This is a genomic window from Hymenobacter terricola, from assembly GCF_017921975.2.
Classification (GTDB): Bacteria; Bacteroidota; Bacteroidia; order Cytophagales; family Hymenobacteraceae; genus Hymenobacter; species Hymenobacter terricola.
In genome coordinates this window covers 345,352-398,927 of record NZ_JAGEMO020000007.1, presented here as the reverse complement: position 1 = coordinate 398,927, position 53,576 = coordinate 345,352, and the positions used below count along the sequence as shown (strand labels likewise).

The following is a 53,576-nucleotide window of genomic DNA, read 5'->3' as shown; positions in this document are numbered from 1 at the left end:
CCGGCCATTGGAAATGAGGTCCACCGTGGCGAAATTCTGGAACGTGCGCACGGGGTCGACGGAGCTGAGGACGGTGACGGCGCTGGACAAGCGGATGCGCTTGGTGATGGCCGCCACGGCGGCGAGAATGACTTCGGGAGCCGAGATGATGAAGTCGGGGCGGTGGTGCTCGCCGAGGGCGAAGACGTCGAGGCCGGTTTCATCGGCCAGCCTGGCCATGGCCAGGAGTTCCTGCATTCGTTGCGCGGCGGCGTGGTCCCGGCCGGCGACATGGGCCGGCTCTATTTCACCGAAGGAGCTAATTCCAATTTGCATATGAGGTGGACAAGGCGATAATGAAAAACCAGCAGGAAAGCACCGGCGGGGCCAAATGGTTTGGATTCGAAAGGCAATCCATTAGCCGCAAAGTGGCGCCACGTTGGTAGTATGAAGTAGCAATTGTGGTTTAGAGCCGCGAAGCGGCGGCACATTGAATAGCGTCTTTAGTCAACTTCGTCCACCAGAAAACGCGGGTCGTATTGAATACCAAACCGGTCGAGCAACGCCTGATATTCTTCCCGAAACGTTCGGGTGGCATGGTGTAGCTGCTGATGTTGGATATAGCGAATAACCTGGTCGAGGTGGGAGGCGGAGTAGGAAAATGCGCCGTACCCACGCTGCCAGGCAAATTTGCCCACGACCCAATTTTGTTCGTTGATGAAGCGTGAGGCGTTGGCTTTGATGTCGCGCACTACATCCGCCAGTGCCTTTTCGGGACGGAGCCCGATGAGGATGTGCAGATGGTCGGGCATTCCGTTGATGGCCAGAACCTTTTGGCCTTTGTTGGTGATAGTGCCAGTGACGTATTGGTTGAGTTGTTCCTGATGTTTTGCGGGAATCAGGTTGGTTCGGCCCGACACTGCGAATACTATCTGGATATGCAGTTGGGTGTAGGTGCCGGCCATTGTTCTTGGGCAGATTGTGAGGAAAGCTGTGTCGCCGCTTTGCGGCTCAAAATCGTTCTGCTGTGAGATTACTACCAACGTGTCGCCGCTTTGCGGCTAAATGATGGCGTAGGCGATGACGTACTTGAAAGTACTTCTTACAGCCGCAAAGCGGCGACACGTTGGTAGACTTGCGCGCGCCTTACCAGAATTAAGCCGCAAAGCGGCGGCACCTGGTTACAATCCGATTCCCTTACTTCACCTCCGGCGTCACGCCCATGTTCGCATAGCAGAAGCTCCACACGTCGGCCCACTCGTCAATCTGGAGCTTGGTGCTTTTGCCCGCGCCGTGGCCGGCGTTTACGTCGACCCTGATTAACGTGGGGTTGGGGCCGGCGTTGGCGGCTTGCAGGGCGGCGGCGAACTTGAAGGAGTGGGCAGGTACCACGCGGTCGTCGTGGTCGGCGGTGGTGATGAGGGTGGCGGGGTAGGCAGTGTTGGGCTTGAGGTTGTGCAGGGGCGAGAACTGCCGCAGGTTTTCAAACTGCGCCTTGTCGGCCGAGGTGCCGTACTCGGGGGCCCAGTTCCAGCCAATGGTGAAGGTTTGGTAGCGCAGCATGTCCATCACGCCCACGGCGGGCAGGGCCACTTTGCACAGGTCGGGGCGCTGCGTCATGGTGGCGCCCACCAGCAGGCCGCCGTTCGAGCCGCCCGCGATGGCGAGGTGGTCGTAGTCGGTGTACTTGTTGGTTTTCAGGTACTCGGCGGCCGCGATGAAGTCGTCGAACACGTTTTGTTTGCGTGGGGTCATGCCGGCCTGGTGCCAGGCTTCGCCGTATTCGCCGCCGCCGCGCAGGTTGGGGATGGCCAGCACGCCGCCGTTTTCAAGCCACAGCATGCGCGCCACCGAAAAGCCCGGCGTGAGCGAGATATTGAAGCCGCCGTAGGCGTAGAGGTAGGTCGGGTTCTGGCCGTTCAGCACCACGCCTTTTTTGTGGACGATGAACATGGGGATTTTCGTGCCGTCCTTGCTCGGGTAGAATACCTGCGTGGTCACGTAATCCTGCGGGTTTACGTCCACTTTCGGGGCGCGGAACACGGTGCTGGTGTTGGTGGCCAGGTCGTACTTGTAAATGGTGGTGGGGTAGGTGAACGAGGTGAAGGCGTAGTACACCGCTTTGGCATCGCGCCGGCCGCCGAAGCCGCTGGCCGTGCCAATGGCGGGCAGTTTCACGTCGTGCTGGAACTGGCCCAGCTCCGAATATACCTTGATTTGCGAGCTGGCATCGTGCAGGTAATCGGCAATGAGGCGGCCGCCCACCTGGGTCACGTTTTCGAGCTTGTTCTTGCTTTCGGGCAGCACGTCGTGCCAGTTGGCTTCCTGCGGCTTCTTGGGGTCGATGCGGACGACGCGGTAATTCGGGGCCTTGTAGTTGGTGTACACCAGCACCTCGCCGCCCACGTTGCCGATGACGTTGTTGTTGTGCTCGTAGCTGGCAATGAGCGTGGTCCAGGTTTTGGCCTGCTTCGGGTCGGTGAGGTCGCGCACCAGCAGCTGGTTGCCATCGGCCTTGCCATCGGTGAGGCTCAGGACCAGGAACCGCTCGTCCTCGGTGGCGGTGGCGAAGCGGAAGCCCAGGGGCATTTTGGGGTTTTCGTACACCAACTGGTCGGCCGATTGCGGCGTGTTCAGCTGGTGGAAATAGACTTTGTGGTATTCGTTTTTGCCCGACAGGTTGTTCTCGCCCGCCTTGGGCGCGTCGTAGCGGCCGTAGTAGAAGCCGGTCTTCGTCCACGACGTGCCGGAGACTTTCACCCAGTTCAACTCCTCGGGCAACAGCTTATTCGTGGTCAGGTCCAGGATGTGCACCTGGTGCCAGTCGGAGCCGCCGCTGCTGGTGGCGTAGGCCAGGTAGCGGTGGTCGTTGCTGAACTCGGTGCCGGCCAGGGCGGTAGTGCCGTCGGCTGAGAACTTGTTGGGGTCGAGCAGGATTTGCGGCTCGGCGGTGCCGCGCTGGCGGTATACCACGGCCTGGTTCTGCAGGCCGTCGTTCTTGCTGAATACCAGCTCCGAACCAACCTGTTCGGGCACGCCGTAGCGCTCGTAGTTCCAGATTTTGGTGAGGCGCTCCCGGATTTTATCCCGAAACGGAATCTGATTCAAATAGCCAAACGTCACCTCGTTCTCGGCCGTGACCCAGGACTTGGTTTCGGGCGAGTCGAGGGCTTCGAGCCAGCGATAGGGGTCGGCGACTTTCACGCCGAAATAGGTGTCGGTGAAGTCAGTTTTGCGGGATTCTGGATATTTCACGGGGGGCGGAGCAAGAAGGGCGAGACCGGTGAGGTGGTGAGGCTCACCGGTCTCGGCGGTGGTCATTTCGGTGATAGTCTGGTGGCGCGGCAGCGTGTTGCGGTCGGCCGGGGCAGTGGCGCGGCAGGCGGTGGCGGCTGCCAGCAGGGAGAGGAAGGGTAGGGCAGCTTTCATATGGTTGGAAAAATGGGAGAGGGGAGGGACGGGGAAGAACGTCATGAAACGAGCAGCGAAGCTGTAGCGCGGACTTTGTAGTCCGCGTCCCCGCGCCGTCAGGTTGACTTTATCGGCGCAGGGACACGGCCTACAAAGTCCGCGCTACGGTACATCATCGGCAATCGGCTTCACCGAGTCATCAGGTGCCGCATTCGCAGCGGGGGGGGCTTCCGGCTCATCCTTTTCGGCGGTAACGGTAGGCTGGGCTACCACTGTGGCCACCAGCTCCGGCAGATTGGCCCGCAGCCAGCGCAGTTCCTCGTCCACCCGCTGGCTCACCAGCCGCTCTACTTCCAGGCGCTGGGCGTGGCTGAGCTGGTCGGAAACTGCCGGGGCGGGCGTGGCGCTGGTGTCGGAAGTGGCGGCGGCCAGTACCAGGGCTTCGGCGCGCTTCACGCGGGCTGCGGAGTCGGCTACGGCGGCGGCGGTTTCGGTGGCGGCGGCCTGGGCGGTGGTGGCGGCCTGCCTGGCCGTGAGGGTTTCGCGGCGCTGCTGGCGGCGCCACTGGCCCAGCGTGATGCGCAGCATGATGTACAGCACCAGGCTCAGAATGCTCAGAATAAGCGCCAGCGGGGCCGCAAAGCGGTTGAGCAGGCTGCCGGGGCCGGTAGCGGGCAGGGCCGCTGAAGTGCCGGCCGCATCGCGCTCGGCCGCGGCTTGCGCTTCCGCCGCTTCGGCGGTGCCGAGAGCGTGGCCGCTGGCCACGGTGGTATCGGCCACTTCGGGCGTCATGGCGGCGGCCACGTCGCCGAGGGGCGTGCCGCTCACCGCGTAGTTGGTCAGAGCGGTTTCGAGGGCGGCCACGCGGGCCATGCGGGCGGGGTCTTTGCGGCGGGCGGGCGAGCCTTTCAGCTTGCTCACAATGGCTTTGGCCAGAGCCGCGAGGCGGGCGGGGTTGTCTTTTTTGCCCTGGTAAATGCGGCTCCTGCCCTCGATGGCCTGATAGAGGAGGCTGTACACGCGCAGGCTATCGGGCCGGATGCTGGCGGCCAGGGCGTTGAGGTTGCCGCCTTCGCAGCGCACGGTGCTTTTAAGGTTGGGCCGGCCGGCGTCGTCGTACACGAAGCGCACGGTGGCGCACCAGATTTGCACCTTGGCCTCGTCGAGCGAAGGCTGGCCGAGGGGCGTTTGGGCACGCAGCGGGCCCACGGGCCCCAGCAACAGGGCAGCCAGCAGCGTGGCCAAAACAAAGCGGAAGGTCATAAGCAGCGCGATTTTACCGGAAAAGTACGGGTTTGAGCGCAACTTATTATTGTTTTGGTACTACGGGTGAAGCCTGGCTTTCGTCTTCTTTGCCATCAGCTATAATCAATCTCCGTGTTGTCGCCGATGTTCAGCGAGTGGTTCATGCCCCGAAAGGAAGCGTCGGAGCCCACGATGCAGTCGTGCATCACGGCCGAGCGCAGCTCGGAGTAGCTGCCGATGATGGAGTCGCTCAGAATGGTGTTTTTGACGATGGTTTTGTCGCCGATGGCCACGTTGGGGCCGATAATGGAATGTGAAATCTGGCAGCCGCGCCCGATGCTGACCGGCGGAATAATCACCGAATCCGGAAATTCGGAGTAGTCGCGGCCTTCCAGGAACTCGGGCTGGTTGAGCAGGCGGGCGTTGGCTTCGAGCAGGGTTTCCTTGCGGCCGCAGTCGAACCAGTTGTCCACCGAGCAAGTCGTCATCACCTCGCCTTCCTCAATGAGGCGCATCAGGGCATCGGTGAGCTGGTATTCGCCGTGGGTGCGCACGTCGGCGTCGCGCAGCCATTCCAGGGCCTCGGCCAGCTTTTCGGGGTAGGCCAGCTTGTAGAGGCCCACCATGGCGTAGTTCGATTTCGGGATTTTGGGTTTTTCCACCACCTTGCTCACCCGGCCGTTGGCCCCGGTTTCCACCAGCCCGAACATGCTGGGGGTTTTCACCTCCTTCACGGCCAGCACCGAGCCGGGCGTGGCCAGCAGGGCGGGCAGGTCCACGTCCACAATGGTGTCGCCGAGCAGGATGAGCACGCCGTCGGTATCGTGGCGGAACTCTTCGCGGGCCAGCCACAAGGCATGGCCGAGGCCCTCGCGGGGCTCCTGCACCACGAAGGTGGCGTTGAGGGTGGGGTAGGTGCGGCGCACGTAGCGCACAATTTTATCGCCGAGGTAGCCCACGATGAACACGAACTCGGTAAGGCCGGCGGCCGTCAGGCGGTCGATAATATGGCCCAGAATGGTGTTGCCGGCCACCGGCACCAGGCTTTTGGGCTGGGTGTGGGTGTGGGGGCGCAGGCGCGAACCAATGCCCGCGACGGGAATTACAGCTTTCATGTAACGAATAAGATGCGAGGACGATAAAGCAGGCGCTAGGCGCAGCTAAGCAGCAAGCTACAACTAGTAGGGCTAAGCTGCGTACTTTGCGCCAAACCCGGTACCAAACCGGGCAGCGGCCCCAGGGTTTGCGGCCGCCCCGAAACTTCGTCACCTCATTACCCTTTCACTTCATCATCCTCCCAATGAAACGCTTTCTTCTCTATTTTGCGGGCCTGGCCCTGTTGCTCACTCAGTCCTCGTGCGGCTACAACGGCATGGTGCAGCGCGACCAGGCCGTGAAAGCCCAGGCCGGCAACGTGCAAAGCGCCTACCAGCGCCGCAACGACCTCATCGGCAACCTGGTGAATACCGTGAAAGGCGCTGCCAAATTTGAGCAGGGTACCCTCACCGCCGTCATCGAAGCGCGCTCCAAAGCCAGCAGCGTGCAGCTGAATGCCAACGACCTGACGCCCGAAAACATCAAGAAATTCCAGGATGCCCAAAGCCAGCTTTCCTCCGGCCTGGGCCGCCTGCTGGCCGTGTCGGAGAACTATCCCGACCTGAAAGCCAACGCCAACTTCCAGGAGCTGCAAGCTCAGATTGAAGGCACCGAAAACCGCATCAACGTGGAGCGCAACAAGTTCAACGCCGTCACCAACGACTACAACACCTTCACCCGCTCGTTCCCCAACAACCTGTTTGCCGGCATGTTCGGCTTCCAGCCCAAGCCTTATTTTGAGGCCGACCCGGCCGCCAGCAAGGCGCCAACCGTTCAATTTTAGAAGAGTTAATCAAAACGTCATGCTGAGCTTGCCGAAGCATCTCTACCGGGTAAGTAAATAGTTACTATTGGGGTAGAGATGCTTCGGCAAGCTCAGCATGACGTTTTTTCCTTACTCAAGATGAAATCCCCCCTCACTCCCGCCCAGGATGCGGCCTTGGTCGCGGCCATCCGGCAGGCCGAAGTCACGACTTCGGGCGAAATCCGGGTTCACCTCGAAGACACCTGCCCCACGCCCGAGCCATTGGACCGGGCCGCCCAGGTATTTGGTGAGCTTAACATGCACAAGACGGCCGCCCGCAACGGCGTGCTGTTTTACCTGGCCTGGAAGAGCCGGCAGTTTGCCGTAATCGGCGATGCGGCCATCAATTCTGCCGTGCCTGACGACTTCTGGGAAACCACCAAAGAAGCTGTGCTGGAGCATTTTCGGGGCGAAAACTACGTGCTGGGCCTGGAGCGCGGCATCAAAATGGTGGGCGAGCAGCTCAAGCGCTACTTCCCCTACAACGCCGCCACCGACCAGAACGAGCTGGACGATGCTATTTCTTTCGGCGGCGACAAACCGTCTTCCGACACATGAAAAATTCCGTGGCTGAAGCCAGGTCGTTACCGCTATTTCGCTCACTAGCCAGCGGCTGGACCGCGGCGGCGCGTCCGTGGTGGCCGCTGCTGCTGGTGCTGCTCTGGCTGCTGCCCGCTACCTGGGCACGCGCCCAAACCATTCCGCCCCGCCCCGACCCGCCGCGGCTGGTGAATGACCTGGCCCACCTCATGCAGCCCGCCGAAGCCGACGCGCTGGAGCAAAAGCTGGTGGCCTACAACGACAGTACGTCTTCGCAAATCGCGGTAGTAACCGTACCCAACCTCGACGGCGACGAAATCGCCGACTACGCCCAAAAGCTGTATGAGGCCTGGGGAATTGGCCGCAAAGGCAAGAACAACGGCATTCTGGTGCTGGTGGCCCAGCAGGAGCACACCGCCCGCATCCAGACCGGCTACGGCCTCGAAGGGGCCGTGCCCGATGCCCTGGCCAAGCGCATCATCAGCAACGTGCTGGTGCCCGCTTTCCGCCAGAATCAATACTACGCCGGCCTCGACCGCGCTACCGACCAGCTCATTGCCCTCGCCAAAGGCGAATACAAAGCCGACCCTGCCGACGCCCAGCCGCAAGGCCGCGACCGCACGGGTTCCGGCATCCCGTTCTGGCTGATTATTGCCGTAATGGTCTTCATCTTCGTCATGCTGCGCAACCGGGGCGGGGGCGGCGGTCGGGGCAACCGGGGCTTCGGCGGCTTCATTCCGCCCATCATCTTTGGCGGTGGCGGCTTTGGTGGTGGGGGCGGTGGCTTCGGAGGGGGTGGAGGAGGAGGTGGTGGCTTCGGCGGCTTTGGCGGCGGCAGCAGCGGCGGCGGCGGTGCCAGCGGCAGCTGGTAGGTTTGAATGATAACAATCCAAAACGTCATGCTGAGCGGAGCCGAAGCATGACGTTTTGGATTGTACGGTGTTGCCTCAGTGGTCGCTCTGCACGCCGGCCGGGATGGCCACCGGCAGCCGGTTTTCGGCGGGTGGCACGGGGCACGAATAGCCGTGGCTGTAAGCGCAGGATGGGTTGTAGGCGCAATTAAAATCGAGCTGCATGAGGGTGGTACCGGCCGGCGGGATGCGCAGGTCGAGGTAGCGGCCGCCGCCGTAGCTGCCGCGCCCGTTGGTGAGGTCGGTGAAGGGCACGAACAGGTAATCTTCCAGGCCGGGGCGCTTCAGCAGCTCCAGGTTTTGATACATGCTCAGGTGCAGCGGCTGCCCGTTCAGCACGAAGCGCAGTTCGCCGTACTTGCGATAGAGCGGCCGCCGGGCGGTGCTGGTTTCAATGGCGAAAGGCTGGGAATTGGAGTCGCACACCAAAGTGGCTGCCACATAGTAGGCGTAGCCGGTGGGGTAAAAGGGCAGGGTGTTGAACGCCGCGCGCTCCTGGTCCGTCAGCGGTGATTCGGCCGGAGAGAGAAATTCTTTGTTCAGATTCTGCTGAAATTCCAGCACGCTTTGGGCGTGGGCAACGGCCGTCAAATGGCCCGCCGCTGGATTTTGGGCGTGCGCCAGTCGGCTCAAAAGGCCTAGAAATAGGGCACGATTCATTCGCCAAAGCTACTCGGCCCTGCCCAGGTGCCCCGAACAAGGGCCGAAAAACGTAAAAGCTTAACCTTTTTCGGGTTGCCTCAGTATCAGCAGCTATTCGGCTGTACTTCGGCTACCGGCCGCTTCTTTCATCCTTTCCCTCCAACACCATGAAACTTTCCCGTATTTCCCTCTTTTTGTTTCTCAGCGTGCTGGCTACTTCGCTAACTGGCTGCGCGGCTATTGCCGATATCTTCAAGGCCGGCGCTTATACGGGCATTATCGCGGTGTTCATCGTGGTGGCGCTGTTGTTCTTCATCGTGAGCAAAATGCGTGGCCCGCGCCCCTAATCAGTTGTCCAAAAGTAGACTGGTTGTTAATTGCTCGTTGTTGGTTGTCAGTATATCAACGGCTGAAAACTATCAACCTAATTAGAGCTTTCTGATTCTTGCTAGATAAAAAAAGCGCGGCCCCATCACTGGGACCGCGCTTTTTTGGTGGAAGGCCGCCGGTTTGCTACTCGCTTTTTTTGCTCGGCATGGTCCCGATGATGTGGTCCCAGAGCGTGCTGCTCACGCCGAAAGCCACTTCGTCCTGCCGGTAGTGGTGCTGGCTGTGGTGCGTCCACCACACTTTCAGAAAGTTTTTGGGTGGCGAGTAGGCGTGAATGGCGTAGTGCACGAACAGGTACATGGCGTAGCCGAACGTGAAGCCCGCCAGCAGCCCAAACGCGTAGGAGCCAAAGCTGAGCCGGAAGATGAAAAACAGCAGCGACGCCACAAATACCGTGATGATGGGCGGCATGGCCAGCCGGGTTTTGTCCTTGGGGTACTCGTGGTGCACGCCGTGCATGGTGTACTGGAACTTGGCCCGGCCCGGCGTGGTGGCCGGAATGTGGTACACGTAGCGGTGCACCAGGTACTCAACCAGCGTGAAAGCCAGCAGCCCGGCCAGGAACAGCCCCAGCGCCGACGCGCCCGACATGAAGCCGTGGGTGAGGCCGTAATACATGCTCAGCAGGGCCGTGGCTGCGAAAATGCCGACTGGCAGGGCAATGTGCGTGTGCGAAAGCCGCTCTAAAACAGGGTTTTTGAACAGCTGGGCCGAGCCTTTGTGCTTGGGGCGCACGGGTGCCGGGGCAGTGGGCTGCGTGGGGAATACGGCCGGTTCTTCGGTGGAGACAGATTGCATAGGGACAACGAACGGCGAACGAATCAATTAACAAAATTACGCGCCCGGCGCTAATCACGCGGCGGGCGGCAGAGTAAAGCCCGCGGCTGCCAGCATCTCCGCCACTGCCGCCGCCGGAGCAGCAGGTTCGGAATGGTGCAGCCCGGCCTGGCGGTAAAACCGGGTTCGGGCCTCCAGGGTTTCGTTAAGCCACTTTTCGGTGGGGCCGGCGGTGGCCAGCAGGGGGCGGCTGGCCGTCTCGGCTGTGGCGGCGAGGCGGCCAGCCAGCACCGGCACCGGCACATCAAGCCAGAGCGTAAGGCCGGTGGCGTGCATCACCGTCAGGTTGTCGTGGAAGCAGGGAGTGCCGCCACCGGTGGCCAGCACCAGCGGTCCCGGCCGGGCGGCCACGTCGCGCAGCACCTCGGCTTCGAGCCGGCGAAAATGGGCTTCGCCGTGCTGCAGGAAAATGGCGGGAATGACCTGGCCGGCCCGCGCCACGATTTCAGCATCCAAATCCAGGAACGGCAGGGCGAAATGAGCGGCCAGGGCGCGGCCCAGCGTGGTTTTGCCCGAGCCCGGCATCCCGATGAGGTATAGTTTCATGTTTTTCATTTAACATTTAACAGCCATTCTGCTGGTGGTAAATGGCTGCTTGTGATATGTGGCCACTTATAAAGGCGCAACGCCCGTCGCGGTGTTAAATGATAAATGTTAATTGACTAGCTGAGTTTTACCCGTGGGTCGAGCACGGCGTAGAGCACGTCGACTGTGATATTAATGAGGACGAATAAAGCGGCTACGAACAGCGTGGCGCCCATTACTACCGGAAAATCGAGGTTTTCGACGGCCCGCAGCGTCACGGTGCCCAGGCCTTTCCAGTTGAAGATGTATTCAATGAAAAACGCGCCGGCCATGAGCGAGGCCAGCCAGCCCGACACGGCCGTCACCACCGGGTTGAGGGCGTTGCGCAGGGCGTGGTGCAGCACGGTGGCGCGCTGGCTCAGGCCCTTGGCGCGGGCCGTGCGGATGTAGTCCTGGCTGAGGACGTCCAACATGCTGGAGCGCGTGAGCTGCGTGATGATGGCCAGCGGCCGGATACCCAGTGCCACGGCCGGCAGCAGCAGGTTGCGCAGCACCAGGTGGCGCTCGCCCGTGAACGGGTCCGTTTCGTAGAGCTGCCCGGTGAGGCTGAGGCCGGTCCAGTGGCTCCAGTAGAAGCCAAACGTGACGGCAATGGCGATGGCGGCCACGAACGACGGCACCGAAATGCCCAGCACCGACGTGCTCACCAACGCCCTATCCAGCCACGACTGAGGCCGCAGCGCTGCCGCCACGCCAAACGCCACGCCGCCCAGACTGGCAATGACCATGGCCGCCAGCGCCAGCCACATGGTGCCGGGGAAATAATCGAGCAGGATGCGCAGCACGTCCTTATTGCTTTGAAAGGAGCGGCGCAGGTAGGGCTTTTTCAGGACCAGGGCCCGGCTGCCCAGCGGCAGCAGCGCGAAACCACCGTAGCGGGCCCGGCCGGCCGAGTCGCGCGGGTGCAGGCCCAGCGGCGACACGTCGTTGAGGTAGCCGACCAGGCGGGTGGGCAGGGGCTGGTCGAGGCCGAGGTCGGCGGTGATGGCGGCTTTGGTGGCCAGGTCGGTGCGCTGGCCGGCCAGCAGGGCGGCGGGGTCGCCGGGCAGCACGTTGAACAGCAAAAACACCGTGCACGCCACGCCCACGAGCACGAGCAGGCCCTGGGCCAGGCGACGGAGAATGAAGGCGAGCACGGATGTTCAGTCGTTAACGGTTAATAAACAGCACGTCATGCTCATCTGGCGTCCGCGCAGCCGAAGCATCTCGCGGGCATGACTAATTCAATCGTCGCAACGATTCTTAATTACTACCACAAGCGAGATGCTTCGGCAAGCTCAGCATGACGTTCAGGAGTTAATCCACTATTCCTTCAGGACTTTTTCTACTTCCCACAGCGCCGGAATGTCGTGGTAGTGGTACTTGGCCTTCACCACGCCGTTGTTGAGCACCATGAGGCCGGGGTTGGAGCGAATCATGGACTTGAGCACGGTGGCATCGGCGAAATAGTAGGCGCCGGCCAGGTTCACATCGTGGCGGAAGGAGTCGAACTTGGCCGCGCTGGTGCTGGTGATGGTGAGGGGCGTGATGCCCCGGCGCGACTTGCCGGCTGCCTCCATCAGTGCGTTGATGGCCAGGAACCGGTCGCGGTCGGTCTTGTTGGTGTTTTGCACGATGAGCACGAGCTTGCTGCCCTTGAGCAGCTCCTGCGTGTAAGACTTGCCGTCCACGTCGGTCACCTCAAAATCGGTGATAACGGGGCTGGAAGCTTTGGAATTCAGGGCTTCCATGGCCTGGTATTTCCAGGTGGTGTCGGTGGGGTATTGGTCAAACTGCTTGGTTTCGCCGTTGCGCGTCATCGTGTAGCGGTAGCGGGCGGCCTCGGCGGGCTTCATCAGCTGGCCGATGTTGTTGCCGACTTTGTAGGGCAGGAAATCGAAATACGGCAAGTGCCCCAGCGCCCGCACCCCAATGCCGATGGCAATGGCCGAGGCAAACGTCATGACCATCACGCCCAGCGTGCCCTTCACAAAGGCGCGGCGCAAAAACCGCTGGTTAAAAAACACCTCGGCCCACAGCAGCAGCAGGAACAGGTCTTTGAAAAACGAGGTCCAGGGCGTCAGCTTGATGAAATCGCCGAAGCAGCCGCAGTCCGTCACCTTGTTGAACGCGGCCGAATAAAACGTCAGAAAAGCGAAAAACACCAGCAGCGTCAGCAGCGCCCACAGGATGACGCGCAGGTGCCAGCGCAGCAGCAGGGCCGTCCCCAGAATGACTTCGAGCGAGCTGAGGATGATGGAAAGAGCCCGGGAAAGGCCTTTGAACCACAGGAAAAACCCGTCCAGACTGGGCACGGATACCGCGAATACCTCGAAGTATTCTTCCAGCTTGAAGGCCGTGCCCACGGGGTCGTTCAGCTTGATGAGGCCGGAAAAAATGAACAGGGCCCCCAGCAAAAACCAGCACACGCGGGTGATGGTGCGCAACGGGTGCGAAGCGGGAGCGGTGGCGGTAACGGAGCTGGGTGCGGACATAAGACAAAGTAAGCCGGTGGCAAACGCGCAGGCAACGCGCAGAGTTGGAGTAAAGGTCGGGCCGGGCAGAGGTGTAACAAAATGAACGTCATGCTGAGCATGACGTTCTGTTTGCTCCCTGTTTCAGTTCAACAATCACTCCCCGCCCCTCAAAATCAGCGCGAATACGGCGTAGTTCAGCATGTCGCGGTAGCTGCCTTCCACGCTCTCGCTCACCAGGGCCGCGCCGCCGATGTCTTCGAGCTGCTTCACGCGGTGCAGCTTCATCAGAATCAGGTCGGTGATGCTGGCCACGCGCATCTGGCGCCAGGCTTCGCCGTAGTCGTGGTTTTTGGCCAGGAGCAGGCGGCGGTTTTCGGCGGCTTCGTGGTCGTAGGCGGCGGCCACGGCGGCGGGCTGCATGTCGAGCGGGGTAGCGGCGGGCAGGTGCAGCTGCATCAGGGCAATGAGGCAGTAGTTGATGATGGCCACGAACTCCCCGTTCACATCATCGGCCACCAGCTGCACGCCGGTTTCCTGGATGGTGCGAATGCGGTTGGCCTTGATAAAAATCTGGTCCGTGACCGAGGGCAGGCGCAGAATGCGCCAGGCCGTGCCGTAATCGTGGGTTTTGGCCAGGAACAGGGTGCGGCAGCGGGCCAGCAGGCCGTCGTATTGTTCGGGGGTTGTGGGGGCCATAAGTAGCGCGAACTTTGTAGTGCGCGTCCCCGCGCCGCTGAAACAATTTTCAAACGGCGCGGGGACGCGCACTACAAAGTTAGCTTCGCCGGCCTTCGGGTCGCGCTACTTTTACATGTTATGCCACATTCGCTCTTCGCCATTCCTGCTACCCTGCTGTCGCCCCACGGCCGGCTGCTCAGCCTGCACCGGCCGCAGGTAATGGGCATTCTCAACCTCACGCCCGACTCCTTTTTTGCCGGTAGCCGCGTGGCCTCCGAAAAAGACCTGCTGGCCCGGGCCGAGGCCATGCTGCAAGCCGGCGCCGCCGTGCTCGACCTGGGCGCCTGCAGCACCCGCCCCGGCGCCGAGGCCGTGGCCGAAGCCGAAGAAACCCGGCGCCTGCTGCCCGCCGTGGAAGCGCTGCGCAAGGAATTCCCCGAGGCCTTTCTGTCCGTCGATACCTTCCGGGCCGGGGTGGCCGCCGCCGCCGTAGCCGCCGGCGCCGACCTGGTGAACGACGTGGGCGGCGGCACCCTCGACCCCGCCATGTTTGCCACCGTGGGCCGCCTGCGCGTGCCCTACGTGCTGATGCACCTGCGCGGCACGCCCCAAACCATGGCCCGGCTCACGCAGTACGAAGACGACCTGGTGCTTACCCTGCTGCGCTATTTCCGCGACGGCCTGGCCGCCCTGCGCCAGGCCGGGGCCGAGGTCGATGTGCTGCTCGACCCCGGCTTCGGCTTTGCCAAAACGGCTGCCCAAAGCCACGAGCTGCTGCGCCGCCTGCCCGAGCTGCAGGCGCTGGGCCTGCCCATTCTGGCCGGCCTCTCGCGCAAGAAAATGGTGTACGGCCCCCTCGGCCTCAGCCCCGAAGCGGCCCTGAACGGCACCACCGCCCTGCACATGGTGGCCCTGCAAGGCGGTGCCCGGCTGCTGCGCGCCCACGACGTGGCCGAAGCGCACCAGGCCATACAATTATTTGCCAAGACCTTTCCGATAGGGGAATAAAAGGCGTAATTTGAGCAACGGAACGATTGTGGTGCAACGGCTGGGCCCTTGCGCGTCTTTACCATAGCTTCTGTGCCGCTGCTTTGTGTAGCCTTCGGTTCCCATCTTCCTCTCTACCTCCCCCTCTCCCCCAAAATAATGACCGGCCCTTTTCCCATCAATTTCCTGCATTTTGGCTGGATTGACGCGGCCGACGTGTTGCTGGTGACGGTGCTGCTCTACCAGCTCTACAAGCTGCTGCGCGGCTCGGTGGCCCTGAACGTGGCGCTCGGGCTCGTGTCCTTCTACCTGCTCTACCTCGTGGTGAAGGCCACCGGCATGGAGCTGCTCACCAAGATTCTGGGGCAGTTTATGAGCGTGGGCGTGCTGGCCAGCATCATTTTGTTTCAGCAGGAAATCCGGCGGTTTTTGCTGAGCGTGGGCAAGGCCACGGCCCTGGAGCGGGTGCGCGGCTGGGCGCGGGGCCGCTCCACCGAGGCCACGCCCCTCTCCGTTACTCCTTTTGTGGAGGCGGCCAAAAGCCTCTCCAGCAAGTACACCGGGGCCCTTATCTGCTTTGCCCAGGCTTCCGACCTCACGCCCTTTGCCGAGTCCGGCGACCGGCTCGACGCCGAAATCAGCAAGCGCCTGCTGCTGTCCATCTTCAACAAAACCAGCCCCCTGCACGACGGGGCCGTGATTATCACCAACGGCCGCATCCGGGCCGCCCGCTGCATCCTGCCGGTGAGCGAAAACCCCGACGTGCCCGCTTCGCTGGGCCTGCGCCATCGGGCGGCCATCGGCCTGAGCGAAATCACCGACGCCGTGGTGCTGGTGGTGAGCGAGGAAACCGGCGCCATGAGCCTCGTGCGCCACGGCGAAGTGCACCGCAACCTGCCCGCCGCCGAGCTCCGCGCCTTGCTGAACGAATGGCTGGGCACCGGCATCAGCAGCGCCGCGTCGGCGTCGCTGAAACCCGAAGCGGCCGCCTGATAAACGGCGCAACACCGGGCGGGAAGCCCCGCCCGCTGCTCCCGGAGCTGTGGCGTTCTACTGCGAGTCGCCCACGCGTCTGCCCCCACGGGACCCCGCCAGAAGGGGGGCAGGAGGTGAGGGTGACGCCTTTTCGGTTTGGCAATGGCCCCCTACGCCCGTGTACTGCCGTTGCAGAAACCGCAACGGCCCGCTACGCCCGTTGGCTGCCGTTGCAGAAACCGCAACCGCCTCCAACGGCCGTTGGCCTGCTGCCCACAACCACCAACGCCCCGCTACGGCGGTAGCGGGGCGTTGCGGTTGTGGTGGGAGAGGGCTACGCCCCTGGCTTGGTTTTGGCCTTCGATTCGGGGATGAGGGCGAGGTTGAAGTAGGCGGCGGCCTGAGTGGGCTGGGCGGCGAAGGCGGCGATGAAGGTGCCGAAGTGCTTGAAGAGCACCACGGCCAGGGCCAGCTGGTCGGCCTGGATGGCGGCGCTGCCGTCCTGGGTGGTTTTTTTGGCTTTGCCCTGGGCCAGCTCGTCGGCGTTGTAGGCGGCCAGGAGGCGGCGGGCTTCGGTGGCGGTTTCGGGGCCTACCTGGGTGGCGTAGGTATCGGCCGCCGCGATGAAGGCCGCGATGCGCGTGCCGATTTTCTTGCGCGAGGCCTGCGAGAAGGCCGTGCGGCCCTCGGGGAAAAACGCCGCGTAGGGGCCGCTGCCCTCGGCATACTGCGGCATGATGAAGCGGCGGGCGGCTTCGGCGGGCCAGGCGCGCAGGGCGTCGTAGCTGGTGCCTACGCCGATGGTCTCGTCCTGGCGGGTGGCTTTGGCGGCCGCCCCGGTGCCGAGGGTGCCGTCGAACTTCTCGAAGAGGGGGCGCAGCTCTTTGGCCAGGGCCTTAGTATCGGGGGCGCCGGTGGGCTGGGCAGCGGCTTCTTCGGCGGCCAGGGTGTAGGCGGCCAGCGCTTTCATGGTGGGCCGGCTGATGCGGGCGCTGGTGAAGAAGTTGGTGAAACGGTTCTGGTAGGCCATCGACGGGATAAATGAAGGGATGAACAAAAAACGCCGCCGGACTCCTGCGGGCCGGCGGCGAAAAGGTAGTCAGAAATATAGCAACCGCTACGCTCCGGCTTGGGCCACCCCGGCGGGGCAGCGCCAGGAAGGGGGAGGCACCGACAAACGAAGGGGCCCGGCGATGCCGGTACTACGGGAGTACTACGCCGCGCTTTTCTCCTTCAGCACGTCCAGCTCCCGGCCCACTTTGGTGAAGGCCGCGATGGCCTTGTCCAGGTGCTCCCGCGTGTGGCCGGCGCTGAGCTGCACCCGGATGCGGGCCTTGCCCTGCGGCACCACGGGGTAGTAGAAGCCCACCACGTAAATGCCCTCGGTGAGCATGCGGGCCGCAAATTCCTGGGCCAGCTTGGCATCATAGAGCATGACGGGCACGATGGGGTGCTCGCCGGGCGTGATGTCGAACCCGGCGGCCGTCATCTTTTCGCGGAAGTACCGGGTGTTTTCTTCCAGCCGGTCGCGCAGCTCGGTGCTTTCCGTGAGCAGCTCCAGCACGCGCAGGCTCGCGCCCACAATGGCGGGCGCCAGCGTGTTGGAGAACAGGTAGGGGCGGCTGCGCTGGCGCAGCAGGTCCACAATTTCCTTGCGGGCCGAGGTGAAGCCGCCCATGGCCCCGCCCAGCGCCTTGCCCAGCGTGCCGGTGATGATGTCGACGCGGCCCATCACGTTGCGGTACTCGTGGGTGCCGCGGCCGGTTTTGCCCAGGAAACCGCTGCTGTGGCACTCGTCCACCATCACCAGGGCCTGGTACTGGTCGGCGAGGTCGCATATTTTGTCGAGCTGCGCGATGGTGCCGTCCATCGAAAACGAGCCGTCGGTGACGATGATGCGGTGGCGCGTGCCCTTGGCCACGGCGTCCTGGAGCTGCTTTTCGAGGTCGGCCATGTCGTTGTGGGCGTAGCGGTAGCGCTGGGCCTTGCACAGCCGCACGCCGTCGATGATGCTGGCGTGGTTGAGCGCATCGGAAATAATGGCGTCCTGCTCATTAAACAGCGGCTCGAACACCCCGCCGTTGGCGTCGAAAGCGGCGGCGTAGAGAATGGTGTCCTCGGTGCCCAGGAACTCGGCCAGCTTGGCTTCCAGCTCCTTGTGAATGTCCTGCGTGCCGCAGATAAACCGCACCGACGACATGCCGTAGCCGTGCGTGTCGATGGCTTCCTTAGCGGCCTTAATCACCTCGGGGTGCGAGCTCAGGCCGAGGTAGTTGTTGGCGCAGAAGTTCAGGACTTCGCCGGCTTCTTCGGTTTCAATTTCGGCCCCCTGGGGCGAGGTGATGATGCGCTCCTTCTTGAAAAGGCCGGCGTCCTTTATTTCCTGGAGCTGCTGGGTAAGGTCGGGTTGGAGGGTGGCGTACATGGAGAAGATTGGTGGGGAATAATGGGCAATGAAAAGTCAAAATTACTTGCCGTAAGGGCCGAATAGCTTCTTGGAGTTACTGTCATCGGGTAGCCAAGCAAAGCCCTGTTGAATAATCTCAACGGTAACGGCCGGCAACAACGCGCGAAGGTCTATGGAATCGCATAACAAAGAGGTGATGCATAGTGTGCGATGGTCAGCTAACACGAGGCAGGTGTAGCTATGTGCATTGCTGGCGGCCCGGCCAGAGGGAGGCTCATGCAAAACCATATGCTCTACCTCCGACAAGGTAAAAGTGAGGCTGATTTCGCGGTTGGTGTAGCGGGCTGTTTTTTGGTTCCGCTGAACGGCGAAGCGTGCCCGGCCATCATGCTGCCAATACGTCCAATACAGGCGAATTCCCGGGAACTGTCGCCAAGCCCACAATAAAAGGGGGATGGCTGTAAGGAAACTAATAAGTTGAAGGCCGAAATGATTCGCCGCAGCACCTGCAGCAGCTATTAATGCCATCCCATAAGCCGTTTGAAACAACGTCCACAGCAAGTCAAAATCGCGCCAGATAACATATCGAAACGATGCAACGGGCTGCGCCATTCGGCTGCTGCGCAGGTGCTCCGCAATACTGAGTCCTACCGGGAACACAACCGCAAGTAGCAGAGCGGCTAATGCAATGCCAAGATTGGAACTCATACATTAATGGATTGGTGAGGCTATTGCGTACCTATCGACTATTCTGCATTGGTATTACACCCGCTAATAACGCCGCCTGAATGGCCCCAGCCGAGGTGCCGCCCACCCGCTCCAGGCCGCGCAGAATGCCCTGCTGCTCCAGCTCCAGCAGCGCCCCGCCGTAGGCAATGCCCCGGATGCCACCGCCTTCCATCACGAGGTTGCGGTAGCGCGAAGCGGCCGGCTGGGCCCCGGCAGTGGCCGCCCCGGCGCACAGCAGCACCCCAAGACAAAAGCGTAAGAAAACAAGCCGCGTAAGCATTCGCCCAAAGATACCGGCCGGCGCGGCGGCCCCGACGGCCCGGCGACGGCGGCCCCGGTATCTTTGTGGCCCCTAACTCTCGTTGCACTCCATCTTACTCCCTGCATGGCCTCCCCTTCCGGCGAACCTGAAACCCCTGTTTTACCCGGCTCCGTGCTGGTCATTGGTGCCTGCGGGCAGCTCGGCCTGGAGCTGGTAGCGGCCCTGCGCCAGCGCTACGAGCCCCATTTGGTGGTAGCCGCCGACGTGCGCCCGCCCAAAAACCCCGAGCTGCTGGCCGGCGGCCCGTTCGAGCTGCTCGACGTGCTCGACCGCACCCGGCTCGACAAGCTCATCCGCCAGTACCGGCCCAAGCAGATTTACCACCTCGCCGCCCTGCTCTCCGCCACGGCCGAGAAGAACCCGCTCTTCGGCTGGCAGCTGAACATGGACGGCCTGCTCATCGTGCTCGAAGCGGCCGTGGCCCACGGCGTGGCCCAGGTGTACTGGCCCAGCTCCATTGCCGTGTTCGGGCCCGATACCCCGCGCGACCACACGCCGCAGGTCACCATCATGAACCCCAACACGGTGTACGGCATCAGCAAGCTGGCCGGCGAGCAGTGGTGCGAGTGGTACCACCGCAAGCACGGGCTGGACGTGCGCAGCCTGCGCTACCCCGGCCTCATCGGCTACAAGAGCCTGCCCGGCGGCGGCACCACCGACTACGCCGTGGACATCTACCACCGGGCCGTGGCCGGTGAGAATTACGAGTGCTTCCTCGAAGAGGACACCTACCTGCCGATGATGTACATGCCCGACGCCCTCAAAGCCACGCTGGATTTGATGCACGCCCCGGCCGAGCAAATCAAGGTGCGCACCAGCTACAACCTGGGCGCAATGAGCTTCTCGCCGGCCGAAATCACGGCCAGCATCCAGCAGCACGAGCCCGGTTTCCAGGTCACCTACAAGCCCGACGGCCGCCAGCAAATCGCCAACTCCTGGCCCGCCAGCATCGACGACTCGAAGGCTCGCCAGGACTGGGGCTGGCAGCCCGATTTCGACCTGGACAAGATGACGGCCGATATGCTGGTGCATTTGAAGGAAATGCAGCCGGCGTAAGAGTCAGGTAAAAGTGGTGAGGTAAAAGTTAAAATGCCCGTCTGACGATTTAGGCAGCCTTTTTAACTTTTACCTCACCACTTTTAACTCCTTTGCCCTGCTGCCAGAACGCCAGCCCTACCGCAAGGCCCAGCGCGCCCTGCAACAGCACCGTGTGCGGGGCCCCGATGTGCCGCGCCAGCCAGCCCACCAGCAGGGCGCCCAGCGGCTGGATTCCCTGGAAGGCCATCACGTAGTAGCTCAGCACGCGGCCGCGCATGTGGTCGTCCACGTTGGTCTGGATGGCCGTGTTGGTGCCCGCGATGAAGAGCATCATGCCGGCCCCGCTCAGCGTAATGAACGCCAGGGCCAGCCCGAGCTGCGGGCTAAGGGCAAAGGCCATGATGCTGGCGCAAAACACCAGCGCCGCATACGTAATGAGCTGCGGCCGGCGGGCCTCGCCCGGCTGCGAGGCCAGATAGAAGGCGCCCACCAGCGACCCCAGCCCCGACAGGCTGTTGAGCCAGCCGAAGGTGCCGGCCGCCCCGTGAAACACGTCCTTGGCAAACACCGGCAGCAGCGTGCCAAACGGCATGGCGCAGAAGCTGATGCCTGCCATCAGCAGAATCTGGCGGCGCAGGATGGGGGCCTGGCGCAGGTAGGCCCAGCCCTCGCGCAGGCCCTCCCAGGCGCCGGGGCGGTGGGTGCGCACCGGGCGCGGCACAATGCGCATGAGCAGCAGCGAGGCCACCACGGCCACGAAGCTCACGGCATTCACCACGAAGCAGGGGCCTTCGCCGAAGCGGGCCAGCAGCAGGCCGGCCACGGCGGGGCCCACCAGCCGGGCCAGGTTCACCATGGTCGAGTTCAGGGCAATGGCGTTGGGCAGGTGGGTGCGGTCGTCCACCAGCTCCACGATGAGCGACTGCCGGGCCGGAATGTCGAAGGCGTTGATGGTGCCCAGCAGCAGGCTCAGGCCGGCCACGGCCCAGGTGGCGTAGTGCCCGCTGAGCACCAGCCAGGCCAGCACGCTGGCCTGCACCAGGGAGGCAATCTGGGTGATGAGCAGCACCCGGTAGCGGCTGTAGCGGTCGGCCACGGTGCCGCCGTAGGGCGAGAGCAGCAGCGTCGGAATCTGACTACAAAACGACACCAGCCCCAACAGAAAGGCCGAGTGCGTGGCGTTGTACACCAGCCAGCCCACGGCCAGCCGCTGCATCCAGGTGCCAATCAAGGACACGGACTGCCCGGCGTAGTACAGCCGGAAGTTGCGGTGCTGCAGGGAGCGAAAAACCTCGGCCACGCCCTATGCTTTCTGGGGGGCAGAGTCGGCCTGTTCGGCGGCTTTGGCTTCGGCCATGCGGTTGCCGCCGGGCCGCTGGGGCACGTTGAACAGCAGCGAGGTAGCCCACGGCACCGCGAAGGCGGCCACCGTGAGGATGGTCAGGGCCACATCGGCGGCTTCGCTGTCGAGGGCGGCGCTGATGGGGTGGCCGGGCCGGAAATGACTCACCAGCGAGAGCAGCAGCTTCAGGCCCAGCAGGGCGATGACCACGAAAGCGGCCGTTTCCAGAAACGGGTACCGGCCCATGAGCAGCACGAAGGCCTGGGCCACCAGCCGCATGGCCAGAATGCCGATAAACACGCCCACGCAAATCAGAATCAGGTTGTTGGTGAAGGCCACCACAGCAAACACGTTGTCGATGGAAAAGGCCAAATCCATCAGCTCAATCAGGGCCACCGTGGCCCAGAATTTCCCGACCAGGCCCAGCGTGTGGCGGTAAATCCAGCTTTTCTGCTTGTCGATTTTCTCCTCGTCGTGCGCCGGGCGGGCCTTGAAATGGTCGTACACCAGGTAGAGCAGGTACAATCCGCCCAGCGGCTTCAAAAACCAGAACTTGATGAGAAACGACGCGAACAAAATGCACAAACCCCGAAAAATATAGGCCCCGAAAATGCCGTAACGCAGGGCCTTATGCCGCTGCTCGCGGGGCAGGTCGCCCACCATCGTGGCGAGCACGGCGGCGTTGTCCACCGAGAGCAGGCTTTCGATGATGACCAGGTTGCCCACGATGGCCAGCGAGGCCAGCGGGTTGTGCAGACTTTGCTCGATGTATTGATTCACGCGGGTAAAGCTAGAGTAGCGGGACAGGTGACATGTAGAGATGCATATTTGCGTCTCGTCGTTGAACGAACAGGGCCGCAAGTCTGCATCCGGAACAACGTCAGCAAAACACAGTTCAGCGAAGCCAACGACGAGACGCAAATATGCGTCTCTACAGTGCGATAATCCCCAGCAGCAGCGACACCACCAGCATCACCAGTACCGTGCCACCGGCCCACTTCAGCGTAAAGCGCTGGTGCGCGCCAATATCAACCCCGGCCAGGCCCACCAGCAGGTAAGTAGACGGCACCAGCGGGCTCAGCAGATGCACCGGCTGCCCCAGCAGCGAGGCCTTGCCCATGGTGGCCGCCGAAATGCCGAATTGCGCCGCTGCTTTGGTGAAAAACGGCAGGATGCCAAAGTAAAATGCGTCGTTCGACATGAAGAACGTGAGGGGCGCGCTCACCAGCCCCGTCAGCACCGGGAAGTGTGGCCCCAGCGACGGCGGCACCAGCCGCACAAAGGTTTGGGCCATGGCATCCACCATGTGCGTGCCGTTGAGAATGCCCGTGAAAATGCCCGCCGCAAACACCATCGCCGCCACCGACAGCGCATTGCCGGCGTGGGCCGCAAACCGCTGCCGCTGCTGCGAGAGATTGGGGTAGTTGAGCACGGCCGCCAGCGCGAAGGCCAGCATAAACAGCACCGGCAGCGGCAGCAGCTCGCGCACCAGCGCCACCATCAGGGCGATAGTGAGCAGGGCATTCACCCACAGTAATTTGGGGCGGCGCAGGGCTTTGTCTTCGGGCGAGAGTTCCAGGTCCGGGCCGTCGGGCAAAGGCTGGGGCAGCCCGGCGGCGAGGTTGAAGACGACGGTTTTTTTCTCGGCATCGGCCTGGTTCAAATGCTCCAGCCCCAGCCATTTCCGCTCGCGCTTGCCGAAGCGCCAGGCCACGAAAAACACCCACACCAGCCCCGCACCCATGGCCGGAATCAGCGGGTTGAAAAGCTGCGTGCTATCAAGATGCAGCACGCTCATGGCGCGGGCCGTGGGGCCGCCCCAGGGCAGAATGTTCATCACGCCGCCCACCAGCATGTTCATGCAGGTTAGTATCAAGGGGTTGATGCCGAGCTGGCGGTAGAGCGGCAGCATGGCCGTGACCACGATGATGTAGGTGGTGGCCCCGTCGCCATCGAGCGACACCAACAGGGCCAGCAGCGCCGTGCCGACGATGATTTTCAACGGGTCGCCGTGGGCCACGCGCTGGATGCGACTAATCACCGGGTCGAACAGCCCGGCGTCCGTCATCAGCCCAAAATATAGGATGGCGAACACCAGCATGATGCCCGTGGGCGCAATGTTCTTGATGCCGTCAAGCATCATCGGCCCCATCTGCGGGCCGAAGCCGGTGAGCACCGCAAACGCCACCGGCACCAGCAGCAGCGCCGTAATGGCCGACAGACGATTCGTCATAATCAGCACCATGAAGGTGAGAATCATGGCAAAGCCAGCGAGTGCGAGCATGGTGGAGAAGAGGTAGGAGGGTGGAAATAATTTAGAACGTCATGCAGAGCGTAGCGAAGCATGACGTTCTATAATAAGCCGTTCGCCTAGAAGCTAAATCGCAGCGACGTGAAATAATACGCCCCCATAAACCCGAACTGCGAGGTGAAGCGCGTGTAGGGCGTCTGGCCCGAGGCCGTGAGCGAGGGGAAGGCAACCTGGTCGGGGTAGACGTTGAAGAGGTTGTTGGCCCCCACCGTGAGGCCCAGGCGCGGCGTGAAACCGTAGGTGAGCGAAGCGTCGGTGATGATTTTGGCCGAGAAATTCTGGTCCAGCTCCGGGGTGCTCTGGATGGCGGTGACTTCGCCGAAACGGGTGCCGCGCACCAGGCCTTCAATTTTCTTGTAGCGGTAGTTGAACGAGCCGATGACCTTGGAGCGCGGCTGGGCTTTCTCAATCAGGCCAATCATCACCCGGTCGACGAGCGGGACGCCGAGGTTGGCGAGCTGCGCGGGGGTGCGGACTTCGCCCACCACCTTGGTTTCGTTGAGGGCCATGGCCAGATTGAGGCCCATTTCCTGGTCGCGGTCCATCTTTTTGCGGTAGCTGGCCACCACGTCGAGGCCGCGGGTGCGGGTGTCGAGGGCGTTGGAGAAGAACTGCACCTGCGCGTAGCCCGAGCCGGCAAACGTGGGGGCCAGGGCCGGGCTGGCGGCATCGAGCTGGCCCGAAATCACCACCCGGTCGGTGATGTCAATCTGGTAGGCATCGGCCGTGAACACGAGGTCGGGCGTGACCTGGGCCGTGAAGCCGAGGTTGTAGTCGAGCGTGGTTTCGGCCTTGAGCTGGCTCACGCCCAGCTTCTGCACGTAGGGGTTGTCGTTGCGCAGGTGGGCGATGGGGTAGGAGTCGAACACGCCGTTCAGCGTGAGCCACTGGGCATCGGCGTAGTTGGAGTAGTAGAGCTGGTGCATGGAGGGCGCCCGGAAGCCCCGGTTGAGCGAACCACGCACCGAAAACAGGTCGGTGAACTTGTAGCGGGTCGAGAGCTTGCCGCTCACGTTCGAGCCGAAATCGGAGTAGCGCTCGAAGCGGCCGGCCACGCCCACCAGAAATTTATCGGTGATGTCGCTGAGCACGTCCACGTACACGCCCACGTTGTTGCGGGTGCGGGCCACGGCGTTCACGGCCGCAATGCCCTCGCGCCCGCTGCTGCCCACGTCGGGGTTGTTGGTGGTCACGGGGCCTTTTTTCCAGGAGGCTTCGTCGCCGGCCAGCAGCTGGTAGTTTTCCACCCGAAACTCGCCGCCGTAGCTGAAGCTGAACGATTTGAGCCCGCCGACTTCAAACGATTTCGATACGTTCACATCGGCCAGGGCCTGCCCGAACTTGAAGGTGCCCGCGTAGAATTCGGTGGGCGAAGCGCTGCCGTACGATGGGTTCACCGTGTGGTTGGCGTAGGTCTTGATGATGTTCTGGCCGCCGCCGAGGCTGAAATCGAGGTTCCAGCCGCCGGCCGTTTTGCGGCGCAGGCCCACCGTGGAGGCCAAATCGTGCACCTGGGCCGGGAACACGGGGTTGTAGCCGTTCGGAAACAGCGAGAGCACCGCCCGCGCCTTGTTGCTGGGGTTGCGGTAGAAGCCGTAAGCCGTGATGTCCTTGTAGGAATATCCGCCGAAGGAATAGAGCCGCCAGTTTTCGCCCAGTGCCACCTCGCCGTTGTAAAAGAACTGGCCCATGGTGTTTTTGGCCGTGCCGTAAGTCGTGACGTGGCGGTTGAAGCCGTTCTGGGCTACCAGGGCATCATCCGTGGCCTGGTTCGAGTTGTATACGCGGCCGGTGTAGTCGCCCGAGCGGTCGGTGGGGTTGTTGTGGTGGCCCTGCGCGGTCAGATTCAGGAAGCCGTCGCGCTTGCCCACGGGCAGGCCGAAGTTCAGGCCGGTGTCATAGGTCGCGCCGTCGCCCTTGTCGGTGATGCCGTAGTTGCCGGTCACCACGCCGCCGCGTGGGTTCTTCTTCAGCACGATGTTAATGATGCCCGCAATAGCATCGGAGCCGTACTGGGCCGCCGCACCATCGCGCAGAATCTCGACCCGCTCGATGGCGGCCGTAGGGATGGCGTTCAAATCGGTGCCCACCGAGCCGCGGCCCACCACGTTGTTCACATTCAAGGCCGAGGATTGGTGGCGGCGCTTGCCGTTGATGAGCACCAGCGTCTGGTCGGGGCCGAGGCCGCGCAGGGTGGCCGGGTCCACGTAGCTCGTCACGTTGCTGATGGCGTGCTTGGTCGAGTTGAACGAGGGCGCGGTGAAGTGAATCATCTGGCCCAATTCCGTTTGGCCGGTTTTGGTGATTTCCTTGGCCGTGAGCACATCCACGGGCACGGGCAGGTCCACGTTGGTGCGGGCTTCGGAGGCGCGGTTGCCCACCACAATCACGTCGGCGGTGGTGTGGGTGGCGGTTTTCATGGGCACGTCCAGCGTGCTGGCCCCGGCGGGCAAGGGCATTTCGCGCAGCTCGTAGCCCACGTAGGACACTACCAGCACGTCGCCGTCTTCCACGTCGAGCCTGAAGCCGCCGTCGGCATCGGTCGTCGTGCCCCGGTTGGTACCTTTAATGGCCACCGACGCAAACGCCAGCGGCTTCTGGTCGTTGCCATCGAGGATGCGGCCGGTGAGAGGCCGGCGCGCCAGCAGCCCGAAATCGTTTGTGGACTTGGCTACCGCAGAAACCGGCGAAGCGGCCGTAGCCGGGCCCGCCACCAGGCAGGCGGCCAGCAGCAGCGCCGCGCCCGTCGTCCGGGCCGAGCGGGGAGAGGAGGGTAAGTTTCGCTTCATGGGAATTTTGAGAAAGTGGGAATGGATTCGCAATTGATGCAGCGAAGTAGCACGGCGATTTAGAATACATTTGGAAGAATTGACTTTTTATGAAAAATCAGTGAGTGGGTGCTTACTTATTTAGGTTGTTCGTAATAGAGAGAGGAACGTCATGCCGAGCGTAGCCGAGGCATCGCGCTTGTGGTAGTAAGCCAATCGTTGAAAAAGGATTAGTGGCGGCACGCGAGATGCTTCGGCTGCGCGGACGCCAGATAAGCCTGACGTTCTGCTACTCCGCAAGGCGCTACCTTGCCACTCATTCCCATCCATTGCCCATCCATGAAACTGCTGCTCGTTGAAGACGAACCGGCCCTGCTGGCCAGCGTGGTGAGCTACCTGCAGGCCCAGCGCTACATCTGCGAAGTGGCCACGACCTACGCCCAGGCCCAGGAAAAAATGCTGCTGTACGACTACGAGTGCATCGTGCTGGACCTCACCCTGCCCGGTGGCGACGGCCTCGACCTGCTCCGCGAGCTGCAACGCCACCAGAAGGCAGCCGGCGTCATCATCACCAGCGCCCGCGCCGCCGTCGACGACCGCATCACCGGCCTGGAGCTGGGCGCCGACGACTACCTGCCCAAGCCCTTCTACCTGCCCGAGCTCAGCGCCCGCATTGCCGCGCTGGTGCGCCGCCGCCACTACCAGGGCACCAACCTGCTGCAAGCCGGCGAGCTGAGCGTGGACGTGCCCGCCCGCCGCGCCTCCGTAGGCAGCAAACCCCTGACCCTGACGCGCACCGAATTTGACCTGCTGCTTTTGCTGCTGGCGAATCAGGGCCGCGTCATCACCAAAGGGGCCATTGCTGAGCACCTTTCCGGCGACGCCGCCGAGCAGTTTGATACGTTCGAAAACGTGTATGCCCACGTCAAAAACCTCAAGCGCAAGCTGACGGAGGCCGGCGCGCCAAACTACATTCGGATGGTGTACGGGCTGGGGTATCGGTTTGAGCCGAACTGAGCAGCTTGGAGGTTGGACGATAGAAACAAACAGAACGTCATGCTTATCTGGCGTCCGCGCAGCCGAAGCATGACGTTCAGGTAATACATTCTACTCCTAAACCACCCCATGAAGCTCCTGGCCCGCACCACCGTCATTTTCCTGCTTTACGCCAGCGTGGTGGCGGCGGCGGGCACGTTCGTGTACTACGGCTTCATCCGCAAAATCTACTACGCCTACGTCGACCGCACGCTGAGCCGCCGCAAGCTGCGCGTGGACAAGGCCTTGCGCCTGCACCTGCGCACGCCCGCCGACCTGGAATTCTGGCACCGGCTCGACCACAACGTGGAGTTCAAGGCGCTGGCAACGCCCGGCCCACCGGCCCGCTACAGCGTACGGATGATGTACAATGAGCTCACCGGCCACGTCGTGCCTTACCGGCAGCTGGCCGCGCCGGTGCAGTTTCAGGGGCGGCCCTACCGGCTGGAGCTGCGCACCACCATGCTCGATAGCCAGGAATTGCTGGCGCGCATCGTGCAGGCGGGCGCGCTGCTGTTTGGCGCGCTGCTGGTGGGGCTGCTGGTGCTGCAGCACGTGCTGGCGCGGCGGCTGTGGGCGCCCTTCTACCACACGCTGGGCCAGCTGCAGCGCTACAAGCTCGACCAGCCCGAGCCGGTACACCTGGCCCCTACGCGCATCCCCGAGTTCAAGGAGCTGAATATGGCCCTGGGCCGGGTGTTGGGCCGCAACCGCCGCATCTACCACCGGCAGAAGGAATTCACCGAAAATGCCGCCCACGAGCTGCAAACGCCCCTGGCCATTCTGCGCACCAAGCTCGATATGCTGGTGCAGGCCCCCGGCCTCACCGAGGAGCAAGCCGGCCACATCGAACCTTTGCTGGATGTGACGCAGCGCCTTACTCACCTCAGCCGGAGCTTGCTGCTGCTGGCCCACCTCGACCAGCAGCTGTTCTTTCCCACCGAAACCGTGGACCTGGCCGGCACCATCCGCACGCAGCTGGGGCAGCTGCGCGAGCAGTTGGCCGGGGCTGGCCTTGCCCTCGTCACCGACCTGGTTGACGGGCTACCTGTGGCTGCCAACCGCTCCCTGATTGACATCCTGGTGAGCAATCTGCTCAGCAACGCCATCCGCCACAACGTGCCCGGCGGCGAGGTGCGCGTCACGCTTACCCCGCGGCTTCTCACCGTGGAAAACACCGGCCGCCCCCGTGCCCTGCCCGCCGACCAGCTCTTCGTGCGCTTCCGCCCCGGCCCCGAGCGGGCGCCCGGCAGCGTGGGCTTGGGCCTGGCCATCGCCCGCCAGATTTGCGAAACCAGTGGGTTTCTGCTCAGCTACCACTATACAGAGCCGGGACGGCACCAGATGCGGGTGCGGATTGGGTAGGGGCAGGGCTCGTTCCCGCCCGTCGTCTGCTCCGCTGCAATGATGCCCGTTCAATGCCGGGCGGGGCAATGCCCGCACCTACAGCAATCCCGCCATTTCTTCCATAATTGCGGCCCAGTTTTCCAAATACAGCATGTGGCCCTGGCCCGGCAGCAGCCGCACGGGCGCGCCGCCCAGCCGCCCGGCCAGGTAGGGGATGTTGCCGGGGGCCCACACGCCATCGGCGGCCCCGTGCCAGAGGCGCATGGGGGCCCGCACGTCCTCAATGCGGAAGCCGGGCGGGCGGCACCAGGCCTGCGCATCATCAAACACACCCCGGCCGGCGTGGGCAAAGCCCTGCACCGCCGCATCGCGCAGCAGCGCCCGGAAGCGGGCCGTGGTGCAGGCCTCGGCCGGGCGCATGCCGCGGATAAACCAGGCGATGGTGCGGTCGGGGTGGCGGGCCCACTGCTGGCTGAGCCACAGGAACGTGGTCCGGTTCAGCCAGGGAAAGCCAATCTGGCCCCAGCGCAGGAATTTCCACACCCACGAAAGATGGCGGTGGGCGGCCCGCTCGCCCAGCGGCAGGCAGGTGCTGAGCAGCTGCCCGGCCGCCACCCGCGCCGGGTGCCGCGCCGCCAGCGCCAGCGCGTGCACCCCGCCCACCGACCAGCCCATCACGCCCACCCGCTCCCGGATGGCCAGTGCGTCGAGCATCGCCACCACGTCATCGGCAAAGGAGGGAAAGGTGAGCCGCCGGTACACGCTGGACTGCCCCACGCCGGGCCGGTCGGGCGCCAGCAGCTGGAGCTGCAAGCGGGCCAGCAGCACCGCGTCATTGGGCAGCTCCAGGCCGGAGGAGCCGAAGCCGTGGTGAAACACCACCGCCCGGTGCGCGGGGTGGCCGTAGCGCGTCAGGCCCAGCGTACGGCCGTCGGGCAGGCGGATGGTGAGGGGCGTGGGGCTTCCGGGGTCGGGGACGGGCATGGCCGAAAGTACGGCCGGGGCGGCGGGTGGTTTCTTAGGCAGCATCGGCGGCCAGGGTTACCTTCGCTGCTCTAAAAACGCCTTTGCATGATGGACGAATTGCTAAACCCGAGGGCTGAAATACCGCCTTTTATAAAGCGTGTGTTCGTGCGTGATTATGCACCGCTACGAAAGGCAACCGTTTCTTTTAAGCGCGGACTAAATATCATCATTGGTAAAAACGGCACCGGGAAAACCCGATTTCTAACGCTCCTGAGTGATTTGGCCGATTTGCAGGAGAGTAAAGAACATTATTGGGGTGCGGGATGCAGTGTTGCATTTGGCGGAATTTTCGCGGAAAAAGACGAAGTAGAAGTTGAGTTTGAAGAGCAGGATGATACTGGGCTTTCCAATAAACCACTGGCTTGGGACTTGGTATTTATACGCGTGACGGCCCGGATGACAGATAGCTATTCGGAACATATAAGAGAGGGAAGAGTAGTAGAAGGTTTCTTAGCTCATTACCCGCCAGTGTTAGTACGGCATGGCATTCCTGTTTCGGAAATGCCCATCATTGATGAGAGCGCCGAACTACTAATAGAGAAAAGAAACGTAACGGTCCAGCTAAGGCTTGGGGCTAAGCGCGTAAGCGACTTCAATAGTCAATTTATTCGGGCAGTATTGCATACCATCGTTGCCACAATTAGAAACGGATTTACCGTATTGCGGAGCGTACCAGTGCCCCCTATGACTGCGGAGGAAGTTCGGCATCAACTTATCCGGCTTATGAAGACATATTCTGACCGCCTTACCCAATTTCTGCCGCTATATACACCTGTACAAGCAGTGCGATGCAGTGAGTATTTCCAGGTTTATCACCAAGAGTTGCAAGACCAATACACTATTAAAGGGTTGGTTTTGGAGTACCAAGTAAACAGTGAGTGGCTTTCGTTTGGGATGTTATCGGACGGGACCAAGCGTTTGGTGTACACTGTGGCCGAACTACTCGCCCCGCAATCTGTAGGACTAAACAAAACCACCAACGAAATTGGGGTATATGACCGACGCAAAATCATCTTCCTCGAAGAGCCCGAACTCGGCATCCATCCCAAGCAACTCACCAAACTCCTCAACCTCATCCGCGAAATATCTAAGGAGAACCAGGTGATAATGACGACGCACTCGCCGCAGGTGCTGGACATGCTTTCGGAGAAGGAGCTGGACCGCATCACCATCTGCGAGCTCGACCCGAAGAAGGGCACCCAGTTTCATAAGCTGACCCAGAAGAAGCAAAAGCAGGCCCGCGAGTACATGAAGGAAGTGGGCTTCCTGAGTGACTATTGGCGCTATTCGTTTCTGGAAGAAACCGAAGCGGAATAGCGCGCATGGCACGGAAAGCGGCAGAAAAAAGCTTCTTGGTGGGCCTGCTGGGCGAGTCGCCCAACGACACAGCCTCGGTGGAAGCCTTGTTGGGGCCGCGTTACGGCGGGCGGGTGCGGTTCACGGTTATCAGCCCCGAGATTACGGGCAGCCAGCTCGACAACCCCAAGTTCCAGCACATTATTCGGAAAAACTACCAGTTCAAGCGGCCGGATTTGGTGGTGGTCACGCGGGATTTGGATGCCCCGGAAACCGACCGGGAGCAGAAGCTAAAGCGTCGGGAGTTTTTTCGGAAGATAAACGTGGGTCTGGAGCGCAAGGGTGTGTACCTGCTCAATATCCACGCGATAGAGGCCCTTATTATTGCCGATATCCGGGTGTTCAACACGCGGTACCAGTGCGTTTGTGAAGTCCCGGCCGACCCCATGACGATTGCCGACCCGGTAGCATTTTTGAAAAATGCCACCCCCACGGGCAAACCCCACTACGACGAAGGCTACTGCGCCGACTTGTTGGGCCAGGTCGATTACGAGACGGTGCGCGCCAATTGCCGCTACTTCGCGGAATTCGACCAGGCGTTGCAAGACTGGCTGCCGCCGCTGGCCTGAGCAAAAACTGCTCTCGCAACCCATCCGGCCCCACCCGCACCCCCTGCGAGAAGGCTCCGAACCGCTCCGGCCAAGCCCGGACCGCCACCGAGAGCTCTCTGAAGAACCCCCGGCTGGTCCGGACCCCTTTAGCGGAAAATACAAAGCCCCCCGGCCGAGGCCGGAGGGCTTCCGAGGGCTCTCTAAACCGGTCCGGGCCAGGCCGGACCCGTTTAGAGAGTAGGTTTTCCCGCTCCCGTGCAATTTAGTCGGCTGGGTGGGGGGCTACGGGGAGCTTGGGCAGGTTGCCATCGGCCGGGGTGCCGGTGCTTTGGGGGAAGGGGAAGAAGCTGTAGGCCAGCTCGGGGTTTTCGAAGTGCTCGTGCAGCAGGCCGGCGTAGGCGCGGTAGAGGCCGGTGCACACGTTCAGCTCTTCGGCATCGACGGCGGCGCTGCCTTCTTTTTGGGTGGCGTGGGTGGTGGTGCGGCCGGTGAGGGCATCTTCCAGCTTCTTGTATTCGGTGGCGGCCTCGGCGGGCGTCACCTTGGTTTGGGAGCCGTAAGTGGTGCCGATGCGGTCGAGGTAGTACTTGGCCCGGCCCAGGATGTTGGCCTGGTTGGCATGATACAGCGCATCCATCCCGCCGGGGAAAATGTCGATGCGCTCGGCCTGCGCCCGGTCCGGAAAGGCCGGGAACACCTTGGTGGTGTTGGTGAGCTTGGCCCAGGCCAGGAAGTTTTTCACGGCCGTGCGCAGTGTGGCGGCGGTGGCAGAGAGGCCCTGCGGCCCGCGCTGCTGGTGGGCGGCGCGCAGCTTCTCGATGAGGGGCGTGAGGAAGGCCAGGTCGTCGGCGTGGGCGGCCGGGTCGCGCTCCAGGTTGGCCCGCACGGTGTCGGCGAAGGCCAGAAACTCGTCGTCGCTCAGGGCGGCGCACAGGGTGATGAAGAAATTCTGGAAATAGGTTTTGTGGGTCATGGGTAGTGGGCAAAAAGTGGTGGATAAAAAAGGCCTTACGGCCGCCAAGGTAGGGAAAAGCCCGGCAGTAGCAGCCCATGGCCGGGCATCCCGCTGCCGCCCGCCGCGTAGATAGACTGCGGCCCGTGCCACCCCGCCCTTTTACCTCCCCATGATAGTCAACTCCACGCCTGCCGGCTGGCAAATCATCTACCAGCAGGCCCACGCCCTGCTGGCCGCGCAGCTCGCCTGGCACTGGCCGCCCACCCTGCCGCCCGACCGCTGGGTGGGCCTGCTGGCCGCCATCGCGCAGCACGACGACGAGCAGGAAGCCTGGCGGGGCCGCGGCCACCACGGCCTCACCGCCGCCGGAGCCCCCGCCAACTTCACCCAAAAGGCCTTCTCCATGGAGCAGGCCGCCGGCGTGCTGGCCGCCGCCCGCTTCCAGGGGCGCTGGCGCAGCCTCCTCACCGGCCTGCACCTGAGCTGCCTCCACGAGGGCCTGCGGGGCCAGTCCAGGAACATCGACGCCTTTCTCGATGAGTTGAAATCCCAGCAGCAGCAGTGGCAAAAGGAGCTCAAAGTGTCCCGTAAAGAAGCCACCCAGGCCTACGACCTGCTGCACTGGTGCGACCGGCTGTCGCTCATCCTCTGCCGCCACGAGCTGCCCGAGATGGGCCGCGCCCTCGAAATCCACCACGGCCCCGACGGCCGGCGCTACGACGTGCGCCAGCCCCAGCCCGGCGGCCCCGCGCAGGTGACGCCCTGGCCCTTCGCCACGCCCGAAATTGAGGTGAGCGTGGAAGCCAGCGTGCTCACCCAGCTGCAGTTTAAGGACGACGCCGAGCTGGCCGCGGCCCTGCTGGCCGCCCCTGTCGAAACCCTGCGCTGGACGCTGCGGGCATCTTAATGAGTAGCAGTTAATAATCAATAGTGAGCAGGTAGTATTGCGCAAATAGCCTGCTACGCGCTGGGTTCACCGCTACCTGTTCATCGTTACCCGTTAACTACGGCCTGTTTCGGCCGTATTAGCAGCGGGGCGCGCCATTTGCGCTGCTCCAGCTCTTTCCTTATGGCGTATTATAAAATTTCCGACGTGCTGGCCGTTCTCAAGGCTTCCGCGGCCGAGTTCAGCAACAATAATTCCTTTCGGCACGCGGCGGCGCTGTCGTACTACACCATTTTTTCGCTGCCGCCGCTGCTGCTTATCGTCATCACGGTGGCCAGTGCGGCGTACGGCGGCGAAGCCATCACCGGCCAGATTTACGGGCAGCTGAAAGGCCTGGTCGGCGCCGATTCGGCCAAGTTTCTGCAGGACAGCATTGCCAAATTCACCCTGCAGCAGCGCGGGCCCGTGGCTACGGCCATTGGCGTGGCCACGCTCATTTTTGCGGCCACCACCTTCTTCGTCACGCTGCAGGAAAGCATCAACGACATCTGGAACCTGAAGGTGAAAACCAAGGGCATCGGCATTGGGGCGTTTCTCAAGCAGCGGTTTCTCTCGTTCGGGCTCATTTTGAGCGTGGCCCTGCTGCTGCTCATTTCCTTCGTGGTGAGCGCCGTGCTCAGTGCCTTCACCGGCTGGCTCCAGCAGCAAATTCCCGACGTCGGGGTCATCGTCATCAAGCTCGTCGATTTTGCCCTGTCGCTGGGCGTCACCACGCTGCTCTTCGCGCTCATCTACCGGTTCCTGCCCGATGCCATCATCCGCTGGCGCGACGTGGGCGTGGGGGCTTTCATCACGGCGCTGCTTTTCGTGGTTGGCAAGTTTCTCATTGCCTTCTACCTCGCCAAGTCTGACCCCGGCTCGGCATTTGGGGCCGCGGGCTCGGCCATTGTGCTGCTGCTGTGGGTCAACTACTCGTCGCTCATCATCTTCTTCGGGGCCGAGTTTACCCAGGAATTTGCCGATGCCTTCGGCCAGAAAGTGCAGCCCAAAGCCCACGCCGTGCGCGTGCGCCTGGAGGAAATCGCCCCCGGCGAATCGAGCGAGGAAATTGCCACCGGCCGCCCCCGCAGCACGGGGCGCTGGAAGGAATAGCGCAGAAAAAAGGCGCATAATATCCTTGTTTTCCTTCGTTTAAGCTCCGGTTTTCGCCATCCCAACGGCTTGAAATGGACTGTGCTGGCCGAAAGAAAGGTTTGGCGGTCTGCTGCGGTTCGGGCATGCAAAAGGTTTCAGACCGCCATTTTTTGTATTGCAACGGTTTGGGCAGAAACAATCATCTTTGAGGAAACTACCATTTTCAAAGATTAATGAGTAAACCTCTACGTTCTCTTTGCTGCGCTGTGGCTCTGGCATTGCCCGCCATCCCCGCCCTGGCCCAAACCCCACCCGAAAAGACAATCGTGGTAAGCCCGGCCGTGGGCGAAGTCATCGATGCCGCCGAAAAAGCCCGGTTTGGGCTTTTTCCCAACTACGCCGCCGATGATTTTGTGGAAGCCCGGTTCGTGCGCGCCCTCACCGCCGATAGCACCATCACCCTGCGCACCCGCCTGCGCGACGGCCGCCAGGTGAACCGCACCTGCCTGCCGGTAGAACTCGTGGCCGTGCACGACATCATCCAACGCCGGCTGCAGGAGTTGGGGGATGCTGCCCCGGTCGCCGCCGCCCCAGCCGGGGCGCTGCCCGGCCCGGCTGCCCCGGTAGCGCCCGGCACCACACCCGAAGTCATCGGCCGCAGCTACAGCGTCGAGCTCACCTCGGGCAACCGTTTCATTGGCGTGCTGCGGGGTTCCACGCCGCAGGAACTAGAGTTCGAAACCAAGGACCTCGGCAGCGTGCGGGTGCAGCGCAGCAATCTCAAAGAGTTTGCCCTGCTCACCACCGAGCAGGCACGCCGCGGCTTCGATGACGTGGGCAACGGCAACCGCCTCTTTTTCGGGCCCACCGCCCGCAACCTGCGCCGGGGCGAAGGCTACGTGCAGAACATCGACGTGTTTCTGCTAAGCGCCAACTACGGCATCTCGGACAATTTCTCCATGGGCGTGATTGCCACCTTCATCCCGGAGGCTGGCAGTGATAACCTGTTCGGCCTCACGCCCAAGGCCAGCTTCCCGGTGGCCGACAAAGTGCGCCTGGGCGCGGGCGCGCTGGTGCTGTTCAGCGGGGGCAGCACGGCCGGCGTGGTCTACGCCAACGGCACCCTTGGCAGCGCCGACAACAACCTCACGGCCGGGCTGGGCTACGGCTTTAGCGGCTTCGGTGGCTTTGCGAGGACGCCGGTGGTCATGCTGGGCGGCGCTACCCGCCTGGGCCGCCGCATCTCGCTGCTCGATGAAACCTACCTGCTGCACTACAGCGACACCTATCAGTCCAGCACCGGCGTGGGGGGCATTGCCGGCGTGCGCGTGGCCGGGCCGCGCATCAGCGGCAGCCTGGGGCTGATGTACACCTACGAGTCGAACAGCGACACGTATTACGGCTACAATGGCTCCAACTCCTACAGCGAGGCCTATCCCTATGCCGAGGTAACGTTTCGTTTCGGGCGGGTAAAATAATTGCCCGTGCCCAGCGCACAACCAAAAGGCCCGTCTGGTACACCAGCGGGTCTTTTGGTTGATTTTTTATGTGTGTGTCTGGGTTGGGCCCTTTTTTGAGGACAGGAAAGAAAAACTAAGCCGTGGCCTTTTCCTCCTTCACGGCCAGCTGCCCGCAGGCGGCGTCGATGTCTTTGCCCCGGCTGCGGCGGATGTTGGTTTGCACGCCGCGGTCGGCCAGGTACTTGTGGAAAGCGGTGATTTTGTCGTCGGCCGCGTTCTGGTAGTTGGCGTTTTCGATGGGGTTGTACTCAATCAAATTTACCTTGCAGGGCAGCCACTTCGCAATTTTGAAGAGGTGCTCGGCGTCGTCCAGCCCGTCGTTGAAGCCGTCGAATACGATGTATTCGTAGGTGACTTTGCGGCCGGTTTTCTCGTGGTAATACTGGAGGGCTTCCTTCAGCGCGGCCAGGGAATTGGCCTCGTTGATGGGCATGATTTCGTTGCGCTTGGCATCCGTCGGGGCGTGCAGCGAGAGGGCCAGGTTGGCCTTCACGTCGTCATCAGCCAGCTTTTTAATCATCTTGGCAATGCCGGCCGTGCTGATGGTGATGCGGCGCGGGGCCATGTTCAACCCATCGGCGGCGGTGATGCGGCGCACGCTTTCCACCACGTTGGCGTAGTTGAGCAGCGGCTCGCCCATGCCCATGTACACGATGTTGGTGAGCGGCGTGCCGTACTGGCTTTCGCACTGCTCCCGAATGCGCACCACCTGGTCGTAAATCTCGGCCGCGTCGAGGTTGCGCTTGCGGTCCATGTAGCCCGTGGCGCAGAATTTACACGTCAGCGAGCAGCCCACCTGGCTGCTGATGCAGGCCGTCATCCGCGTATCGTGCGGGATGAGCACGCCTTCCACCACATTGCCATCATACAGCCGGAAGGCCGATTTGATGGTGCCGTCGCTGCTGAGCTGCTTGTTCTGCACCGTCACGCCGTTGATGACGAAATGAGCGGCCAGCAGCTCGCGCGTGGCCAGCGAGATGTTGTTCATCTCCTCAAACGAGGCGGCGGTGTTCTTCCACAGCCACTCCGTTACCTGCTTGGCGCGGAAGGGCTTCTCGCCGTGCTCGACCATGAAAGCCTTCAGGTCGTCGGGCGAGGTTTTGCGGATATCGCGTTTTGTTGAAGTGGGGGCGAGGGGCAATTCTAACAGCATAGGGCAAAGATACAAGCCGACAGGGCGTTGGGTTCCGCAGGCGAACTATTTGGCGGGGCCACGTACATTAGTTAGGAATAACCCAACGCAACCGCACGATGCACAGCGAAGCGCTTATTGTCGAAACCGGAAGGCTACTAGCCGCTTTGCCCGGGGATAAGGCCCGGACCGTTCGCGATTTTGCCGCATTCCTCGCGCAGCAGCTCTGGGCGGAGCTGCCGATGGTAGAAGACCCGTGGGCCGCTACTGAAACCGAAGAGGCGTTTCGGGCCGATGTAGCCGCCGCCGTGCGTCACAGCGACTCTTTCGATTGGCTGCACGATTTCACGGCCGAATCGGTGAATTAACGGCGGCTGAATTGCAGCAGGTCGACGCAGGTTTGCGTCTGGCGTTGCAGTCACCGTAGCAACTGTCACGCTACCCCAATTGCGCCACCAGCTCCTCGGGCAGCTGGCGCAGCTTGTGGGTGTTGTAGTCGAAGCAGAGCATGCCGGTTTTGGCCCGGGCCACCTCTTTGCCCGCTTTGTGGACGTGGTACACCACGTCGAACCCGTACTTGTTGGCATCGGTGGCGGCGATGTCGATGCGGAGCATATCGCCGTGAAAAGCCTCGCTCTTGAATTCCACGGCCACATCTACCATGATGAGGCCGAGCTTGGTAACGGAGTCGAATTCATCGGGCAAGCCTATGGCCCGCAGGAAATGCACCCGCGCCTCGTGCAGAATGCTGAGCAGGGCGTCGTTGCCAAGGTGCCCGCCGTAGTTGAGGTCGGTGATGCGCACGGGAACTTCGGTACTGAAAGAGAAGGTGTCGGGCAGGGTTACTTTTACGCGGGCCATGTGGTGGGCTGGTGAAGGAGTCAGGCGCTGAACTGGAACTGGTAGATAAACAAATATCAACGAACAATGAGCCAACAGAAATTCTCTAACGAGCTAAAGGTAGAGATTCGGCAGACGGCAGACGGCTCGGCCACGCTCTTTGTGCCGGCGCTGGGCGAGCATTACCATTCCACCCACGGCGCCCGGCAGGAATCGGAGCACGTCTTCATTCGGGCCGGCCTCGCGCCGCTGCTCGCCGCCGGCCTGGGGCAGGCCGGGAGCCCGCCGTTGCGCCTGCTCGAAATAGGCCTCGGCACCGGCCTCAACGCCCTGCTGACGCTGCGCACCGCCGCCCAGGCCGGGGCAGCGGTGGCCTACGCCGGCTTCGAAACCCGGTCGCTGCCCGCCGAAGTAGTGGCCGCGCTGGCCCCGGAATGGGTCGCCCAATCGGTGGCGGCCGGGGCGCAGTTTAAGGCGCTGCACGCCGCGCCGTGGAGCGAAACGCACCCGTTGGCGCCCGGTTTTCTGCTCACCAAGCGGCTGCAGCCAGTGCAGGAAGCGGCGCTGCCGCCCGCCGGCTACGACCTGATTTATTTCGACGCCTTTGCCCCCGACAAGCAGCCCGAGCTGTGGAGCGAAGCCATTTTCCAGCAGCTCTACGCCGCCGCCGCGCCCGGCGCGGTGCTGGTGAGCTACTGCGCCCAGGGCCAGTTCCGGCGCAACCTGCGGGCCGCGGGCTGGCTAACCGAAAAGCTGCCCGGCCCCCCCGGCAAACGCGAAATGACGCGGGCACGGAAAGAGGATTGAGCATTTTTCATTTATTTTCGACACCCCATGCCCATCGACCCGAACCTGGAAATTTATTGCCCGGCCTGCCAGTGGGAGCCCGATGGGGGAGCCCATTGGGTGTGCGACTGCGGGTGCGTCTGGAATACCTTCGATACCGGCGGCGTGTGCCCACAGTGCCGGTACCGCTGGCGCCGCACCGGCTGCCCCAGCTGCACGGTGTGGTCGCTGCACGTGGACTGGTACCACGGCCTGGACGAAGAGGTGGCTGAGCTGGTCGAAGCGGCTCTTTCTGCGCCCAGCGGCGTATGTTGCAGTCTCAATGAGTCGTAAATTTATCGAAACCGATGGCCCGGCCTGGGTCACCGAAGGCATCATCAGCGACGCGCAGCGGCTGAAGCTGCTGGCCCGCTACCCGCCCGAGGCGCAGGCACTGGGCCTGCTGCCGGTGCTGGGCAGCGTGCTGGTGGGCCTCAGCGGCCTGAGCCTGGTGGCGGCCAACTGGCAGGCCCTGCCCGCCGCGCTGCGGCTGGCGCTGCTGCTGGGCAGCCTGCTGGGCAGCTACGCGGCCGGGGGCTACTTCCTGCGGCGCGGCAACCCCGACCTGGGCCACGGCCTCATGGGATTGGGGCTGATTTTCTTCGGGGCCAGCATCATTCTCATCAGCCAGCTCTACCAGCTGGTGGGCTACAACGCGAGCGGCCTGCTGGCCTGGGTGGTGGCCGGCACGGCCCTGTGCTACATCTACGGCTCGCGGCTGCTGGTGCTGCTCACGGTGCTGATTGGGGCGGCCGTGCAAACGTATTGCGTCGAGTCGTTGGGCAGTTTCAGCTACGCCACGGCGGTGCTGGTGGCTGGCGGGCTGGGCTACTACTGGTGGCGCCGGCCCGAAGTGGTGAGCAGCACCGTGCTGGCCGTGGGCTTGCTCTGGCAGGCGGGCCTGCTCGTTATCGCCCTGCATTCCAAAATAACCTGGTTTTTTGTGCCGGCCATGGCCATCTACGCGGCCGGCGACTGGCAGCGGAACCGCGCCGGCGGCCGGGCCTTGCAGGGACCGTCGCTGGTAGCGGCCTACCTGTTCATGTTCGGGCTGGCCACGTTTGGCGAAACCGACACCTACGCCAACGTGCTGCGCCCGCCGCTGCTGCCGTACCTGGCGGCATTGGCGGCCGTATTTGCGCTGTCAGTAGCCGGTAAGCGGGCACGGGGCCGGCTCGATACTTTGCTCGACTGGCTGCTGCTGTTGCCGGGATTTTACCTGCCGGGCGGGCTGCCGCTGGCTGTGGCCACGCTGGTGGTGCTGTACGCGCACGCCGGCTCGGTGCTGGCTCGCGCCCACCGCGACGAAGATTCCGACCAGCTCACCATCGGGGCGGTGCTGTTTGTGGTGGCCACGGCCGTGGCGTATTTCAAGCTCACCTGGGGCTTTTTTGATAAGTCGGTGTTCTTCCTGGTGGGTGGGGTGCTGCTGCTGAGCCTGAGCTGGTACCTGCGCCGCCGCAATGTGCAGACGCTGGCCGCCGCCACGCCGCTGGTGGCGCAGCAGGCCGGCAGCCCGCCCATCATTCCGCCCGCCACCCCGGAAACTTCCCCTCCCGCTCCCCATGACTGACCTGCTCACCTGGTGTTCGGCCCCGGCCCGCCGCCGGCCGCTGATGCGTCTGCTGGTGGCGGCGCAGGTGCTCTACGTGCTGGGCGTGGCCGGCGCGGGCTACGCCACGGCGGCCTTTGGCCAGCGCATCGTGCTCACAACGGAGCCCATCGACCCGCGTGAGCTGCTCACCGGCGACTTCGTGCGCCTGCGCTACAATATCAGCGCCGCCCCGTTGCGCCTGTGGCACGATGCCGCCCCGCCGCGCCGCCGCCAGGGCGTGTTCGTGCTGCTGGCCACCGGGCCCGACAGCGTGAGTACCGCCGTGGGCGTGTATGCCACCGCCCCGCACCCCGGCGCCAGCCAAGCCGTGCTGCGCGGCTGGGTGACCGATGTGTACCGGAATTCCCTGGGCCTGCGCTTCAACCTGGAGCGGTATTACGTGCCCGATGGCAGCCCCCTGCGCCAGGAAAAAGTGGGCCGGACGCACCCGTTGCGGGTGCGGGTCAGCATTGCGCCGTGGGGCCAGGCCCGCATTGCCGGGGTGGAAGAGGTGCGGGCGAATTGAGCAAAAAAGCCCGTCATGCTGAGCTGAGCCGGGCATGACGGGCTGAACGGATTTCCTGTCGAACCGGAAACCTATTGAATTTTGAACGTAATCGGCACGGTGAACGATACGCTCACGTCGCGGCCGTTTTGCTTGCCGGGAATAAACCGGGGCAGCGTTTTGATGGCTCGCAGCGTTTCCTCATCGAGGGTTGCGCTCAGCCCTTTCACTACTTTCAGGTCGGCCACGTCGCCTTTGGCGTTCACCGTGAAGCTGACATATACGCGGCCCTCTGTACCGTTGCGCAGGTCGATGCCGGGGTATTTCACGGCCTTCTGAATGGCTGCCACGATGGCCAGCTGGCCGCCGCCGCCGGGTAGTTGGGGCATTTGCTCCACCGAGACATAGATGTGACTGTCCACTGCGTCTTCCACCGTCTTAGGGCCTTCCACGGCTTCCAGCGGCGTTAAATCGGTCGGGGTGGCTTTGCCTTCCAGGGTCACGGTGGCTACGTGCGCGTTCTCCAGCACTTTCTGGTCGGGTACCTCCTCGGTCACCCGGTCATCGGGCGTCACCACTGGCGGCGTGAATCGGATGGTGGCCACCGGCGGCCGGGGCTGCGCGGGTGGTGCCACGGGCGGAGCAATGGGCGGTGGCGTCACGGCCTTTGGGTCAATGGGCGGGGCAATCAGAATGGTTTCGACCAGGACTTTGGGGGGTGCCACGGGCATTTTCTCCTTCAGCAGCTGCGCCAATAAGGGAAACACCAGCAGCAGCGCCAGAATGGCCGTGGCGATGACCAGCGCCCGCGTCACGTGCCGCTGATAGAGGGCGCGGAGCTCATAGGCCCCGTAAATCTGGTTGCGACCATCGAACACGATGTCGTCGAGGCTGGCCGTGGCCAGCTGGGCATTGGTCATCATAATGCGGCGGGGGAAAGAAGGGTTAAGTCGTCCTGGGTAATCTTGACCAACGCGTATTTTTTCTGTTCGGTGATGCTCATTTCATCCAGAATGTCAATCATGTCCTGGTACTTGGAATCGGCACTGGGCTTGATGAGCACGACCAGGCCGGGCTGCTGCTGCCGCCGCGCCAGCAGCACCTGCCGGATGCCGTTGGCGGCGAAGGTGGTCGTGTGCAGCTCCGGGACCGGCACGGTTTTGTCGTTCGGCGCATTCAGCCCCAGGAAGTAGTGCACCCGGTGGCCCTTACCGAGGATGATGGTCAGGGCCCGGTTCCTGGCAACATCGGTGTGCTCCGTGCTCTTCACCGGCATCGTGAGCTGCATCACGTAGGGCTTGGCGAACGTGGTGGTGAGCATGAAGAAGGTGAGCAGCAGAAACGCCAGGTCCACCATGGGCGTCATGTCGATTTTGGTCGACATTTTCTTTGCTCGTCGTTTGCCGCCTTTGGGTGGCCCGGCCGCCTGCTGCTGGATTTCTGCCATGGGTTCTGTACCGTATGAGGTGAAAGATACCCGGCCAACGCTGCGTTCTAATGGCTTATTGTGAGGAATTTACCGCTGAAAAATTATTCCCCAAACACATATCAGAATCCCTTAAAAAGGCGTTATTCCTTAATTTCTCAGAACCGCCACACCTTGCCCGGCGTGATGTAGGCCGTGAGCGGTACGTCGGTGGGCAGCACGTCGGCAATGCGGCTCACGGGCGGCTCATCGAGCATATTGAGCCCGATGAACTGCGTGCCCGGCCGGCACCGGGCCAGAAACCGGTCGTAGAATCCTCCCCCGTAGCCCACGCGCTGGCCGGCGCGGTCCACGGCCAGCAGCGGCACCAGCACGGCATCCAGCACGGCCGGCAATACTTCCGGCGCGGTCACGGGGTCGGGCACCGGCTCGTCAATACCCCAGCGGTTTTGGGTGAGTTGGGTGTCCGGCGTCAGTTCGTAGTGCCGCAGGGTTTCGCCATCCGGCTGCACCACGGGCACGGCCAGCCGCAGGGGCAATTCCTCGCCCCACACCCAACTAACTATAGGCCAGGTACGGGGCTCATTACGGCTTTCCAGCGACATGAACAGGTGCAGCCACTGCCACTGCTCCACCGGGAACTGGCGGAGCAGGTTCTCGCGCAGCTTATCGCTGCGGCGCGCCACCTCGCCCGCATCCAGTGCCATGCGGCGGGCCAGGGCGGTGCGGCGGAGTTCGGCTTTGGTCATAAATTGTTACAGGAGTGGCCTTGGATTACCATCCAGCAATGAGACGCTTTCGACCACCACCCGCTCCGCCGCGATGTAGCCACTCACTCCGTAGCAGGGTTCAATGTCGCACATAATCAGATTGCCCACTTTCGTGAAATCGATGCTGAACACGACATTTTGATGATTAAAACCCGCGAGTTCATGGTCCTGTACTCCAGCAAAGAGCAACTCAATTAAGCAATGCTTGGCAGCGGTGGAGGTTTTTCTATCAAACCCACCCACCGTATAAATCTTGAGCGAGATAACTGGCCAGTACCCTTGCTCGGCTCGCTCAAAAAGGATGCTGACTATTTCAGCATCGTGAAAAGCCGGCCACTGACCAAAGTGGGCAATAACCAGTTCTTGGTTTTCTATACCGGCTATTTCCATTGCTTAAAAGATATCCAGTTACTCCTCTTCCAGCACCGTGAACGCCAGCGCCAGCGGCTCAAATGCCTCAATCAGCTGCTGAACGAAGCCGGGGTTATTAATCAGAATACTCAGCACGTTCTCGCTGCGCTCCTGCAGGCCGCCGTTGGGAAATAGCTTGTCTTTGAGCGCGGCGAGCTGCGTGTAAGCGGTTTCATGCTTGGTTTCGGCGGCTTTGCTGAGGCGCTTTTCGAGGCCGGCGAGACCGGCGGCGGCTTTCTGGGCTTCGGCGGCCACGGTTTTTACCAACGTCGGGTCGAGGCGCTGGGCCACGTCCTGCACCTGCTGGAAAGCGGCGGCCAGGGCCTGCTGCTGCTCCTTCAGGCTCACTTCCTCCTGGCCCAGCGCGGCGCCGACCAGCTTTTTCAACTCCGGCAGCGGGCGGAAAATCTCCAGCGAAGTCAGCCCCAGCTTCTTCAGTTTGCCCGCATTGGCCCGGCTGATGTATTCGGCCGAGTTGCGCGGCAGCACAATGGGGTAGGGTACGCCGAAAGCTGCAAACACGTCCTTCAGCTGAAACCAGTACGCCACCTCGGCCCCGCCGCCGATGTAGACCAGATTGGGCAGCAGGGTTTCCTGATAAACCGGCCGCAGCACCACGTTGGGGCTGAACTGCTCGGGGTGCGTCTGGGCCAGCTCCAGCAATTCGGCCTGGCTGTGGCACTTGGCCGTATTGCGAATGGTGACTTCCACGCAATCAGCGCCGTTGGTGTCGGGTTCCAGGCGCTCGCGCTTACCTTCGTCGGTGATGAAAAACAGGTTGATGGGCCGTGAATACACCTGCGGCTTGTAGCCGGCGGCGGTGAGGCGGCCGTTGGCAGCCTGCACGGCGGCGTTCGAAACCTGCTCCCCGATTTCCTTGGTCAGCAGTGGCACCAGGGCCTGTTTCAGGGCCGGGCGGTCAGCATCGAGCGTCACCAGCCCGAACTCGCCGAACAGCGAATCGGCCAGCTTGCGGGTGGCTTCGGCCAGGTTTTTGGAAGTCGAATAAGCCTCGTGGAAAGCCGCCGGTACCTCGGGCGGCAGCTGGCTCAGCAGCTGCTCCTCAAAACCGTCGAGCGGGAGCCGGCCCACGGGCCCGCCCGTACCGGCCGCATCCCAGGAATACGTTTTGCCGAACAGCGAGAAATGGTTGATTTCGGCAAAATCGTGGTCCTCGGTGGCCATCCAATACACCGGCACGAAATCGTACTGCGGGTATTTCGCCTTCAATTCCCGGCTCAGCTTGATGGCCGACACGATTTTGTAGATGAAATACAGCGGCCCGGTGAGCAGGTTGAGCTGGTGCCCGGTCGTCACGGTGAAGGTGGTGGGCGCGGCCAGCAATTGCAGACTGGCTTCGATGGCGGGCGCGGGCGCGGGGCCATACTGCTCGCGCAGGGCGGCTACCAGCCGCTGGCGGGCCTCGGGCGTGTAAGCCGCTTTCTTCTCCTCGATTTGGGCAGCGAAGTTTTCCAGCGCGGGCCAGCGGTTGTAGAACGGCGCCAACTCAGGCTTCTGGGCGATATAGTCAGTCAGCAGGCCCGAAAACGCGCCGGTGGCGGCGTAGGGCAGGGTGGTACAAAGAGTGGGCATGGCAAAAGAGCGGGGCCGGGTTCGGGGCGAACCTCAGCCAATGGCAAAAGTCCGCACAAAACCCGGCCCCGGCCGAAAAGTTACTTTTGGGTGAATGAACGGTGCAGAGACGCAAGAGTTGAAGGCTCGTCGTCCGCGCCGCCTGGGTGTCGTTTAATGGTAATCGTTCAACAACGAGACGCAAAATGTTGCGTCTCTACACCAAATGCCCGTAGAGGTCGAAATCCGAGGCCGAATCAATCGTCACATTCGCAAAATCGCCAAGGCGCACGAAGGTGTCTTTTTCCACCGGCACCAGCACTTCGTTGTCCACTTCGGGCGAGTCGAACTCGGTGCGGCCCACGAAATAGCCGCTTTCCTTGCGGTCGAACAGCACCTTGTAGGTCTGGCCCACGCGGGCTTCGTTCAGCTCCATCGAAATGCCCTGCTGCAGCTCCATGATGGCGTCGGCGCGCTCCTGCTTCAATTCAGCCGGCACGTCATCCACCAAGGTGTGCGAGTGCGTGTTTTCCTCGTGCGAGTAGGTAAAGATGCCCAGGCGCTCAAACCGCGTCTGTTCCACGAAATCAACCATCTCCCGGAAGTCCTGCTCCGTCTCGCCGGGGTGGCCGGCGATGAGCGTGGTGCGCAGGGCAATGCCCGGTACGCGCTGCCGAATGGTATCGACCAGCTCGATGGTGCGGCGCTTGGTGATGCCCCGGCGCATGCTTTTTAGCATGGCATCGGAGCCGTGCTGCAAGGGCATGTCGAGGTATTTGCAGATATTTTCGCGCTCGGCCATCACATCCAGCGCATCCAGCGGGAACTGCGAGGGGTAGGCGTATTGCAGGCGAATCCAGTCGATGCCGTTCACATCCGAGAGGTTGCGAAGCAGGTCGGCCAGCTTGCGCTCGCCGTAGGCTTCCAGGCCGTAATAGGTCAGGTCCTGGGCAATGAGAATCAGCTCCTTGGTGCCCTGAGCGGCGAGGCGCTTGGCCTCCTTCACCAGGTCCTCAATGGTGCGGTCGACGTGCTTGCCGCGCATCAGCGGGATGGCGCAGAACGAGCAGGGGCGGTTGCAGCCCTCCGCGATTTTGAAGTAGGCGTAGTGCCTGGGCGTGGTAATGAGGCGCTCGCCGATGAGCTCGTGCTTGTAGTCGGCGTTGAGCACCTTCAGCATCTGGGGCAGCTCCAGGGTGCCGAAATAGGCGTCTACCTGCGGGATTTCCACTTCCAGCTCATCCTTGTAGCGCTGCGAGAGGCAGCCCGTCACGTAGAGCTTATCCAGCCGGCCGGCCTCCTTCTCATCCGCGTAGCGCAGAATGGTGTCGATGCTTTCCTGCTTGGCATTGTCGATAAAGCCGCAGGTGTTGATGATGACGATGTTGGCGTCGGACTTCTCGGCCTCGTGGGTCACGTCGAAGTCGTTGGCCACGAGCTGGCCCATCAGCACTTCGCTGTCCACGATGTTCTTCGAGCAGCCGAGGGTGATGACGTTTACTTTGTTGGTGGTTTGATTTCTAACTTTCACTTATCGCGGATTTAGTCGAATGCAGGGGATGACACGGCTTGGGCTTGCGCTGGGGCGTGGGGCCGGAATTCGGGCGGCGGGAATAAAAAAGGGTAGCTGTAGCGTAAGGTGTTGGGCAATAATGAGCGACCGAATGCGGGATTAGACTAGGCGGCGGCCAATCGAACCCCAAAATTACGACGTAGCCAGTCCCCGCCCACCAGTGAGCACCGCATAAACGCCTGGCGCCACGCGCCGCAGCAGCGCCCCCAGGCCCACACTCACGGCAATGATGAGCAGCGGCAGGGCCAGATACGTGAGCAAATGGATGTGCGGCACCGCCCGTCCGTAGCGCAACGCCAGCTCGGTGGCATAGTTCACGAAGGGCACGTGCAGCACGTAAATCAGAAACGAAAAGCCCGTGAGCCAGCGGAACCAGGCCCGGGCCATGCACCATCGCACGAGGCCATCGAGCCCAAACCAGGCCACCAGTATGCCGCTGGCTTCGCCCACTTTGTGCAGCGCCAGCATCCCCACCGCCAGGGGCGTCGAAAACGGCGGCCCGGCGTGAAAGGCCAGCCAGGTTTTGAGCACGCACACGCCCAGCCACAGCGCCACCAGCGGCAGCAGCCGGAGCCAGCCGGGCGGCATCAGCACATCCACTTGGCGCAGGGCCAGCCACACGCCCAGCCCAAAAAACAACAGCCCTTCGCCCTCAACCAAAGGCAGCGGCACCATGAAAAACCACAGCAGCCCCGCCACGCTGAAATACACCTTCGGATGGCGCAGGAGTTTTTTTAGCCACGGATACGCCAGATTATACACCAGCAGGCTGCGCAAAAACCATAGCTGAAACGGCGCGGGCAGCACCAGCCAGCGCACCAGCAGCTCGCCGGCCGTGAGCTGGCTGAGCAACTGCCGGGGCCAGAACGGGCTGATTTCGGCATCAATCACCGCTTGCCGGGTGATGGCAAAATGCTCCAGCGCCCACAGCACCAGCAGCCACAGCCCGCTCCAGAGCAGGTAGGGGAGGCCCAGCGTGCGCAAGCGGCGGCGCACCCGCTGGCCGTGCGGCTCGGCCCCGTCGCGCCGGGCAAACAGGTAGCCCGAAATGGCAAACAGAATGGGAATACGAAAGCGCAGCAGCCCATTGGCCAGCAAATACTGCAGCCAGGTGCCTGGCCCCAGCGGCTCCTGCACCGGCGTGAAGGGCTGCAGGTAACGCGGGTGCAGGTTGTAGCCGTGCACGTAAATCAGCAGCACCATGGCCACCAGCGACCAGAACCGCAGCTTCTGGCTGAGAAATGGGTCGAGGCGGGCGGGCGGGGCTATTGGCATTTGGCTAATAGATACAAATTAGCTCCACGAGGTTGGCTGGCTGCCGAAGCTTTGCGGCCGGCTTATCAGGCGGCCGGAGAATTGCCCGCCTGAAAATCAATCAGGGCCTGCATCAAATCCTGCCCCCGTGCCAGTACGGGGCCACCCATCGGGTCCTGGAAAAGGGTTTCGAAAGGAGCCTGGCCGAAATGCAGGCCGCTGGGCGTAAGCATGTTGATGCGCGCCTGGCCCGTGGGCGGGGCCGGCCGCCGGGCCTCCAGCCACGGGCCAACGGCATTGGCAACGGGCTGCGCCGCCGCCAGCAGGGCCTGGATGGGGCCCCCGGCCAAATCGTGGCCGCCATCCCAGACCACGCCCGCGCCGCTGTGATTGAAGTAGCGGGCGGAGTTGTCCGCGTAGGCCGCCACCAGGTCGAGGCCTTGCGGCAGGGCTACTTCCAGCACCACGCCCAGCACGCGCTTGGCCTCGGCGGCGGGCGGCGCCACGCCCAATAGCCGCAAAAACTGCCAGGCCTGCAGGTACTGCCGCGACTCCAGGTTTGGGGCCGCCAGAACCTGTTGCAGCGCGGCAATGGCGGTGGCGGTATCACTGCGCTGGTAAGCTTCCTGGGCCGCTGCAAACAGGGCCCAGGGCATATCTGCACGGCCAGGCGCAGCCGGTTTGGGCCATTCCAGCACGGGCACGTCGCCGAATAGCAGCTCGCGAATAGCCGGCGGCTCCGGAGCCGCCGGCTTCTTATTAAACAGCGAAAACAAAGCCATAACCAATCAATCAAGAGTGGAAAAAGAAACCGCTACAGTGCCTCAAACTGCCGCAGAAAGCGCATGTCGTTCTCCGTGAACAGGCGCAAATCCTTAATCTGGTACTTGAGCATGGCAATGCGCTCGATGCCCATGCCCCAGGCGTAGCCGGAGTACTTATCGGAGTCGATTTTGGCGTTTTCGAGCACGGCGGGGTCCACCATGCCGCAGCCGCCGATTTCGACCCAGCCCGAATACTTGCAGATGTTGCAGCCCGCCCCTTTGCAGATGAGGCAGGTGATGTCGATTTCGGCACTGGGCTCGGTGAAGGGGAAGAAGCTGGGGCGGAACCGGATGTTAACATCGGCCCCGAACAGCTCCTGCACAAAGTAATACACCGTTTGCTTGAGGTCGGCGAAGCTCACGCCTTCGTCAATGAAAATGCCTTCCACCTGATGAAACATCATGTGGGCGCGGGCCGAAATGGCCTCGTTGCGGAACACGCGGCCCGGCATCACGCGGCGGATGGGCAGGGGCTCGGTTTCCATCACGCGCACCTGCACGGTGCTGGTGTGGGTGCGCAGCAGGTGCGGCAAATCGGGCGCGCCGGTAGCGGCATTGCCGGCCGTGCCAGTGTTGGCAGCGCCAGCCGCGTGCGACACCGGGGCCACGAAGAAGGTGTCCTGCATATCGCGCGCCGGGTGGTTTTCGGGGAAGTTGAGGGCGGTGAAGTTGTGCCAGTCGTCCTCAATTTCGGGCCCCTCGGCCACGGCAAAGCCGATGCGGGCGAACACGCGCATCATCTCCTCGCGCACCAGGCTCAGCGGGTGGCGGGTGCCCAGGGCGTTGGGCGCCACCGGCAGGGTGTAGTCGAAATCGGGGTTGGCGGGGGCGTTGTCGGCGGCGGCTTCGGCGGCCTGCTGGGCCTCGTCGAAACGGGCCTGAGCCTGCTGTTTCAGGGCATTGAGCTGCTGGCCCACGGCGCGCTTGTCCTCGGCGGGCACGGTCTTGAGCTGGTCGAATAAATCGGCCAGCCGGCCTTTGCGGCCGAGGTAGCTGATGCGAAATGCATCGAGCTGAGCGGCGTTGCTAAGGTCGGCGGTTGTAATTTCGGCCTCAAGGGCGGCAATTGAATCCTGCATCATAGGGCGCAAAGTTACGGCAAGGGGCGGACCCTGGCCGAACGTTTCGCCGCCGCAATCAGTTAATTCACCTCACGCCTACCACCGTAACTCTCTCGCCATGAAACGTGCGCTGTTTTTTTTGCTGGCCTTTGGAGCCCTGGCCACCTCCGCAGCCGCCCAAACCAGTGGCTGGGACACCGGAAACTCCTGGGATGCTCCTAAAAAGAGCACCACGAAAAAAACCGCGAAAAGCAGCCAATCGCAGGCTGCCGGCCAGAAAAACTTGCAGAAAGGCGGCGCCGCCGCTGCTCCCGAGCCTGAGATGGTAGCGACTCCTGCACCGGCTGCCGCGGCAGCACCGGCCCCAGCCGCCGGCTTTGGTGGCGCGGGTGCTGCTACCAGCAATGCCCCGCAGGGGATGGGCATGTCGGCCGCGCCCGGCACACCGGTAATGATGCAAAGCGGCCGCAACGTGATGGCCAACGACGCAGCAGCAGCCCGTGAGCGTCGCCTCAACCGCAAAATCAAACACCATGCGCTGCCGCTTAGTCCGAGTGAGGTTCCTAAAACTGCGGCTGCAGCTGCAGCTCCGGCCCCGGTAGCGGCCCCTGCTCCGGCCCCCGCCGCTGATGCAATGGCTACCGGAACCGCCGCCAATGGCGGCGCCGGCAACGGCGCCATGGCTGCACCAAAGGCCAATGTTAAAGCCAGCAGCACTCCCAAGAAGGCGGCTCCTAAGGCCGCTAAAAAAGCACCGGCTTCCGATGGTTGGTAGCCTGCGGTAGCAAGTTAGTTTCTCCTGTTGGCAGCTTCACGGCCCGGCAGCTTCATCGTTAGATGGGGCGGCCGGGCCGTTTTGCGTGGCTTGCCCACCCGGTGCGCTGAAATAATGAATTGGACCCGAAGCCAGCGATGGCAAGTGGCCTGACTGGCAAAGCGTTTGATTGCAAGGGGTGATAAAGTGCGGCAAACGGACGTACCCTGGCGGCTGGTTTCGCGTATGCCCGGAGCAGTCGTCTTATTCAAAGGCGGTGGGCCTGAACGGTCTGCCTGCCGGCTTTGTCGAGCAAACTTCCTTTCTCTCGCATTTCCCATTACACCACTTCACCTATGATTCGCACCCTGTTTTCCCTGCTGTTGGCCCTGGCCGTGGCGGCCGAGGCTTCGGCCCAAGCCACGCCCGGCGTCAAAACCAAAACCGCTACCCACACCAAAACCACCGTTCATCGCCCCGCCAAAGTGCGGAGTACCACCCACAAAACCACCGTGAAAGGTGCTGCCGCGCAATCGTCGGCCCCGTCGGCTCCCGCAGCGGGTGGCCGCAACGACATCGGGCCCGGGGGCAACGGGGCCGTGGGCTCGACGGAAAGCGCCGATGGCAAAGGCCAGAACGCCTACGCCGCCCCCGGCATGCCCATAAACATCAATAATCCGAAGAAAGTGGGCGATTACAACGGCGACCCCGCCGGCAAGCCCGCCCGGCGCCGCAGCGGCACCACGCTCACGCCGCGCTAAGGCGGGCGCTTGGTCGATGAAACGGCCCGGTTGGTACGCATTTCTGCGCCAGCCGGGCCGTTTTGCGTAGGCGGCCCCCGGCGAATGGGAAGTTGGCACACTTTTCGATTTGTACCCTGTCAGCTATACAAATCAACTTTTTTAACCTCTTTCTCAACCCTTCAGCCATGTTCCGCACCTTCCTTACCCTTGCCCTGTCGATGTTCCTGCTGGCTGAAGCTAGCGCCCAGACGGCCCCGGCCACCGCTAAAAAATCGACCACCAAAACGGTGAAGGCCACGGCCCGCACCACCCGCCGCGCCGCCAAAAAAGCCCGTCGCGTGGCCCTCCAAACCGCACCTGCCGCGCCCCGTGTAAACGATGGCTGGCCTCCCCTGGATGACGCGCAAAACGCCGTGGCCTCCACCGCCACCGCTACTACCGACAACGGCTGGGCGACGGCGACGGCCCCGGCTGCCAGCAGCTCCCGCGGCGAAATCGACAACCAAAACGTGTACGCTGCCCCCGGCATGCCGGTGCACGTGCGCACCAGCAACGGCATGGTTCCCTACAGCGTGCGCCCGGCCCGCAAGCCCGTCAGCACCCAAACCACGCTCGGCAACTAATTGCCGAACCAGGCAGTAAATGGAACGGTCATGCCGGGGTTTCCCCGGGCATGGCCGTTCTTCGTTACAGGGATTCCTTCTCAACTTTACCTTACTTTATGCTACGCTACTTTTTCGCTTCCTTATTGCTCGTCACGCTGGTGGTGGCCGATGCCAGCGCCCAGACCAGGCCCCGCGGCAAAAAAATCGCGCCTTACTCGGCCCGGGGCCCCCGCAAGCCGGCGCCCAACATCAACCCCCACACCGGCAAGCCGTACGGGGCCGGTGTTTCGCAGGACATCAAGGATGGCACGGCCTACCTGGCCCCCGGTGTGCCCATGCGCAAGCAGGAAGGCTACCGCGCCAACGGCGGCTACAACGACAACCGCACGCCGCACCCGGTGTATAAAAAGACCAACAGCACCCTCAGCCGCGACAACAGTGCGCCGGTGGTGCCGGTGAAAAGCAAGCGCAAAACCAGGTAGCCAGAGCCAATTAGACCGAGAACCAGACCGTCATGCCGAGCCTGCCGAAGCATCTCTACCGCAGCAGTACAATTGATTACTCGTGCGGTAGAGATGCTTCGGCAGGCTCGGCATGACGTGCTTTCGCGTTACTCTTGGCTGGCGGTGGCTTCGTAGTACAGCGTGCTGCAGTTGTCCGGCCGCAACACGGCCTGGGCGGCGGTGCGCACATCGGCCACGGTGACGGCCTGGATGCGGCGGCTTTCATCGTTCACCAGGTTGGCATCGCCCTGAAGCTTGCTGTAGGCCAGGCTCATGGCGCGGTTCAGGAGGTCGATTTCCCCAAAAACCAGGCTGCTTTCGGCCTGGTTTTTTACTTTTTCCAGCTCCTGGGGGTCCACGTCCTGGGTCAGGAATTCGGCCACCAGGGCCTCCACGGCGGCATCGGCCACTTTGAGGTCCACGCCCTCGTTCAGCTTGCCGCTGATGACGAGCAGGCCGGGGTCGAGCGAGCCGGTGAGGGAGGAGGAAATGTTGTTGAACAGGGCCTGCTCCTTCACCAGGCGCTGGTGCAGGCGCGCCGACTTGCCGTGGCCGAGCATGTCGCTCAGCAGGTCCACGGCGTGGTAGCGCTCGTCGCCGCGGGCGGGCATGTGGTACGTTTTGTAGAGGGCGCTCAGGGGCACGGGGGCGGCGGTGGCGCGGTGGCGGGCCTCGTGCTGCTCGGGCTCGTGGGGGAGCTGGCGCTGGTAGGCCGGGCCGCCGGGAATGGGCCCGAACCACTTCTCGGCCAGGCGGCGCACGTCGGCGGCGCTCACGGCCCCGGCCACCACCAGCACGGCGTTCTGGGGGGCGTAGTGCTTGTGGAAAAAGCCGCGCACGTCGTCCATCACGGCGTTTTCGATGTGCGAAATCTCCTTGCCGATGGTGTTCCACTGGTAGGGGTGGGTGTGGTAGGCGAGG

56 protein-coding genes (1 of these 56 running past the window's edge) are annotated in these 53,576 nt (G+C 62.7%); 23 read left to right on the top strand and 33 right to left on the bottom strand.

Annotated elements, in window-relative coordinates; translation table 11 throughout:
* The 5 genes from J4G38_RS08425 to J4G38_RS08405 all read right to left on the bottom strand — a co-directional run.
* A partial coding sequence (locus J4G38_RS08425) for an LLM class flavin-dependent oxidoreductase (RefSeq protein ID WP_226163288.1) occupies positions 1 to 315 on the bottom strand: 315 nt, incomplete at its 3' end.
* Between the two features lie 167 nt (positions 316 to 482).
* Positions 483 to 944, bottom strand: coding sequence for an IS200/IS605 family transposase (tnpA, locus tag J4G38_RS08420; RefSeq protein WP_210513621.1), 462 nt, complete (start codon positions 942 to 944; stop codon positions 483 to 485).
* Between the two features lie 232 nt (positions 945 to 1,176).
* The gene (locus tag J4G38_RS08415; RefSeq protein WP_226163287.1) at positions 1,177 to 3,408 is read right to left on the bottom strand and encodes a prolyl oligopeptidase family serine peptidase; all 2,232 of its coding nucleotides are present in this window, start codon (positions 3,406 to 3,408) and stop codon (positions 1,177 to 1,179) included.
* A 144-nt stretch (positions 3,409 to 3,552) separates the two neighbouring features.
* Positions 3,553 to 4,653, bottom strand: coding sequence for a hypothetical protein (locus J4G38_RS08410; RefSeq protein ID WP_210513622.1), 1,101 nt, complete (start codon positions 4,651 to 4,653; stop codon positions 3,553 to 3,555).
* A 95-nt stretch (positions 4,654 to 4,748) separates the two neighbouring features.
* Entirely contained in the window at positions 4,749 to 5,750 is a 1,002-nt protein-coding gene (locus tag J4G38_RS08405; RefSeq protein WP_210513623.1) for a sugar phosphate nucleotidyltransferase, read from the bottom strand.
* A gap of 185 nt (positions 5,751 to 5,935) precedes the next feature.
* Here J4G38_RS08405 and J4G38_RS08400 point away from each other — a divergent pair, with 185 nt between their 5' ends.
* The 3 genes from J4G38_RS08400 to J4G38_RS08390 all read left to right on the top strand — a co-directional run bounded on the left by J4G38_RS08400 (position 5,936) and on the right by J4G38_RS08390 (position 7,947).
* The gene (locus J4G38_RS08400) at positions 5,936 to 6,514 is read left to right on the top strand and encodes a LemA family protein (protein ID WP_210513624.1); all 579 of its coding nucleotides are present in this window, start codon (positions 5,936 to 5,938) and stop codon (positions 6,512 to 6,514) included.
* Between the two features lie 120 nt (positions 6,515 to 6,634).
* Positions 6,635 to 7,093 (top strand): TPM domain-containing protein, encoded by a 459-nt coding sequence (locus J4G38_RS08395; protein ID WP_210513625.1) that lies wholly within the window; start codon positions 6,635 to 6,637, stop codon positions 7,091 to 7,093.
* Positions 7,090 to 7,947 (top strand): TPM domain-containing protein, encoded by an 858-nt coding sequence (locus J4G38_RS08390; RefSeq protein WP_210513626.1) that lies wholly within the window; start codon positions 7,090 to 7,092, stop codon positions 7,945 to 7,947. The genes J4G38_RS08395 and J4G38_RS08390 overlap by 4 nt, the downstream gene beginning before the upstream one ends.
* A 75-nt stretch (positions 7,948 to 8,022) precedes the next feature.
* Here the strand turns inward: J4G38_RS08390 and J4G38_RS08385 are convergent, their stop codons facing one another.
* The gene (locus J4G38_RS08385) at positions 8,023 to 8,619 is read right to left on the bottom strand and encodes a DUF1684 domain-containing protein (RefSeq protein ID WP_226163285.1); all 597 of its coding nucleotides are present in this window, start codon (positions 8,617 to 8,619) and stop codon (positions 8,023 to 8,025) included.
* Positions 8,620 to 8,795: 176 nt separating this feature from the next.
* Between J4G38_RS08385 and J4G38_RS08380 the strand changes: the two genes are divergently transcribed.
* Positions 8,796 to 8,975, top strand: coding sequence for a hypothetical protein (locus J4G38_RS08380; protein ID WP_210513628.1), 180 nt, complete (start codon positions 8,796 to 8,798; stop codon positions 8,973 to 8,975).
* A 166-nt stretch (positions 8,976 to 9,141) separates the two neighbouring features.
* Here the strand turns inward: J4G38_RS08380 and J4G38_RS08375 are convergent, their stop codons facing one another.
* From J4G38_RS08375 to J4G38_RS08355, 5 genes are all read right to left on the bottom strand, one after another.
* A complete protein-coding gene (locus J4G38_RS08375) occupies positions 9,142 to 9,816 on the bottom strand; it encodes a sterol desaturase family protein (RefSeq protein WP_210513629.1) in 675 nt (224 codons plus the stop codon).
* 54 nt (positions 9,817 to 9,870) lie between these two features.
* Positions 9,871 to 10,401, bottom strand: coding sequence for a shikimate kinase (locus tag J4G38_RS08370; protein WP_210513630.1), 531 nt, complete (start codon positions 10,399 to 10,401; stop codon positions 9,871 to 9,873).
* Positions 10,402 to 10,517: 116 nt separating this feature from the next.
* A complete protein-coding gene (locus tag J4G38_RS08365) occupies positions 10,518 to 11,576 on the bottom strand; it encodes an ABC transporter permease (RefSeq protein WP_210513631.1) in 1,059 nt (352 codons plus the stop codon).
* Between the two features lie 168 nt (positions 11,577 to 11,744).
* Complete coding sequence (locus J4G38_RS08360) at positions 11,745 to 12,914, bottom strand: BT_3928 family protein (RefSeq protein ID WP_226163283.1); 1,170 nt, start codon at positions 12,912 to 12,914, stop codon at positions 11,745 to 11,747.
* Between the two features lie 135 nt (positions 12,915 to 13,049).
* Positions 13,050 to 13,592, bottom strand: a complete 543-nt coding sequence (locus tag J4G38_RS08355; protein ID WP_210513632.1) for a DUF1599 domain-containing protein — start codon at positions 13,590 to 13,592, stop codon at positions 13,050 to 13,052.
* A gap of 120 nt (positions 13,593 to 13,712) precedes the next feature.
* On the opposite strand from J4G38_RS08355, the gene folP reads away from it, so the two are divergent.
* Both folP and cdaA read left to right on the top strand, forming a co-directional pair.
* Positions 13,713 to 14,582, top strand: coding sequence for a dihydropteroate synthase (gene folP, locus J4G38_RS08350; RefSeq protein ID WP_210513633.1), 870 nt, complete (start codon positions 13,713 to 13,715; stop codon positions 14,580 to 14,582).
* Between the two features lie 138 nt (positions 14,583 to 14,720).
* Positions 14,721 to 15,554, top strand: a complete 834-nt coding sequence (gene cdaA, locus J4G38_RS08345; protein WP_210513634.1) for a diadenylate cyclase CdaA — start codon at positions 14,721 to 14,723, stop codon at positions 15,552 to 15,554.
* Positions 15,555 to 15,870: 316 nt separating this feature from the next.
* On the opposite strand, the gene J4G38_RS08340 is transcribed toward cdaA, so the two are convergent.
* The 4 genes from J4G38_RS08340 to J4G38_RS08325 all read right to left on the bottom strand — a co-directional run bounded on the left by J4G38_RS08340 (position 15,871) and on the right by J4G38_RS08325 (position 18,913).
* Positions 15,871 to 16,566, bottom strand: a complete 696-nt coding sequence (locus tag J4G38_RS08340; RefSeq protein ID WP_210513635.1) for a hypothetical protein — start codon at positions 16,564 to 16,566, stop codon at positions 15,871 to 15,873.
* Positions 16,567 to 16,749: 183 nt separating this feature from the next.
* A complete protein-coding gene (gene kbl / locus J4G38_RS08335) occupies positions 16,750 to 17,961 on the bottom strand; it encodes a glycine C-acetyltransferase (RefSeq protein ID WP_210513636.1) in 1,212 nt (403 codons plus the stop codon).
* A 42-nt stretch (positions 17,962 to 18,003) separates the two neighbouring features.
* Positions 18,004 to 18,651 carry a hypothetical protein gene (locus J4G38_RS08330; protein WP_210513637.1) on the bottom strand — a complete coding sequence of 216 codons (648 nt, stop codon included), beginning with the start codon at positions 18,649 to 18,651 and terminating at the stop codon, positions 18,004 to 18,006.
* Positions 18,652 to 18,682: 31 nt separating this feature from the next.
* On the bottom strand, positions 18,683 to 18,913 hold the full coding sequence (locus J4G38_RS08325; RefSeq protein WP_226163281.1) for a patatin-like phospholipase family protein: 231 nt from the start codon (positions 18,911 to 18,913) through the stop codon (positions 18,683 to 18,685).
* Between the two features lie 144 nt (positions 18,914 to 19,057).
* On the opposite strand from J4G38_RS08325, the gene J4G38_RS08320 reads away from it, so the two are divergent.
* Positions 19,058 to 20,050, top strand: a complete 993-nt coding sequence (locus tag J4G38_RS08320; protein WP_210513639.1) for an NAD-dependent epimerase/dehydratase family protein — start codon at positions 19,058 to 19,060, stop codon at positions 20,048 to 20,050.
* Positions 20,051 to 20,099: 49 nt separating this feature from the next.
* Here J4G38_RS08320 and J4G38_RS08315 read toward each other — a convergent pair whose 3' ends face one another.
* From J4G38_RS08315 to J4G38_RS08300, 4 genes are all read right to left on the bottom strand, one after another.
* The gene (locus J4G38_RS08315; protein ID WP_210513640.1) at positions 20,100 to 21,332 is read right to left on the bottom strand and encodes an MFS transporter; all 1,233 of its coding nucleotides are present in this window, start codon (positions 21,330 to 21,332) and stop codon (positions 20,100 to 20,102) included.
* 3 nt (positions 21,333 to 21,335) lie between these two features.
* The gene (locus J4G38_RS08310; RefSeq protein ID WP_210513641.1) at positions 21,336 to 22,154 is read right to left on the bottom strand and encodes a DUF475 domain-containing protein; all 819 of its coding nucleotides are present in this window, start codon (positions 22,152 to 22,154) and stop codon (positions 21,336 to 21,338) included.
* 151 nt (positions 22,155 to 22,305) lie between these two features.
* The gene (locus J4G38_RS08305; RefSeq protein ID WP_210513642.1) at positions 22,306 to 23,658 is read right to left on the bottom strand and encodes a CitMHS family transporter; all 1,353 of its coding nucleotides are present in this window, start codon (positions 23,656 to 23,658) and stop codon (positions 22,306 to 22,308) included.
* Between the two features lie 86 nt (positions 23,659 to 23,744).
* Positions 23,745 to 26,474 (bottom strand): TonB-dependent receptor, encoded by a 2,730-nt coding sequence (locus J4G38_RS08300; RefSeq protein ID WP_210513643.1) that lies wholly within the window; start codon positions 26,472 to 26,474, stop codon positions 23,745 to 23,747.
* Between the two features lie 318 nt (positions 26,475 to 26,792).
* On the opposite strand from J4G38_RS08300, the gene J4G38_RS08295 reads away from it, so the two are divergent.
* Both J4G38_RS08295 and J4G38_RS08290 read left to right on the top strand, forming a co-directional pair.
* The gene (locus J4G38_RS08295; RefSeq protein ID WP_210513644.1) at positions 26,793 to 27,470 is read left to right on the top strand and encodes a response regulator transcription factor; all 678 of its coding nucleotides are present in this window, start codon (positions 26,793 to 26,795) and stop codon (positions 27,468 to 27,470) included.
* Between the two features lie 108 nt (positions 27,471 to 27,578).
* On the top strand, positions 27,579 to 28,853 hold the full coding sequence (locus J4G38_RS08290) for a sensor histidine kinase (RefSeq protein WP_210513645.1): 1,275 nt from the start codon (positions 27,579 to 27,581) through the stop codon (positions 28,851 to 28,853).
* A gap of 78 nt (positions 28,854 to 28,931) precedes the next feature.
* Here the strand turns inward: J4G38_RS08290 and J4G38_RS08285 are convergent, their stop codons facing one another.
* The gene (locus J4G38_RS08285; RefSeq protein ID WP_226163279.1) at positions 28,932 to 29,819 is read right to left on the bottom strand and encodes an alpha/beta fold hydrolase; all 888 of its coding nucleotides are present in this window, start codon (positions 29,817 to 29,819) and stop codon (positions 28,932 to 28,934) included.
* 87 nt (positions 29,820 to 29,906) lie between these two features.
* Here J4G38_RS08285 and J4G38_RS08280 point away from each other — a divergent pair, with 87 nt between their 5' ends.
* Both J4G38_RS08280 and J4G38_RS08275 read left to right on the top strand, forming a co-directional pair.
* Positions 29,907 to 31,178 carry an AAA family ATPase gene (locus J4G38_RS08280; RefSeq protein ID WP_210513647.1) on the top strand — a complete coding sequence of 424 codons (1,272 nt, stop codon included), beginning with the start codon at positions 29,907 to 29,909 and terminating at the stop codon, positions 31,176 to 31,178.
* Positions 31,179 to 31,183: 5 nt separating this feature from the next.
* Positions 31,184 to 31,786 (top strand): DUF4276 family protein, encoded by a 603-nt coding sequence (locus J4G38_RS08275; protein WP_210513648.1) that lies wholly within the window; start codon positions 31,184 to 31,186, stop codon positions 31,784 to 31,786.
* A 244-nt stretch (positions 31,787 to 32,030) separates the two neighbouring features.
* Here J4G38_RS08275 and J4G38_RS08270 read toward each other — a convergent pair whose 3' ends face one another.
* Positions 32,031 to 32,741 (bottom strand): hypothetical protein, encoded by a 711-nt coding sequence (locus J4G38_RS08270; protein ID WP_210513649.1) that lies wholly within the window; start codon positions 32,739 to 32,741, stop codon positions 32,031 to 32,033.
* Between the two features lie 151 nt (positions 32,742 to 32,892).
* Here J4G38_RS08270 and J4G38_RS08265 point away from each other — a divergent pair, with 151 nt between their 5' ends.
* The 3 genes from J4G38_RS08265 to J4G38_RS08255 all read left to right on the top strand — a co-directional run bounded on the left by J4G38_RS08265 (position 32,893) and on the right by J4G38_RS08255 (position 36,221).
* Positions 32,893 to 33,630 carry a DUF3891 family protein gene (locus tag J4G38_RS08265; protein WP_210513650.1) on the top strand — a complete coding sequence of 246 codons (738 nt, stop codon included), beginning with the start codon at positions 32,893 to 32,895 and terminating at the stop codon, positions 33,628 to 33,630.
* 162 nt (positions 33,631 to 33,792) lie between these two features.
* Positions 33,793 to 34,761 (top strand): YihY/virulence factor BrkB family protein, encoded by a 969-nt coding sequence (locus J4G38_RS08260; protein ID WP_210513651.1) that lies wholly within the window; start codon positions 33,793 to 33,795, stop codon positions 34,759 to 34,761.
* A 248-nt stretch (positions 34,762 to 35,009) separates the two neighbouring features.
* Complete coding sequence (locus J4G38_RS08255; RefSeq protein WP_210513652.1) at positions 35,010 to 36,221, top strand: hypothetical protein; 1,212 nt, start codon at positions 35,010 to 35,012, stop codon at positions 36,219 to 36,221.
* A gap of 115 nt (positions 36,222 to 36,336) precedes the next feature.
* On the opposite strand, the gene rlmN is transcribed toward J4G38_RS08255, so the two are convergent.
* The gene (gene rlmN / locus J4G38_RS08250; RefSeq protein WP_210513653.1) at positions 36,337 to 37,416 is read right to left on the bottom strand and encodes a 23S rRNA (adenine(2503)-C(2))-methyltransferase RlmN; all 1,080 of its coding nucleotides are present in this window, start codon (positions 37,414 to 37,416) and stop codon (positions 36,337 to 36,339) included.
* A gap of 98 nt (positions 37,417 to 37,514) precedes the next feature.
* Here rlmN and J4G38_RS08245 point away from each other — a divergent pair, with 98 nt between their 5' ends.
* A complete protein-coding gene (locus J4G38_RS08245) occupies positions 37,515 to 37,763 on the top strand; it encodes a hypothetical protein (RefSeq protein ID WP_210513654.1) in 249 nt (82 codons plus the stop codon).
* A gap of 70 nt (positions 37,764 to 37,833) precedes the next feature.
* Here the strand turns inward: J4G38_RS08245 and J4G38_RS08240 are convergent, their stop codons facing one another.
* Positions 37,834 to 38,256, bottom strand: a complete 423-nt coding sequence (locus J4G38_RS08240) for a thioesterase family protein (RefSeq protein ID WP_210513655.1) — start codon at positions 38,254 to 38,256, stop codon at positions 37,834 to 37,836.
* Positions 38,257 to 38,322: 66 nt separating this feature from the next.
* On the opposite strand from J4G38_RS08240, the gene mnmD reads away from it, so the two are divergent.
* The 4 genes from mnmD to J4G38_RS08220 are packed head-to-tail and all read left to right on the top strand — an operon-like array spanning position 38,323 to position 41,180.
* Entirely contained in the window at positions 38,323 to 39,042 is a 720-nt protein-coding gene (gene mnmD, locus J4G38_RS08235; RefSeq protein ID WP_210513656.1) for a tRNA (5-methylaminomethyl-2-thiouridine)(34)-methyltransferase MnmD, read from the top strand.
* 27 nt (positions 39,043 to 39,069) lie between these two features.
* The gene (locus J4G38_RS08230; protein WP_210513657.1) at positions 39,070 to 39,354 is read left to right on the top strand and encodes a hypothetical protein; all 285 of its coding nucleotides are present in this window, start codon (positions 39,070 to 39,072) and stop codon (positions 39,352 to 39,354) included.
* On the top strand, positions 39,344 to 40,633 hold the full coding sequence (locus J4G38_RS08225; protein ID WP_210513658.1) for a DUF2157 domain-containing protein: 1,290 nt from the start codon (positions 39,344 to 39,346) through the stop codon (positions 40,631 to 40,633). The genes J4G38_RS08230 and J4G38_RS08225 overlap by 11 nt, the downstream gene beginning before the upstream one ends.
* The gene (locus J4G38_RS08220) at positions 40,626 to 41,180 is read left to right on the top strand and encodes a GDYXXLXY domain-containing protein (protein ID WP_210513659.1); all 555 of its coding nucleotides are present in this window, start codon (positions 40,626 to 40,628) and stop codon (positions 41,178 to 41,180) included. Before J4G38_RS08225 ends, J4G38_RS08220 begins: the two co-directional genes overlap by 8 nt.
* A 71-nt stretch (positions 41,181 to 41,251) precedes the next feature.
* Here J4G38_RS08220 and J4G38_RS08215 read toward each other — a convergent pair whose 3' ends face one another.
* The 9 genes from J4G38_RS08215 to pheS form a co-directional block, all read right to left on the bottom strand.
* The gene (locus J4G38_RS08215) at positions 41,252 to 42,082 is read right to left on the bottom strand and encodes an energy transducer TonB (RefSeq protein ID WP_226163278.1); all 831 of its coding nucleotides are present in this window, start codon (positions 42,080 to 42,082) and stop codon (positions 41,252 to 41,254) included.
* Positions 42,079 to 42,606, bottom strand: a complete 528-nt coding sequence (locus J4G38_RS08210) for an ExbD/TolR family protein (protein ID WP_210513660.1) — start codon at positions 42,604 to 42,606, stop codon at positions 42,079 to 42,081. Before J4G38_RS08210 ends, J4G38_RS08215 begins: the two co-directional genes overlap by 4 nt.
* A gap of 137 nt (positions 42,607 to 42,743) precedes the next feature.
* Entirely contained in the window at positions 42,744 to 43,334 is a 591-nt protein-coding gene (locus tag J4G38_RS08205; protein ID WP_210513661.1) for a 5-formyltetrahydrofolate cyclo-ligase, read from the bottom strand.
* Between the two features lie 6 nt (positions 43,335 to 43,340).
* Positions 43,341 to 43,745, bottom strand: coding sequence for an Imm50 family immunity protein (locus J4G38_RS08200; protein WP_210513662.1), 405 nt, complete (start codon positions 43,743 to 43,745; stop codon positions 43,341 to 43,343).
* An 18-nt stretch (positions 43,746 to 43,763) separates the two neighbouring features.
* The gene (bshC, locus tag J4G38_RS08195) at positions 43,764 to 45,359 is read right to left on the bottom strand and encodes a bacillithiol biosynthesis cysteine-adding enzyme BshC (RefSeq protein ID WP_210513663.1); all 1,596 of its coding nucleotides are present in this window, start codon (positions 45,357 to 45,359) and stop codon (positions 43,764 to 43,766) included.
* Between the two features lie 196 nt (positions 45,360 to 45,555).
* Complete coding sequence (gene rimO / locus J4G38_RS08190; protein ID WP_210513664.1) at positions 45,556 to 46,869, bottom strand: 30S ribosomal protein S12 methylthiotransferase RimO; 1,314 nt, start codon at positions 46,867 to 46,869, stop codon at positions 45,556 to 45,558.
* 174 nt (positions 46,870 to 47,043) lie between these two features.
* Complete coding sequence (locus J4G38_RS08185) at positions 47,044 to 48,186, bottom strand: acyltransferase family protein (RefSeq protein ID WP_210513665.1); 1,143 nt, start codon at positions 48,184 to 48,186, stop codon at positions 47,044 to 47,046.
* A 65-nt stretch (positions 48,187 to 48,251) separates the two neighbouring features.
* Positions 48,252 to 48,947 (bottom strand): hypothetical protein, encoded by a 696-nt coding sequence (locus tag J4G38_RS08180; RefSeq protein ID WP_210513666.1) that lies wholly within the window; start codon positions 48,945 to 48,947, stop codon positions 48,252 to 48,254.
* 32 nt (positions 48,948 to 48,979) lie between these two features.
* A complete protein-coding gene (pheS, locus tag J4G38_RS08175) occupies positions 48,980 to 50,068 on the bottom strand; it encodes a phenylalanine--tRNA ligase subunit alpha (protein ID WP_210514069.1) in 1,089 nt (362 codons plus the stop codon).
* Positions 50,069 to 50,168: 100 nt separating this feature from the next.
* Between pheS and J4G38_RS08170 the strand changes: the two genes are divergently transcribed.
* The 4 genes from J4G38_RS08170 (at position 50,169) to J4G38_RS08155 (ending at position 52,634) form a co-directional block, all read left to right on the top strand.
* Positions 50,169 to 50,825 (top strand): hypothetical protein, encoded by a 657-nt coding sequence (locus J4G38_RS08170; RefSeq protein WP_210513667.1) that lies wholly within the window; start codon positions 50,169 to 50,171, stop codon positions 50,823 to 50,825.
* Positions 50,826 to 51,160: 335 nt separating this feature from the next.
* Positions 51,161 to 51,565, top strand: a complete 405-nt coding sequence (locus tag J4G38_RS08165; RefSeq protein WP_210513668.1) for a hypothetical protein — start codon at positions 51,161 to 51,163, stop codon at positions 51,563 to 51,565.
* 167 nt (positions 51,566 to 51,732) lie between these two features.
* On the top strand, positions 51,733 to 52,170 hold the full coding sequence (locus J4G38_RS08160; protein ID WP_210513669.1) for a hypothetical protein: 438 nt from the start codon (positions 51,733 to 51,735) through the stop codon (positions 52,168 to 52,170).
* Between the two features lie 98 nt (positions 52,171 to 52,268).
* On the top strand, positions 52,269 to 52,634 hold the full coding sequence (locus tag J4G38_RS08155) for a hypothetical protein (protein WP_210513670.1): 366 nt from the start codon (positions 52,269 to 52,271) through the stop codon (positions 52,632 to 52,634).
* Positions 52,635 to 52,762: 128 nt separating this feature from the next.
* On the opposite strand, the gene J4G38_RS08150 is transcribed toward J4G38_RS08155, so the two are convergent.
* Positions 52,763 to 53,576: the 3' portion of a M16 family metallopeptidase gene (locus J4G38_RS08150; RefSeq protein WP_210513671.1), read on the bottom strand. Its footprint extends 434 nt past the window's final position; 814 of the gene's 1,248 nt are visible here — the last part of the coding sequence; its start codon lies beyond the right edge, outside the window; its stop codon occupies positions 52,763 to 52,765.

What these genes read in the sequence shown, in the direction of transcription:
- tnpA (WP_210513621.1), bottom strand. Translation starts at nt 944, where the DNA reads ATGGCCGGCACCTACACCCAACTGCATATCCAGATAGTATTCGCAGTG.
- J4G38_RS08415 (WP_226163287.1), bottom strand. Translation starts at nt 3,408, where the DNA reads ATGAAAGCTGCCCTACCCTTCCTCTCCCTGCTGGCAGCCGCCACCGCC.
- J4G38_RS08410 (WP_210513622.1), bottom strand. Translation starts at nt 4,653, where the DNA reads ATGACCTTCCGCTTTGTTTTGGCCACGCTGCTGGCTGCCCTGTTGCTG.
- J4G38_RS08405 (WP_210513623.1), bottom strand. Translation starts at nt 5,750, where the DNA reads ATGAAAGCTGTAATTCCCGTCGCGGGCATTGGTTCGCGCCTGCGCCCC.
- J4G38_RS08400 (WP_210513624.1), top strand. Translation starts at nt 5,936, where the DNA reads ATGAAACGCTTTCTTCTCTATTTTGCGGGCCTGGCCCTGTTGCTCACT.
- J4G38_RS08395 (WP_210513625.1), top strand. Translation starts at nt 6,635, where the DNA reads ATGAAATCCCCCCTCACTCCCGCCCAGGATGCGGCCTTGGTCGCGGCC.
- J4G38_RS08390 (WP_210513626.1), top strand. Translation starts at nt 7,090, where the DNA reads ATGAAAAATTCCGTGGCTGAAGCCAGGTCGTTACCGCTATTTCGCTCA.
- J4G38_RS08380 (WP_210513628.1), top strand. Translation starts at nt 8,796, where the DNA reads ATGAAACTTTCCCGTATTTCCCTCTTTTTGTTTCTCAGCGTGCTGGCT.
- J4G38_RS08375 (WP_210513629.1), bottom strand. Translation starts at nt 9,816, where the DNA reads ATGCAATCTGTCTCCACCGAAGAACCGGCCGTATTCCCCACGCAGCCC.
- J4G38_RS08370 (WP_210513630.1), bottom strand. Translation starts at nt 10,401, where the DNA reads ATGAAACTATACCTCATCGGGATGCCGGGCTCGGGCAAAACCACGCTG.
- J4G38_RS08360 (WP_226163283.1), bottom strand. Translation starts at nt 12,914, where the DNA reads ATGTCCGCACCCAGCTCCGTTACCGCCACCGCTCCCGCTTCGCACCCG.
- J4G38_RS08355 (WP_210513632.1), bottom strand. Translation starts at nt 13,592, where the DNA reads ATGGCCCCCACAACCCCCGAACAATACGACGGCCTGCTGGCCCGCTGC.
- folP (WP_210513633.1), top strand. Translation starts at nt 13,713, where the DNA reads ATGCCACATTCGCTCTTCGCCATTCCTGCTACCCTGCTGTCGCCCCAC.
- cdaA (WP_210513634.1), top strand. Translation starts at nt 14,721, where the DNA reads ATGACCGGCCCTTTTCCCATCAATTTCCTGCATTTTGGCTGGATTGAC.
- J4G38_RS08340 (WP_210513635.1), bottom strand. Translation starts at nt 16,566, where the DNA reads ATGGCCTACCAGAACCGTTTCACCAACTTCTTCACCAGCGCCCGCATC.
- kbl (WP_210513636.1), bottom strand. Translation starts at nt 17,961, where the DNA reads ATGTACGCCACCCTCCAACCCGACCTTACCCAGCAGCTCCAGGAAATA.
- J4G38_RS08330 (WP_210513637.1), bottom strand. Translation starts at nt 18,651, where the DNA reads ATGAGTTCCAATCTTGGCATTGCATTAGCCGCTCTGCTACTTGCGGTT.
- J4G38_RS08320 (WP_210513639.1), top strand. Translation starts at nt 19,058, where the DNA reads ATGGCCTCCCCTTCCGGCGAACCTGAAACCCCTGTTTTACCCGGCTCC.
- J4G38_RS08305 (WP_210513642.1), bottom strand. Translation starts at nt 23,658, where the DNA reads ATGCTCGCACTCGCTGGCTTTGCCATGATTCTCACCTTCATGGTGCTG.
- J4G38_RS08300 (WP_210513643.1), bottom strand. Translation starts at nt 26,474, where the DNA reads ATGAAGCGAAACTTACCCTCCTCTCCCCGCTCGGCCCGGACGACGGGC.
- J4G38_RS08295 (WP_210513644.1), top strand. Translation starts at nt 26,793, where the DNA reads ATGAAACTGCTGCTCGTTGAAGACGAACCGGCCCTGCTGGCCAGCGTG.
- J4G38_RS08290 (WP_210513645.1), top strand. Translation starts at nt 27,579, where the DNA reads ATGAAGCTCCTGGCCCGCACCACCGTCATTTTCCTGCTTTACGCCAGC.
- J4G38_RS08285 (WP_226163279.1), bottom strand. Translation starts at nt 29,819, where the DNA reads ATGCCCGTCCCCGACCCCGGAAGCCCCACGCCCCTCACCATCCGCCTG.
- J4G38_RS08280 (WP_210513647.1), top strand. Translation starts at nt 29,907, where the DNA reads ATGATGGACGAATTGCTAAACCCGAGGGCTGAAATACCGCCTTTTATA.
- J4G38_RS08275 (WP_210513648.1), top strand. Translation starts at nt 31,184, where the DNA reads ATGGCACGGAAAGCGGCAGAAAAAAGCTTCTTGGTGGGCCTGCTGGGC.
- J4G38_RS08270 (WP_210513649.1), bottom strand. Translation starts at nt 32,741, where the DNA reads ATGACCCACAAAACCTATTTCCAGAATTTCTTCATCACCCTGTGCGCC.
- J4G38_RS08265 (WP_210513650.1), top strand. Translation starts at nt 32,893, where the DNA reads ATGATAGTCAACTCCACGCCTGCCGGCTGGCAAATCATCTACCAGCAG.
- J4G38_RS08260 (WP_210513651.1), top strand. Translation starts at nt 33,793, where the DNA reads ATGGCGTATTATAAAATTTCCGACGTGCTGGCCGTTCTCAAGGCTTCC.
- rlmN (WP_210513653.1), bottom strand. Translation starts at nt 37,416, where the DNA reads ATGCTGTTAGAATTGCCCCTCGCCCCCACTTCAACAAAACGCGATATC.
- J4G38_RS08245 (WP_210513654.1), top strand. Translation starts at nt 37,515, where the DNA reads ATGCACAGCGAAGCGCTTATTGTCGAAACCGGAAGGCTACTAGCCGCT.
- J4G38_RS08240 (WP_210513655.1), bottom strand. Translation starts at nt 38,256, where the DNA reads ATGGCCCGCGTAAAAGTAACCCTGCCCGACACCTTCTCTTTCAGTACC.
- mnmD (WP_210513656.1), top strand. Translation starts at nt 38,323, where the DNA reads ATGAGCCAACAGAAATTCTCTAACGAGCTAAAGGTAGAGATTCGGCAG.
- J4G38_RS08230 (WP_210513657.1), top strand. Translation starts at nt 39,070, where the DNA reads ATGCCCATCGACCCGAACCTGGAAATTTATTGCCCGGCCTGCCAGTGG.
- J4G38_RS08225 (WP_210513658.1), top strand. Translation starts at nt 39,344, where the DNA reads ATGAGTCGTAAATTTATCGAAACCGATGGCCCGGCCTGGGTCACCGAA.
- J4G38_RS08220 (WP_210513659.1), top strand. Translation starts at nt 40,626, where the DNA reads ATGACTGACCTGCTCACCTGGTGTTCGGCCCCGGCCCGCCGCCGGCCG.
- J4G38_RS08215 (WP_226163278.1), bottom strand. Translation starts at nt 42,082, where the DNA reads ATGATGACCAATGCCCAGCTGGCCACGGCCAGCCTCGACGACATCGTG.
- J4G38_RS08210 (WP_210513660.1), bottom strand. Translation starts at nt 42,606, where the DNA reads ATGGCAGAAATCCAGCAGCAGGCGGCCGGGCCACCCAAAGGCGGCAAA.
- J4G38_RS08205 (WP_210513661.1), bottom strand. Translation starts at nt 43,334, where the DNA reads ATGACCAAAGCCGAACTCCGCCGCACCGCCCTGGCCCGCCGCATGGCA.
- J4G38_RS08200 (WP_210513662.1), bottom strand. Translation starts at nt 43,745, where the DNA reads ATGGAAATAGCCGGTATAGAAAACCAAGAACTGGTTATTGCCCACTTT.
- bshC (WP_210513663.1), bottom strand. Translation starts at nt 45,359, where the DNA reads ATGCCCACTCTTTGTACCACCCTGCCCTACGCCGCCACCGGCGCGTTT.
- J4G38_RS08185 (WP_210513665.1), bottom strand. Translation starts at nt 48,186, where the DNA reads ATGCCAATAGCCCCGCCCGCCCGCCTCGACCCATTTCTCAGCCAGAAG.
- J4G38_RS08180 (WP_210513666.1), bottom strand. Translation starts at nt 48,947, where the DNA reads ATGGCTTTGTTTTCGCTGTTTAATAAGAAGCCGGCGGCTCCGGAGCCG.
- pheS (WP_210514069.1), bottom strand. Translation starts at nt 50,068, where the DNA reads ATGCAGGATTCAATTGCCGCCCTTGAGGCCGAAATTACAACCGCCGAC.
- J4G38_RS08170 (WP_210513667.1), top strand. Translation starts at nt 50,169, where the DNA reads ATGAAACGTGCGCTGTTTTTTTTGCTGGCCTTTGGAGCCCTGGCCACC.
- J4G38_RS08165 (WP_210513668.1), top strand. Translation starts at nt 51,161, where the DNA reads ATGATTCGCACCCTGTTTTCCCTGCTGTTGGCCCTGGCCGTGGCGGCC.
- J4G38_RS08160 (WP_210513669.1), top strand. Translation starts at nt 51,733, where the DNA reads ATGTTCCGCACCTTCCTTACCCTTGCCCTGTCGATGTTCCTGCTGGCT.
- J4G38_RS08155 (WP_210513670.1), top strand. Translation starts at nt 52,269, where the DNA reads ATGCTACGCTACTTTTTCGCTTCCTTATTGCTCGTCACGCTGGTGGTG.